The sequence below is a fragment of the Kribbella sp. NPDC054772 genome (assembly GCF_053611945.1).
In genome coordinates, this window is sequence record NZ_JBSHBJ010000003.1 from 1 (window position 1) to 56763 (window position 56763).

The 56763-nt window shown below is 68.8% G+C and carries 52 protein-coding genes (1 of these 52 only partly in view); 41 read left to right on the top strand and 11 right to left on the bottom strand.

Annotation, left to right across the window (positions count from 1 at the left end):
- Positions 1-469: cytochrome ubiquinol oxidase subunit I (locus ACWGID_RS05460; protein ID WP_452194708.1), on the bottom strand; the 469-nt coding region annotated here is incomplete at its 3' end.
- A 124-nt stretch (positions 470-593) separates the two neighbouring features.
- A complete protein-coding gene (locus ACWGID_RS05465; RefSeq protein WP_452194710.1) occupies positions 594-2939 on the bottom strand; it encodes a LuxR C-terminal-related transcriptional regulator in 2346 nt (781 codons plus the stop codon).
- Positions 2940-3102: 163 nt separating this feature from the next.
- Here ACWGID_RS05465 and ACWGID_RS05470 point away from each other — a divergent pair, with 163 nt between their 5' ends.
- Positions 3103-7806 (top strand): hypothetical protein, encoded by a 4704-nt coding sequence (locus tag ACWGID_RS05470; protein WP_452194712.1) that lies wholly within the window; start codon positions 3103-3105, stop codon positions 7804-7806.
- Positions 7803-8768: a hypothetical protein gene (locus ACWGID_RS05475; protein ID WP_452194714.1), complete on the top strand. Its 966-nt coding sequence runs from the start codon at positions 7803-7805 to the stop codon at positions 8766-8768. Before ACWGID_RS05470 ends, ACWGID_RS05475 begins: the two co-directional genes overlap by 4 nt.
- A 13-nt stretch (positions 8769-8781) precedes the next feature.
- On the opposite strand, the gene ACWGID_RS05480 is transcribed toward ACWGID_RS05475, so the two are convergent.
- Positions 8782-9687, bottom strand: a complete 906-nt coding sequence (locus tag ACWGID_RS05480; RefSeq protein ID WP_452194715.1) for an alpha/beta hydrolase family protein — start codon at positions 9685-9687, stop codon at positions 8782-8784.
- 118 nt (positions 9688-9805) lie between these two features.
- On the opposite strand from ACWGID_RS05480, the gene ACWGID_RS05485 reads away from it, so the two are divergent.
- The 5 genes from ACWGID_RS05485 (at position 9806) to ACWGID_RS05505 (ending at position 12190) form a co-directional block, all read left to right on the top strand.
- Positions 9806-10480, top strand: a complete 675-nt coding sequence (locus ACWGID_RS05485; protein WP_452194717.1) for a hypothetical protein — start codon at positions 9806-9808, stop codon at positions 10478-10480.
- A 237-nt stretch (positions 10481-10717) separates the two neighbouring features.
- Complete coding sequence (locus ACWGID_RS05490; protein ID WP_452194719.1) at positions 10718-11053, top strand: hypothetical protein; 336 nt, start codon at positions 10718-10720, stop codon at positions 11051-11053.
- A 17-nt stretch (positions 11054-11070) separates the two neighbouring features.
- Positions 11071-11589, top strand: a complete 519-nt coding sequence (locus ACWGID_RS05495) for a hypothetical protein (RefSeq protein WP_452194720.1) — start codon at positions 11071-11073, stop codon at positions 11587-11589.
- 17 nt (positions 11590-11606) lie between these two features.
- The gene (locus ACWGID_RS05500) at positions 11607-11939 is read left to right on the top strand and encodes an immunity 8 family protein (RefSeq protein ID WP_452194722.1); all 333 of its coding nucleotides are present in this window, start codon (positions 11607-11609) and stop codon (positions 11937-11939) included.
- Positions 11936-12190, top strand: a complete 255-nt coding sequence (locus ACWGID_RS05505; protein ID WP_452194723.1) for an Imm32 family immunity protein — start codon at positions 11936-11938, stop codon at positions 12188-12190. The genes ACWGID_RS05500 and ACWGID_RS05505 overlap by 4 nt, the downstream gene beginning before the upstream one ends.
- Positions 12191-12192: 2 nt before the next feature.
- Here ACWGID_RS05505 and ACWGID_RS05510 read toward each other — a convergent pair whose 3' ends face one another.
- Positions 12193-13167, bottom strand: coding sequence for an NmrA/HSCARG family protein (locus ACWGID_RS05510; RefSeq protein WP_452194725.1), 975 nt, complete (start codon positions 13165-13167; stop codon positions 12193-12195).
- A gap of 94 nt (positions 13168-13261) precedes the next feature.
- Between ACWGID_RS05510 and ACWGID_RS05515 the strand changes: the two genes are divergently transcribed.
- Positions 13262-13753, top strand: a complete 492-nt coding sequence (locus ACWGID_RS05515; RefSeq protein WP_452194726.1) for a MarR family winged helix-turn-helix transcriptional regulator — start codon at positions 13262-13264, stop codon at positions 13751-13753.
- 102 nt (positions 13754-13855) lie between these two features.
- Here the strand turns inward: ACWGID_RS05515 and ACWGID_RS05520 are convergent, their stop codons facing one another.
- Positions 13856-14149, bottom strand: coding sequence for a hypothetical protein (locus ACWGID_RS05520; protein WP_452194728.1), 294 nt, complete (start codon positions 14147-14149; stop codon positions 13856-13858).
- A gap of 24 nt (positions 14150-14173) precedes the next feature.
- Between ACWGID_RS05520 and ACWGID_RS05525 the strand changes: the two genes are divergently transcribed.
- The 5 genes from ACWGID_RS05525 to ACWGID_RS05545 all read left to right on the top strand — a co-directional run bounded on the left by ACWGID_RS05525 (position 14174) and on the right by ACWGID_RS05545 (position 22024).
- A complete protein-coding gene (locus tag ACWGID_RS05525; RefSeq protein ID WP_452194730.1) occupies positions 14174-15082 on the top strand; it encodes an FAD:protein FMN transferase in 909 nt (302 codons plus the stop codon).
- On the top strand, positions 15082-15633 hold the full coding sequence (locus ACWGID_RS05530; RefSeq protein WP_452194732.1) for a hypothetical protein: 552 nt from the start codon (positions 15082-15084) through the stop codon (positions 15631-15633). Before ACWGID_RS05525 ends, ACWGID_RS05530 begins: the two co-directional genes overlap by 1 nt.
- Positions 15634-15719: 86 nt before the next feature.
- Positions 15720-16829, top strand: a complete 1110-nt coding sequence (locus ACWGID_RS05535; RefSeq protein ID WP_452194734.1) for an NADH-ubiquinone oxidoreductase-F iron-sulfur binding region domain-containing protein — start codon at positions 15720-15722, stop codon at positions 16827-16829.
- A complete protein-coding gene (locus tag ACWGID_RS05540) occupies positions 16826-17026 on the top strand; it encodes a ferredoxin (RefSeq protein WP_452194736.1) in 201 nt (66 codons plus the stop codon). The genes ACWGID_RS05535 and ACWGID_RS05540 overlap by 4 nt, the downstream gene beginning before the upstream one ends.
- 135 nt (positions 17027-17161) lie before the next feature.
- Positions 17162-22024, top strand: a complete 4863-nt coding sequence (locus ACWGID_RS05545; RefSeq protein ID WP_452194737.1) for an NAD-glutamate dehydrogenase — start codon at positions 17162-17164, stop codon at positions 22022-22024.
- A gap of 3 nt (positions 22025-22027) precedes the next feature.
- On the opposite strand, the gene ACWGID_RS05550 is transcribed toward ACWGID_RS05545, so the two are convergent.
- Positions 22028-22765: a GntR family transcriptional regulator gene (locus ACWGID_RS05550; protein WP_452194738.1), complete on the bottom strand. Its 738-nt coding sequence runs from the start codon at positions 22763-22765 to the stop codon at positions 22028-22030.
- Positions 22766-22892: 127 nt separating this feature from the next.
- Between ACWGID_RS05550 and ACWGID_RS05555 the strand changes: the two genes are divergently transcribed.
- The 14 genes from ACWGID_RS05555 (at position 22893) to ACWGID_RS05620 (ending at position 38570) form a co-directional block, all read left to right on the top strand.
- Positions 22893-23891, top strand: coding sequence for a Gfo/Idh/MocA family protein (locus ACWGID_RS05555; protein ID WP_452194740.1), 999 nt, complete (start codon positions 22893-22895; stop codon positions 23889-23891).
- Between the two features lie 31 nt (positions 23892-23922).
- On the top strand, positions 23923-24804 hold the full coding sequence (locus tag ACWGID_RS05560) for a sugar phosphate isomerase/epimerase family protein (RefSeq protein ID WP_452194741.1): 882 nt from the start codon (positions 23923-23925) through the stop codon (positions 24802-24804).
- Positions 24804-25745, top strand: coding sequence for a 5-dehydro-2-deoxygluconokinase (iolC, locus tag ACWGID_RS05565; protein ID WP_452194743.1), 942 nt, complete (start codon positions 24804-24806; stop codon positions 25743-25745). Before ACWGID_RS05560 ends, iolC begins: the two co-directional genes overlap by 1 nt.
- A gap of 614 nt (positions 25746-26359) precedes the next feature.
- Positions 26360-27286, top strand: coding sequence for a Cgl0159 family (beta/alpha)8-fold protein (locus ACWGID_RS05570; protein WP_452195600.1), 927 nt, complete (start codon positions 26360-26362; stop codon positions 27284-27286).
- Positions 27283-28176, top strand: coding sequence for a 5-deoxy-glucuronate isomerase (gene iolB, locus ACWGID_RS05575; RefSeq protein WP_452194745.1), 894 nt, complete (start codon positions 27283-27285; stop codon positions 28174-28176). Before ACWGID_RS05570 ends, iolB begins: the two co-directional genes overlap by 4 nt.
- Entirely contained in the window at positions 28173-30098 is a 1926-nt protein-coding gene (iolD, locus tag ACWGID_RS05580) for a 3D-(3,5/4)-trihydroxycyclohexane-1,2-dione acylhydrolase (decyclizing) (protein WP_452194747.1), read from the top strand. The genes iolB and iolD overlap by 4 nt, the downstream gene beginning before the upstream one ends.
- A gap of 86 nt (positions 30099-30184) precedes the next feature.
- Positions 30185-31183 carry a sugar ABC transporter substrate-binding protein gene (locus ACWGID_RS05585; RefSeq protein ID WP_452194749.1) on the top strand — a complete coding sequence of 333 codons (999 nt, stop codon included), beginning with the start codon at positions 30185-30187 and terminating at the stop codon, positions 31181-31183.
- Between the two features lie 62 nt (positions 31184-31245).
- Positions 31246-32301, top strand: coding sequence for an ABC transporter permease (locus ACWGID_RS05590; RefSeq protein ID WP_452194751.1), 1056 nt, complete (start codon positions 31246-31248; stop codon positions 32299-32301).
- Positions 32298-33182, top strand: a complete 885-nt coding sequence (locus tag ACWGID_RS05595) for an ATP-binding cassette domain-containing protein (RefSeq protein WP_452194753.1) — start codon at positions 32298-32300, stop codon at positions 33180-33182. Before ACWGID_RS05590 ends, ACWGID_RS05595 begins: the two co-directional genes overlap by 4 nt.
- 73 nt (positions 33183-33255) lie before the next feature.
- Entirely contained in the window at positions 33256-34182 is a 927-nt protein-coding gene (locus ACWGID_RS05600) for a sugar phosphate isomerase/epimerase family protein (RefSeq protein WP_452194755.1), read from the top strand.
- On the top strand, positions 34182-35201 hold the full coding sequence (locus ACWGID_RS05605) for a Gfo/Idh/MocA family protein (protein WP_452194756.1): 1020 nt from the start codon (positions 34182-34184) through the stop codon (positions 35199-35201). The genes ACWGID_RS05600 and ACWGID_RS05605 overlap by 1 nt, the downstream gene beginning before the upstream one ends.
- Positions 35202-35204: 3 nt before the next feature.
- Positions 35205-36071, top strand: a complete 867-nt coding sequence (locus tag ACWGID_RS05610; RefSeq protein WP_452194758.1) for a sugar phosphate isomerase/epimerase family protein — start codon at positions 35205-35207, stop codon at positions 36069-36071.
- On the top strand, positions 36068-37564 hold the full coding sequence (locus tag ACWGID_RS05615; protein WP_452194760.1) for a CoA-acylating methylmalonate-semialdehyde dehydrogenase: 1497 nt from the start codon (positions 36068-36070) through the stop codon (positions 37562-37564). Before ACWGID_RS05610 ends, ACWGID_RS05615 begins: the two co-directional genes overlap by 4 nt.
- Before the next feature lie 7 nt (positions 37565-37571).
- Positions 37572-38570: a Gfo/Idh/MocA family protein gene (locus ACWGID_RS05620; protein ID WP_452194762.1), complete on the top strand. Its 999-nt coding sequence runs from the start codon at positions 37572-37574 to the stop codon at positions 38568-38570.
- Positions 38571-38649: 79 nt separating this feature from the next.
- Here ACWGID_RS05620 and ACWGID_RS05625 read toward each other — a convergent pair whose 3' ends face one another.
- Complete coding sequence (locus ACWGID_RS05625; RefSeq protein ID WP_452194763.1) at positions 38650-39672, bottom strand: LacI family DNA-binding transcriptional regulator; 1023 nt, start codon at positions 39670-39672, stop codon at positions 38650-38652.
- 117 nt (positions 39673-39789) lie between these two features.
- Between ACWGID_RS05625 and ACWGID_RS05630 the strand changes: the two genes are divergently transcribed.
- The 3 genes from ACWGID_RS05630 (at position 39790) to ACWGID_RS05640 (ending at position 43250) form a co-directional block, all read left to right on the top strand.
- A complete protein-coding gene (locus ACWGID_RS05630; protein WP_452194765.1) occupies positions 39790-40980 on the top strand; it encodes a Gfo/Idh/MocA family protein in 1191 nt (396 codons plus the stop codon).
- The gene (locus ACWGID_RS05635; RefSeq protein ID WP_452194767.1) at positions 40977-41984 is read left to right on the top strand and encodes a sugar phosphate isomerase/epimerase family protein; all 1008 of its coding nucleotides are present in this window, start codon (positions 40977-40979) and stop codon (positions 41982-41984) included. The genes ACWGID_RS05630 and ACWGID_RS05635 overlap by 4 nt, the downstream gene beginning before the upstream one ends.
- 114 nt (positions 41985-42098) lie before the next feature.
- On the top strand, positions 42099-43250 hold the full coding sequence (locus ACWGID_RS05640; protein WP_452194768.1) for a hypothetical protein: 1152 nt from the start codon (positions 42099-42101) through the stop codon (positions 43248-43250).
- On the opposite strand, the gene ACWGID_RS05645 is transcribed toward ACWGID_RS05640, so the two are convergent.
- Both ACWGID_RS05645 and ACWGID_RS05650 read right to left on the bottom strand, forming a co-directional pair.
- Positions 43233-44243: a Gfo/Idh/MocA family protein gene (locus tag ACWGID_RS05645; protein ID WP_452194770.1), complete on the bottom strand. Its 1011-nt coding sequence runs from the start codon at positions 44241-44243 to the stop codon at positions 43233-43235. The genes ACWGID_RS05640 and ACWGID_RS05645 overlap by 18 nt on opposite strands.
- Before the next feature lie 192 nt (positions 44244-44435).
- A complete protein-coding gene (locus tag ACWGID_RS05650) occupies positions 44436-45563 on the bottom strand; it encodes a phytanoyl-CoA dioxygenase family protein (protein ID WP_452194772.1) in 1128 nt (375 codons plus the stop codon).
- Positions 45564-45661: 98 nt separating this feature from the next.
- Between ACWGID_RS05650 and ACWGID_RS05655 the strand changes: the two genes are divergently transcribed.
- Positions 45662-46678, top strand: a complete 1017-nt coding sequence (locus tag ACWGID_RS05655; RefSeq protein WP_452194774.1) for a LacI family DNA-binding transcriptional regulator — start codon at positions 45662-45664, stop codon at positions 46676-46678.
- On the opposite strand, the gene ACWGID_RS05660 is transcribed toward ACWGID_RS05655, so the two are convergent.
- Complete coding sequence (locus tag ACWGID_RS05660; protein WP_452194775.1) at positions 46662-48173, bottom strand: FAD-dependent oxidoreductase; 1512 nt, start codon at positions 48171-48173, stop codon at positions 46662-46664. The genes ACWGID_RS05655 and ACWGID_RS05660 overlap by 17 nt on opposite strands.
- 72 nt (positions 48174-48245) lie before the next feature.
- On the opposite strand from ACWGID_RS05660, the gene ACWGID_RS05665 reads away from it, so the two are divergent.
- A complete protein-coding gene (locus ACWGID_RS05665) occupies positions 48246-48959 on the top strand; it encodes a helix-turn-helix domain-containing protein (protein ID WP_452194776.1) in 714 nt (237 codons plus the stop codon).
- Here the strand turns inward: ACWGID_RS05665 and ACWGID_RS05670 are convergent.
- Positions 48920-49900: a LacI family DNA-binding transcriptional regulator gene (locus ACWGID_RS05670; RefSeq protein WP_452194778.1), complete on the bottom strand. Its 981-nt coding sequence runs from the start codon at positions 49898-49900 to the stop codon at positions 48920-48922. The two genes, ACWGID_RS05665 and ACWGID_RS05670, sit on opposite strands and share 40 nt — an antisense overlap.
- Positions 49901-49997: 97 nt before the next feature.
- On the opposite strand from ACWGID_RS05670, the gene ACWGID_RS05675 reads away from it, so the two are divergent.
- The 9 genes from ACWGID_RS05675 to ACWGID_RS05715 all read left to right on the top strand — a co-directional run.
- Entirely contained in the window at positions 49998-51032 is a 1035-nt protein-coding gene (locus ACWGID_RS05675; protein ID WP_452194780.1) for a Gfo/Idh/MocA family oxidoreductase, read from the top strand.
- The gene (locus ACWGID_RS05680; protein ID WP_452194782.1) at positions 51029-51790 is read left to right on the top strand and encodes a TIM barrel protein; all 762 of its coding nucleotides are present in this window, start codon (positions 51029-51031) and stop codon (positions 51788-51790) included. The genes ACWGID_RS05675 and ACWGID_RS05680 overlap by 4 nt, the downstream gene beginning before the upstream one ends.
- A 53-nt stretch (positions 51791-51843) precedes the next feature.
- Entirely contained in the window at positions 51844-52587 is a 744-nt protein-coding gene (locus ACWGID_RS05685; protein WP_452194784.1) for a GntR family transcriptional regulator, read from the top strand.
- A 231-nt stretch (positions 52588-52818) separates the two neighbouring features.
- Positions 52819-54096 carry a CpaF family protein gene (locus ACWGID_RS05690; RefSeq protein WP_452194786.1) on the top strand — a complete coding sequence of 426 codons (1278 nt, stop codon included), beginning with the start codon at positions 52819-52821 and terminating at the stop codon, positions 54094-54096.
- Complete coding sequence (locus tag ACWGID_RS05695) at positions 54096-54956, top strand: type II secretion system F family protein (protein WP_452194787.1); 861 nt, start codon at positions 54096-54098, stop codon at positions 54954-54956. Before ACWGID_RS05690 ends, ACWGID_RS05695 begins: the two co-directional genes overlap by 1 nt.
- On the top strand, positions 54953-55891 hold the full coding sequence (locus ACWGID_RS05700; RefSeq protein WP_452194789.1) for a type II secretion system F family protein: 939 nt from the start codon (positions 54953-54955) through the stop codon (positions 55889-55891). The genes ACWGID_RS05695 and ACWGID_RS05700 overlap by 4 nt, the downstream gene beginning before the upstream one ends.
- Before the next feature lie 16 nt (positions 55892-55907).
- The gene (locus tag ACWGID_RS05705; protein ID WP_452194791.1) at positions 55908-56105 is read left to right on the top strand and encodes a hypothetical protein; all 198 of its coding nucleotides are present in this window, start codon (positions 55908-55910) and stop codon (positions 56103-56105) included.
- Positions 56105-56491 carry a TadE/TadG family type IV pilus assembly protein gene (locus tag ACWGID_RS05710; protein WP_452194792.1) on the top strand — a complete coding sequence of 129 codons (387 nt, stop codon included), beginning with the start codon at positions 56105-56107 and terminating at the stop codon, positions 56489-56491. The genes ACWGID_RS05705 and ACWGID_RS05710 overlap by 1 nt, the downstream gene beginning before the upstream one ends.
- Positions 56488-56763, top strand: the 5' portion of a protein-coding gene (locus tag ACWGID_RS05715) for a hypothetical protein (protein WP_452194794.1). It continues 174 nt past the right edge of the window; 276 of the gene's 450 nt are visible here — the first part of the coding sequence; it begins with the start codon at positions 56488-56490; its stop codon lies off the right edge, out of view. Before ACWGID_RS05710 ends, ACWGID_RS05715 begins: the two co-directional genes overlap by 4 nt.

Consider the following 56763-nt stretch of genomic DNA (forward strand, 5'->3'; position numbering starts at 1 on the left):
CCACCGAGACCGCCCCGAAGACCCCGGCGATCACGATCGGTACGCCGGTCCAGAAGTGCGTCCACGGTTTCAGCCGGCGCCAGCCGAACAGGTAGATCGCGACGAAGATCGCCTCGGTGAAGAAGAACAACCCCTCGAACGCGAACGGGATTCCGAACGCGTCGCCGTACACGCCCATGAACCGCGGCCAGAGCAGGCCGAACTCGAAGCTCAGCACCGTCCCGGTCACCGCGCCGACGGCGAACGTCACAGCCATGTACTTCGACCAGCGCTGCGCGAGCACCAGTGCGTCGTGGTCGTCCCGCTTGATCGCCCGGTAGTTCGCGATCAGGGTCATGAACGCCCAGGAGACACCGAGCGGCACCAGGATGATGTGGAACGCGAGCGTGAACGCCATCTGGGCCCGGGCCCACGGGACCGGGTTCACCGCCTCGGCCACCAGGGCAGTGACAGTGCCGCTCGCGATCATCTGGCCTCCTACTGGCCTCCCAGGCGCGACCGGGGCCGGTCCCCGGCTCGGCGCCCTTCGAGTCTTTCGGGCGCCGAACCCGCGCGGGATCATCCGGCGGGAGTGATTCGGCAGATCGGATTCGTCAGATCAGATGCAGGTCCCAGGCGCGGCGGACCGCCTCGTTCCGGCTGGACACCGACAGCTTGCGGAGGATCTTGCGGACATGCGTCTTCACGGTGTTCACCGAGATGAACAGTTCGGCAGCGATCTCGTCGGTACTGCGCAGCGTCGAGAGCCGGCGGAGTACCTCGAGTTCGCGCTCGGAGAGCTCTTCGACGATCGGCGACGGGTCCCGCGCCCAGGTCATCGCCGTGGTCTGGTCCGGACGCAACCAGAGGGCGTGGGATCGCAGCGAGAGATCGTTGCGGATGACCGCCCGGATCCGGGCCGGCAGGTGGGTGAACGGCCGCCGGATCCGCTCGCCGCGCGCGAGCGACAGCGCCTTCGCGATCTCGGAGCGGCCGCCGCGGACGTCACCGTCGAGCCACTGGCTGTGCGCGTGGTCGAGCAGGTCCTGCACGCGCTGCGAGGTGGTCAAGGTCTGACGATCCGCTTGGTCCGACTCGCCCCGGTCGAGCAGGTCGAGTCCGACACCGGCGGCTTCAGCGTCGACGTACTCGCGCAGCCAACCAGCGCGTGGTTCCGGGGTCCGCAGCGCCGAGCGGGCGCCCACGGTGTCACCGCGATCCCGCATCAGCCGTGCACGCAACAACGTCGACACCGATCCCATCAGTACGTCGTCCTGGGTCTCGCTGAGGTTGCGCGCGCGGGTGAGACTGTGTTGCGCGCGGTGCAGGTCCTGTCGCTCCAGCGCGACCCAGGCGCGCGCCAGATGGGCCGCTGCGAGACGGTGCGAATCGTCCGCGATGCGCTCGGCCATGTCGGCCAGCCCCTCGCCGCGGGACAGATGACCGCGACACGCTTCGGCGAGCGCGAGCGTCGCGACACACCGCAGCCGCAGGTCTTCAGATTCGTACGTCGCGAGCCGGACAGCTTCACCGAGCACCGCGCACGCACTGTCCAGGTCCCCTCGGCGGAGGTACGCCGTACCCTCGGCGGCCAGCACCAACGCCGACAGGAGATCGGAATCGCTCGCGGGCAGCTGCTCGCGGGCGTCGCGCGCGGCCACCAGCGTTGCGTCGACAGAGCCGGACTTGTCGTGCATGACAGTGGTCAGAACTGCTGCAGGCAAGGACATCTCGCAACGCGCGAGGCAATCCGCGGCTGTGTCGACGTCGTCCTTCTTTAGCGCCAGCGCGGCGCGAACCAAGTGCACATCGGTGCGGTCGAGAGCGGGCATGCTGGCCAGCTCTTCCGCGAGAGCCGTGCCGGTAGCGGTCGACAGCAACAGGTCCGCGATCGCCAGACAACGAATGACGACGCTCGCTGCGCGTTCCCAATCGCCCGTCGCGGCGGCATGACGGACAGCCGGGAGCAGTTGGCCTTGGTCGGCGTACCAGTCGGCCGCCCGTTGGTGGAGGTCGTCGACCGGCAGCGTCCGGACCACCTGGGCGCGGAGGAATTCACGGAAGAGCGGATGGATTCGGTACCAGTTGGCACGGCCACGCACCGGCTGGACGAAGGTGTTGCCGGCCGTCATCCGCTGCAGTACGGCGCCCGCGTCCGCGCGATCGGACAACGAGGCGGCGAGGTCCGGAGTGAACTCGTCCACCGGACTGATGCGCAGGAGGAAGTCCCGATCGGCCTCGTCGAGTTCACCGAAAACCTCTGCGACCAGGTAATCGGTCGCGAATCCGTTCAGCGCACCGGCCTGCGCCCCGGACCGCATCGCGAGCGCTGCCAGCCGCACTCCGGCCGCCCAGCCCTCCGTGCGATCGAGAACGACCTTTGCCGCTATCTCCGGCTCGTTGACGTCGTGGGCACCGAGCAACGCGGCGACCTCCGCACCGGTGAAGGCGAGATCGTCCTGCCGGATCTCCGCAACGGTCCCTTCGAGCCGGTAGCGGTGCAGCGGCATCGGCGGATCCACCCGCGTGGTCATCAGCACGCGCAAGTGGTCGCCGCTGCTGTCCAGCAAACGATCCAATTGATCGAAGACCGTACGCCGCTGCACGCGCTCGGCCGCGTCGACGACGAGTACGACCGGTTGGTCGAGCCGGAGCAGTTCGTCGGACAGTTGGTCCAGGTTCGCTGCCGCGGAGTCCGTCGTACCGGCGCCGGCGTCGGTCAGTGCGCGCTGCACGTCCGTCAGGAACGTGTCCTCGCCGCCGGACGACGAGAGCCAGGCCACCGGCGTCTGTCCGTAATGTCGTGCCCACGCTGCGGTGAGCACGGTCTTGCCGGAGCCCGCAGGTGCGCTGACGAGCGTCAACGGGGCGTCTCGTACCGCCTCCGACAGGCGATCGAGCAACCGCGTCCGGTCAACGACGTGAAAAGCTGGTACGGGCGCCCGCACGTGCACCGTCATAGTTCCCCCGACCGCTCGCGCGTCTGCCGTCCGCCGCCGCGCAGGCAGAGACAGACCCTCCCCTTCCTTCGACTCTGGGTTCGCGCGAGGGGCCCCGCATCGCCCCGATGGGGTGAAACCCAGTCTTCGGTGGACTGGTCCGGAGAGCTGCGAGGATGGCGGGATGGATCGTCGAGGCGCGGGTGCGACCGGCCGTGGTCGGCGACGGTTCCTCGACGTTTACGGCGCAGCCGAACACAACCTGCGCGATGTCGACGTCTCCTTCGGACCGGGTCTGACCGCCGTCGTCGGTGTGTCGGGGTCGGGCAAGTCGTCGCTGGCGTTCGACGTGGTGCATGCCGAGGCGCATCGGCGGTTCGTCGAGACGCTGGCGCTCGGCGGCAACTCGGCGCGGGTTCCCGCCGCGCAGGTCCGGCGGATCGACGGCCTGGGGCCTGCGGTGGCGGTCGCGCAGAACGTCCTGAACCGGAACCCGGCCTCGACGCTGGCGACATCGGTCGGGCTGCATCCGTTCCTGCGGATCCTGTACTCGCGGTTCGCCGAGGTGCAGTGCCCGCGCTGCGATGTACCGATCCGGGCGCTTTCCGCCGAGGAACGTCTGACGACCGCGCTCGACCTGCTCGCTCAGCGGGACGAGCTCGACGTCGAGGTCGCGATCGTGCGGGGGCTGACGGGAAGTCACGCCCGGTTGCTTGCGGGCATCCGCGGACAGTTCGCCCACGTCTCCGTCGACGGTCGAGAGTGGGCAGCCGGTCGGGCTCCGCGCCTCGACCCGGCGCTGCCACACGATGTCGTCGTCCGAGTCGCCACGCTCCGATCCGACCAGTCGGCGGCCGAGGTTCGGGCCATGCTGGAGCACGCCGACGCGCTGGGCCGACCCGAAGTCCTCCTCGGCGGTACGCCGGTACTGCGCGCCCCGATCTGCCCGCGATGCGGCGCCTGGGTCCGGCCCCTCGCACCGTCGGCGTTCCGTGGCGACCACGACACCTCGTCACATCGCATCGCCGGCGTCACGTTCCAGGAGCTGATGGGTCGACCGGTGACCGAGGCCCTCGAATTCGTCGAACAACTCCCACTCGGCTCGCGCGCGCGACGCGTCCAGGACGAGCTGCTCCGACGCCTGCGCCCACTCGAACAGCTCGGCCTAGGGTACGTCGCCCTCGATCGCTCGATGCCGACGCTGTCGCGCGGTGAAGCGCAACGAACCCGGCTCGCGGTCGTGCTGTCCGGGCGCCTCGAAGACCTGCTGCACGTCCTCGACGAACCGACCATCGGCCTGCACCACAGCGATCTGAGCCGACTGCTCGACGCCGTCGTCGCGCTGCCCGGCCCGGTCCTGATGGTCGAACACGATCCCTTGGCCGTCGCGATGGCCGACGATGTCGTGGAAATCGGGCCTGGCGGTGGTGACGCCGGCGGACGGCTGGTGTTTCAGGGCCCGCCCGCTGAACTGTGGCGTGCGGACACGGCGTCGGGCCGCAGCTTCGCCACCGGCGCTCGGCAGCAACGATCCCGGCGACCGCTCTCCGCGGACCGGATCCGGATCGCCGGTGCGACCCTGCGCAACCTGCGCGACGTCGACTGCGAGATCCCGCTCGGAGCGCTGACGGTGATCACCGGTCCATCCGGGGCCGGCAAGACCACCCTGAGCCGCGAGGTGTTGCTGGCGTCCTTGCGCGAGCGTGGGCCGGTCGGGTGCGCGGCGTTCGATGGGCCGGTGATCCGGGCGCGGGCGGTGGATCAGGCGCCGCTGGGCAACAACCCGCGGTCGAACCCGGCGACGTACACCAAGGTGCTGGACCGGATCCGCGACGTGTTCGCGACCGAGACCGGCCGGTCCGCATCGGACTTCACCTTCAACCGGGCTGAGGGCGCTTGCCCGGACTGCGAGGGGATGGGTTCGGTCGCGATCAACCTGAGTCAGGTCTCGACGAGTTATGTCGCGCCGATCTGGGTTCCGTGCGAGGCCTGTGACGGCCGGCGCTATCGGCCCGAGGTCCTCGAAGCGACGTGGGCCGGCCGGTCGATCGCCGACGTACTGGAGCTGAGCGTCGACGAGGCCGTCGCGGTCTTCGCGGAGCACCCGGCGGTGACTCGGATCCTGAAGCCTCTGCAGGAGGTCGGGCTCGGTTACCTGACGCTCGGACAAGCGTCCCCGAGTCTGTCCGGCGGGGAGGCCCAACGCGTTCGGCTCGCTCGCGAGGTCGCCAAGGCCAAGGCAGGGGAGCTGCTGCTGCTCGACGAGCCGACGACCGGGCTGCATCCGGGCGATCTCGATCGGTTGCTCGCGGTGTTCGACCGGCTGACGGACAGTGGCTGCACGGTGGTCGTCGTCGAGCACCAGCCGGACGTGATCGCCGCCGCCGACTGGCGCGTCGATCTCGGGCCGGCGGGCGGTCCCGACGGCGGACGGCTGCAGCATTGCGGACCGCCGGTACCCGAGGAGCAGCCGCGGGTGCGTCCGCGCGCTGCGCCGCGCACCGACCGGCGATCGAGTGCCGCCGTACGCGTCCGTGGTGCTCGTGCCCACAATCTGCAGGGAGTCGACGTCGACTTCGCCAAGGGGCGGTTCAGCGTCGTCACCGGGGTGTCGGGGTCCGGCAAGTCGTCGTTGGTCCACGACGTACTCGAGTCCGAGGCGACCAGGCGGCTGCTCGAGTGCCTGTCGGTGTACGAGCGGCAGTCGGTGCGGGAGGGACCGGAGGCGCCGGTCGACTCGGTGACCGGCCTGGGCCCGACGATCGGTATCGACCCGTCGGGCCTGTCCTTCGACGGTCAGGGGCCGGGCTTCTACGTGTGGGATGCGGACCGGGTGACCGTTGGCCGGTCCAGCGATCTCGACCGCCTGCTCGCCGTGATCATCGCTCGGGCCGGTGTTCGGACCTGTCTCGGTTGCGGGCGCGACGCCGTACGCCGGACATCCCCGAAGCCCGACAGGACGTGGCTGTGCGGCGACTGCGGAACCAGCGCGGTGCCGATCGAGCCGCGCCAGCTGGTGGGATCGCCGGTGTCGAACTGTCCACAGTGCCTGGGACTCGGGGTCGAGCGGGAGTTCGAGTTCGCCACGTTGATCGTGCACCCGGATGTGCCGATTCCCGCCGGTGTCTTCGCCGGCAGCCTGTCGTGGTTCCGCGCGACCGGTGGCATGGAGGCGCCGATGCGGTCGCTGGCCGAGCGCTACCGGTTCGACCTGGACCACACGCCCTGGGAGGAGTTGAGCGACGAGGCCAGCAACGCCGTCCTGTACGGCGACGCGTCGTGGACCGGGTTGAACAGTTGGGCCCGGAACGACGTCGGCGGCAAGGACTCGATCGGATTTCCGTGCCGCGAGTGCGACGGCCGGCGGTTGCGTTCGCCGTACCTGTCGATCCGCGTCGGCGGACGGGCGCGGGACGAGCTGTTCGCGAGCCCGCTCGCCGAGGTGGAAGCGGTCCTGGACTCGATGGGCGAGCCGGATGATCCACAGGCGGCGGATGCGCGGACCACCGCGCTGCAGCGGCTCGGGTTCCTCCGTGCCGTCGGACTGGGCTACCTCCAGCTGAACCGGTCGACGTGGACGTTGTCGGCGGGCGAGGCGCAACGGATCAAGCTGGCGTCGGTCGTCGGCGGCGGACTGGTCGGGATGACGGTCCTGCTCGACGAACCGTCGAGGGGCCTGCATCCCTCGGAGGTGACCGCGCTGACCCGGACGCTGACCGAGTTGCGGTCCGCCGGGAACACTGTCATCGCCGTCGAGCACGACCCGATCGTCATCCGCGCGGCCGACGACGTGATCGAGATCGGCCCGGGACCTGGGCGAGCGGGCGGTCGCCTGATCGCGCTCGACCATCCGCAGTCGGTGACCCGCGCGGTTCTGGACGGTCGGTTCCCGGCACCGCGCCGCGATCGTCGCCGGGAGCCGGCCGGGTGGATGCAGATCACCGGAGCTCGGGAGAACAACCTCGATGGGGTCGACGTCCGCGTCCCGCTCGGTGTGCTGGTCGGCGTCTGCGGGGTGTCCGGGTCGGGCAAGTCGTCGCTCGTCGTCGACACCCTCGCGCTCGGCCTGACCCGGCCGAAGACGAACATTCCCGGCCGCGGCGTGATCCGCGTCCGACCAGGCGATCACGACGGCATCACCGGCGCGCCGGAACGCGTCGTCGTCGCCGACCAATCTCGCGCGGAGGTCGCGTCACCCGGGATGTACCTTGGGCTGATCGGTGCCGTGCGCAAGGAGTTCGCCGGCGAGCAGGGGATCACGGTCAAGGACCTGACCTATGGCTGCGACGCCTGCAAGGGCAAGGGGATATGGAAGCAGGACATGTCGTTCCTGCCGTCGGTGGCCCAGACCTGCGAGGCCTGCGGCGGAACCGGGTATCGCCGTGAGGCTGCCGGCCTGCTCCACCGGGGCCGCACGCTGCCCGACATCGAGTCCCTGACCATCGCCGAGCTCGTCGACGAGTGGGGTGACATCGACACGGTACGGCGGATCGGTGGTGCCGCCGTCGCTCTCGGGCTCGGGTACCTCGTTCTGCGCCAACCGGGCTGGAGTCTCTCGGGCGGCGAGGCGCAGCGGCTGAAGCTCACCAAGGAGTTCGCTCGCCCGGCGAAGGCAGGCTCCTTGTACCTGTTGGACGAACCAACCGTCGGTCTCCAGGCCACCGACGTCGCGGTGCTCGTCAGCGCGCTGGACACGCTTGTTGCTGCTGGCAACAGCGTGCTGGTCGTCGAGCACGACCCGGCCTTCCTTGCTTGTTGCGATTGGCTGATCGAGCTTGGCCCAGGTGCTGGACCGGACGGCGGCCGGATCGTGTTCGAGGGCTCACCCGAGGCTCTTGCTGGGGCGGGCACCTGTACCGCGCCGCATCTTGCCGAGGTGCTGTCGTGAGTATTGGTGCGTTGTTGCTCGGCGACCCGTCCCCTTCGCTGCGGTGGCGTGTCGCCCGCGAGCTGGAGGGAGCTGACGAGAACGACGCCGAGGTTGTCGCGTGGCGTGCCGAGATCGATCGCAGTACTGAGATCGAGGCCCTTGTTGGGCAGTTGGCGGTCGCGGATCAGCCTTCTGCTGCGGGCTATCTGCTCTGCCGGCTGGCGAATCTCGGCTACCGCGGACCTGCGTCGGCTACAGCCGTCGAGAACCTCTTCAGCCTCCAGCAACCGAACGGCTCCTGGTCACCCCCACCTCTCGACCCCGGCCTCCGCGCGGGATCCCGTTCCGGTTCAGACCCCGGCCCGAGCGACAGTCCGCGGTTCATCACGATGCAGACCGTCGTACCACTGCGGGGGATCGCCGCCGCCGGCTTCGCGACCGATCCACGCGCCGAGCGGGCCTACGAGTGGCTTCTGGAGGTCCGCCTCGCAGACGGCTCCTGGCCTTCCGGTCCGAAAGCTGACCTCGGCTTGGCCGGTCGCCCGGCGCCACCGGAGAAGGCGTACCGGCGGCTGCCTCAGGGGCTCGGTTGCCGCTCGGCCACCACCGGCGCCGCGGCCTGCCTCGCGCTGCACCGCGACCGCCGCCACTCCGAGGCCGCCCGAACCGGCGTCGCTCACCTCCTGGCCCGCGAGGCCCGAGACACGTCGACCGTCGGCTGGGAGATCTCCCGCCTACTCGGTCTGGAACCGGCGATGGGCCAAGTCACCTTCTACGCCACCGCCGACCCGGCCTTCGTCCTGCACCTGGCCTCCCGGTGTGGCTTCACTGCACAAGACTCCCAAGTTGGCGCGCTGGCAACCCACCTGGAATCCCTCCGAGGCCCTTACGGCCTCTGGCAACACCCGGCCCACCCACAGCTGTCCGCCTGGCTCTCGCTGAACCTCGAATCCACCCTCCGCCGCCTCGAGCCCGCCTGAGCCGACGTCGTACTCAGCAGGTGTTCTTGGCGGGTTTGTTGTCGAAGCGGTCGGTTGTCCAGGTGAGGATATCGCGGACCGCCGGGGAGTCTGGTTCGACGAGCGGGACGTGGTCACGGCCTTCGTAGGTGCGGTAGTCGACGGGGTACCCGGCGGCGCAACGTGCGTCGACGTACTCGGCCTGGGTTGCCGGGAGGATGAGGGTGTCGGCGGCGCCTTGGCCGATGAGGACCGGGGCCTTGACGGGACCGGACGGGACGTTGTCGCGCAGGAGTTGCCCGAAAGCGCCCGCACCGGGATTCCCTGACCAGATGGGCTTGTCCAGCGCCACGACGGCCCCGAGGACCGTACCGGTCAACCGGCCACCTTTGGGACGCGTGGCCGCCGAGGGTCGGCGTACGAGTGGCACGTCGTCACCCTTGACGAAGGCAACCACCTGCCGAACTCCGACGATCAGCACACGCGCACCGAACACGACCGCGACAACCAACACGGTGACATCCGGCCACGCAAGCGCCAGCAGCCCGAACAACACCGAGGCCGCCCCACCAACCACCGCATTGACCCGAGCCGTACCCCGCACGCGCCGGCCAGCAACCAGCTCAGCCACGCCCCCAACCAGCAACGCCCCCGCAACCGCCACCGCAACAACCCTGATAGTTGCCCCCGGCCACACCAACACCACCACCGCAGCCCCGAGGTACGCCGTACCAGGCACCCACCCCCAAACCCCCGCGTGCCGCCGCAACAGCTCCCCAACCCCAGCCACCACGAGAGCACCAACAAGAACCACAACCAACACCGCAAGCGAAGCAAACGGCTTGAACACCAACAAAGCCCCAAGCCCCACCAACAGCACCCCAACCACCAACCGCACCCACCGAGCCCCAGCCCACCCCAAGCCCCTGGCCGCTGTCATGACCTCACCGTACCGACCACGCTCGCATCAGGTCACGACATACTCGCGGGCTCTAACCTAAGAGTCCTGGAGAGCCGGCCCGCCTACGAACGGCGAGCCAGTGAGGAAATCGCCGAAGATGCTGACAATCCGGCAGCCCGCCTTCGAACTCACCATCGTCGTCGAGGACGGTGAGCGACACGAGGACGTCTGCGATACGGACGGCTGGGTGACGGTCCTCGGCAAGGGGACCTGGGGTGCAACGTTTCTGACGATGGATGAGCTGCGTGCGCGATGGGACGAGGAAGAGCAGGCCGGCGAGCGCGCGGCGGGCCAGTACTACGCCACTCCGGGCCTGGTGATTCTTCGCGAGCCCGGTATCGACAACATCGTGGCTGCAGTCCGCGACATCGTCGATACCGAGCTCTACCCCTTGGTCCTCGTGCGACAGACGGAGGTCGACGACGACCGGAGATCTCTCGCCTGGTTGATCGAACGGCTCGAAGCGCGGCCGAAGATGTTCAGCCTCGACGGGTCGTTCAGCATGTACGCCGCCTTCTTGCGCGGCTGTCAATACGCGACGGAGGGTTCGAGCTGGGCGGGCGACTTCCGCTCATGGCTCGTCGAGCAGCTGGGAGACGGCGGCAACCTCGGCTGGGAAGCCCTGATCCTGCGCCTGTCCTTCCCCACAGAGCCCCAAAAATGGAGCTACCTCGACAATGCTCCACGATCGGATGAAGACGACCGTACGGCGTGCCACTCCCTGCTCTCCCAACTCAAGGCATTCGATGAGAACGACGAGCGATTCGTCTAGATCGGGAGCCCCGCCCGCATCAGGTCACGCGCCGCACCTTCACCGTCGCCGACCCACCGCCCGCGTCATCTGAGGGGGCACCCCCTGAGATGGCCCCTTCTACCCCCTTCAGGCAAGGGGGCAATGAGCCATCTGAGGGGGCACCCCCGCAGATGACAGGGGCTCTAACCTAAGACTCCTGGAGACTCGGCCCGCCTCCGAACGGCGAGCAATGAGCAAGGCTTCGAGATCGCGGGGGTGAGTTTGTTTACGATCGAGCATCCTGAATTCCGGTTGCGACTTCTCCTCGAAGAGGACGAGGCTCCTGAAACGGTCAGCAATGTGGATGGATGGATAGACATTCCGGGTCGCGGCTCATGGGCCGGCACCTTCTTGACCGTCGCGGAGGTCGCGCGTCTGATGGAACGCTGGCGCGAGACCGGCGAGAACGCATCCGGCGCGTACTTCGTCGCGCTAGATGGAATCATTGTTCGCGATCCCGGAGTTGAGTCGATCTTGACTGCGGCGCAGGATCTGGTGGCAACGGGTGATTATGAGCTGTATCTCATAAAATCGGAAAACATCGAGCTGTGAGGCCTGTGGGTGCCGCTGTGGATGCTGATAAGCCGCGAGAGTGGGCGGACTGGGTCGGTGTGGAAGAGAAACTCCCGTGGCTCAAGCCCGAGCCTTATCTCCTGGAAACCGCCGACTTGGAGGCGTCACTTACTGTCCTGGGCGATCTCGGGTTTCGGATAGTTAGCGCGCAGGCACCGGAAAAAGGCGATCTCGAACGGAAGTTGCTGATCGAGTTGAGCAAGTGTCTGGGCTTCACGTCGCTCGGCGCCGGCTCGTGGGCTGCTTTCGCGGACCGGATGTGGGACCTGCTGACGGAAGCGTGGTCGCCGCCGCTGGCCGTGGTAATTCAGGGATTTGATCGCGTGTTGTCGACGGACCTGCGCGCCTTCGTCAGATGCGTGCACAACCTGGTCTCGCTGACCGAGCGCGTCGGCCTCTCGGACGATCGCGCCCAGCGCCAAGTGGTGTACTTCTTCGTGGGGAACTGGCCATCAACTTGGCAAAACACACCCGGCCGCTCCGGGTTGCCTCACGACGGAACGGATCTGTTGTGAGGGCTTCGGTGCGTTCCGTGTATAGCTCGGAGGTTGATGTGGAGACTTATGTTTCTGCGGATGCCCGGGATGATGCGGTGTGGGTTCGGTTGCTGGTCGGGCCCGCGGGAGGTGCCGGTGAAGAGTCGTTCGACGTGCTCGTCTGCACGCCTGTCTGGCTTCAGCGTCTGGTTCAGGAGGAAGGCCCACAGTTGGGTCGGCATCACTTGATCGTGGACGAGCTCGATGTGCCCCGGGTGCTGACGTTTCTTCGACGGCGGTTCGAGGAAGTTGAGGCTCCTACGTGGAGTGCCTTGGCTGGGAAGCTTGCTCGGATCGGTTATTGGGAGTTCGAGGACTATCAGCCGTGAACTTGCCGTTTGAAGAAACCCGTTGGTTGCGTTTTGAGTGGGACGATGATTTCGAGATCGCCGTTGAGGTGCAGGGCTCCGAGGTTGTGATATCGGCTAATCCGGCTGGTTTGCGATCGCTCGCGAGGCATCTGCTGACGCTTGCGCAGGACGGCGTACCAGACGGACATCACATTCATCTCACTGCCGGTCAGGAGATTGAATCGACGGTTGATCTGGTGGTTGAGAGAAGTGCCCGTGCCGTTGGATGACTCTAGCTTTGCGCGGCCTTGAGGTCCTCTTTGTGGTTGTCGAGCCAAGCGGCGAAGGACTGGAGGGCGGGGTTGAGGTTGCGGGCCTTCTGTAGGTCGCGGGCGCCCGTGAAGGCGTCGTGGTTTTCTGTGTAGTACTGGAACATGTTGGACATTTCGGTGGCCAGGGGGAAGGGGTACGTGCGGTACTCGGGCCACGTGGGGGAGTGGTGGGTTACCTGCTCGCCGAGGGCTGTGGTGAGGGCCTCGGCGTATTGCTCGCCCGTGAGGTGTTCGCCGGCGATGCTGATGGTTTGGCCGATCAGGTCGGGGCGCTTCAGGATTGCCAGGGCGGTGCGGCCGATGTCTTCGGAGGCGATGCCTGCCAGGCGCTGGTCGGCGATCGGGAGGGTGATCGTCAACTGGCCGTCGGGGTTGCGGGTCGGGGCGAGGGCGTCGAGGAAGGCGTCGAAGTAGAACGTGGTGCGCAGGAACGTCGTCGGTACGCCGTACTTCGGGAACAGTTCGTCGGCCTCGCCCTTCGCGTCGAAGTGCGGGACCTTGTAGCGCCCGTCGTCCAGGCTCGGTACGTCGTCGCGCCCAGCGAAGAACCGCCGGGTGTCCTCGAGCGTCGACCAGACCAGGTGCAGTACGCCGGCATCGCGCGCGGCCCGGGCAGCGGTCTCGGCCTGGGCGAGCTCCATCTCCGCGCGGGTCCGGACGGCCTCCTGCTCGGGTGTCAGCGGCGTCCAGTAGTTCGTGACCACGAAAGCGCCGTACGCGCCCTCGAACGCGGACCGGACGCTCGCTTCGTCGTCGAGGTCGGCCGCGACTACCTCGGCCCCGGCAGCCGCGAGGTCGCGGGCTGGGCCGGACGACGGGTTCCGGGTCAGCGCCCGGACGGCGAACTCGCCCGCCGGGTCCGCCAGGATCGCGCGGACCAGCCCGCCGCCCTGGCTCCCGGTCGCACCGACGACGGCGATCAGCTTCTTGCTCATGGCAACTCCCCAGAAAGTTTGGGTTGATGTGTCAACCAAAGGAATCGTAGCGCGTTGGGTTGATGTGTCAACCCCGGCGGGTACGATGGGTGGCGTGAGTAAGGGACCGTGGCTCGACGAGGGCGAGCAGCAGACGTGGCGGAGCTATCTGCTGATGAAACGGACGCTGGAGACGCATCTGGAGCGGCACCTGCAGCGGGAGTTCGGCCTGTCCGGGTCGGACTTCGAGATCTTGGTCAACCTGTCCGAGTCGGAGTCCGGCCGGATGCGCGCCTTCGAGCTCGGCCGGTCCACGCAGTGGGAGAAGAGCCGGCTCTCGCATCACCTGACCCGGATGGAGAAGCGCGGGCTGATCCGCAAGGAGGCCTGCGACGCGCGTTACCCGGAGATCGTGATCACCGACGAGGGGCTGGCGGCGATCAAGGAGTGCGCGCCGGCGCACGCGGCCCGCGTCCGGGAGTTCTTCGTGGACGTGTTCGGGCCGGAGCGGCTCGGGGTGCTGGGCGAGGTGTCGGACAAGGTCGTCGCGACGATCGGCAAGCACTGCGAGACCGATTGCCCGCCGGAGGTCCGCGGCACGCCTTGAGAAGGGGGTACAGCCTGAGAACCGCTCTCACGAAGCTTTCAGCAGAACTTGACGGTCGCTTGATCTTCTCTTGGAGTGCGGCTGACGGGCGTCGAACGAGGCTTACGGCATGGTCACCACACATGATTCCCACTCCACCCGCAGGCGCTGGCTGCACCGAGCCTCCGCGGCCGCGATAGCCACTGCCGTTCTCGGCGTCGGCGCGACCGGGATCTCGGTCGCGGTGGTGTCGTCGAAGCACTCGAGCAGCAGCACGGGTACGACGTCCACGTCGAGCAACTCGGACGACAACGGCTCCAGCTCCAGCAACTCGGGCTCCAGCGGCTCCAGGTCCAGCTCCAGCTCTGGATCGAACTCCAGCGGCAGCGGTCTCGGATCGGCGAACTCCGGCTCCACCTCGCAGGGTGGGAGCAACGGGTCATGAGCGTCTCGCGGACCTGGACCGCGTGGAGCTGCTCGGTCCGCCTGACCGTCGACGACCCCGCCGTACTTGGGGCGGCGTGTGGTGAACTCAAGGCGCTGATGGACCGGGTCGACAAGGCCGCCAGCCGCTTCCGGCCCGACTCCGAGCTGTCGGTCGTGAACACCCGCGCCGGTGCGCTGGTGCCGGTCTCGCGGCTGCTCGTCGACCTGGTCGACGTGAGCCTCGTCGCGGCGCAGATGAGCGGTGGCGCAGTCGATCCGACCGTCGGCCCCGCGGTGATCGCGGCCGGGTATGACGCCGACATCGAGACGGTACGGCGGCGTTTCCCGCAGGCCCCGCTCGACCCGAAACCGGTCGCGGGCTGGCAGGAGGTTCGGCTGAACCGCAAGCTCGCGCTGCTCGGCGTACCGAAGGACTGCGCGCTCGACCTTGGTGCCACCGCCAAGGCGTGGACCGCGGACCGCGCGGCGAACATGCTGTCGAAGCGCTACGGCTGTGCTGTCCTGGTCGAGATCGGCGGCGACCTCCGCGCGGCGGGCGAACCCAAGAAGCCCTGGGTGATCACGGTCGCTGAACGCGCCGGTGATCCCGGTGTCCTCGTCACCCTGGCCCACGGTGGTCTCACCACGTCGACCCGCACGGTACGGCGCTGGCAGACCCCGACCGGCTACGGCCATCACGTGATCGACCCGCGGACCGGTCACCCCGCGGCGGGCCCGTATCGGACGGCCTCCGTCTGGGCGCCGACCGCCGTACGGGCGAACACCTTCAGTACGGCGCTCATCGCCACCGGTGAGGCGGCTGTCGGACGGCTCAAGCTGGCTGGTCACCCGGCCCGGCTGATCGCCGAGGACGGTGAGGTCACCGAGTTGCTGGGCTGGCCGTCAGCGAGCAGGGCTGCCTGATGACGCTCTGGTACCTCGCTCGCGCGGCCGGCGTGGTCACGATGGTCATGTTCACGATCTCCGCCGTCCTCGGGATCGTCATGCCGAGCATCCGGCGGCCGGCCACTCGGTTCTGGCTGCAGTACGTGCACCGGTCGGCCGCCGTGACCGGACTGGTTTTGCTGGCGACCCATGTGGTCGCAGTGATCGCCGACAGCTACGTGAGCATCAGTCCGCTCGTTCTGCTGTGGCCGTTCGCGTCTGGCTACCGGCCGTTCGCGATGGTCGTCGGTGTGCTGGCTCTCTACAGCCTGGTACTGGCGTCCCTCGTCGGAGCGTCCCGCGGCCGGCTGGCGGTCTCCGCGCGGTTCACGAAGTACTGGCGCAAGCTGCACATCGCCGCGTCGGTCGGATGGCTCCTGTCCATCGGCCACGCACTGCTGGCGGGCACTGATCGCAGTACCCCGTGGATGGTCGGGATCACTGTCGGGTGTCTGGCTGCCGTCGCCACTGCGGGTGCTTACCGCCTCAACGCAACCCCAAAGCTCACCCGCGCCTGGAGGGCCCAATGATCACGGTGGAAGAGACACGAGTCATCGGCGAGGCCAGAGTGTTTGCTGGGCTTGACCAGGGGCGGCTGGACCTTCAGCGTCACCTGTTGACTCATGGCAGTCAGCCGAGGCTGACCCGCGACGACTACACCAAGCTTGCTGAAGCTGTAGGGCTCAGGGGGCGTGGTGGCGCGGCCTTCCCGGTCGCTCTGAAGCTGCAGGACCTCCCTGCGCGTGGGATCGAGGCAGTGGTGGTCAACGGTTCCGAGAGCGAGCCGTTGAGCCGTAAGGACCGCCTGCTCCTCACGAATTCACCGCATCTCGTCCTGGACGCCGCAGTCGATCTCGCGCACGCACTGCGAGCGCCGCACGTGCTGATCGCCGTACACGATCCTGCTGCGGCCACGTCGATGCGGGAAGCGCTGATGGAGCGCGACGACCGCGTGGCGATCGAAGTACGAGACACGCCGGGCCGTTTCGTCGCCGGTGAAGCCCGTGCGGTCCTGAGCGCGCTCGAGGGCGGTACGGCGGTACCACCGGGCCGACGCGTACTGCCGACGCGAAAGGGCTACCACCGCCGCCCCACGTTCCTGTCGAATGTCGAGACGTTCGCGCAGCTCGCAGTACTAGCGCGCCTCGGCTCCCGTGGGTTCAGCAGCACCGGCCTGATCAGCGAGCCCGGTACGCAGCTCCTGACGATCGACGGCGCCGTACAGCGACCCGGTGTGATCGAGACACCGATCGGTGTGCCACTCGACACAGTCCTGCAGTACGCCGGTGCGGAAGCCGGGCCCGTACTACTCGGTGGCTACCACGGCCGCTGGCTGTCGGAGACCGCTGGTCTGACGCTGCAGCGCCCGGAGGTGTCGGCCGGCATCGTCGTCGCGCTCGGCTCCCGGACCTGCCCGCTCGGTGAGGTCACTCAGGTTGCCCAGTGGCTGGCGAGCCAGTCGGCCGGGCAATGCGGTCCGTGTGTGTTCGGTCTCGCGGCGTTGGTCGACGACTTCGCCAGGCTGACCGCCGGCGACCCGCAGGGCTGGCACGACGCCCGGCGGCACCTCGGCCTGGTTCCCGGGCGCGGAGCCTGCGCCCACCCCGACGGAACCGCGAGGTTCCTGATGTCCGCGCTCGAGGTACTGGACGACGACATCCACCGGCATCTGTCCGGTCAGGGATGCGGCCGGCCGGTGCTGGGCGTGCTGGGAGGCACCCGATGAGCAAGATCGAGATCGACTGGACCCGGTGCGACGGTCACGGCCTGTGCGCGGGTCTGCTGCCCGATGACGTCGTCCTGGACGAGTGGGGATTCCCGGTGCTCCGGGGCCGCGAGATCACCACCGGTGAGCTCCCGGACGCGCGCCGCGCCGTCCTCGCCTGCCCAGCCCTCGCTCTCCGGCTCACCAAGCGCGGGTGAGGCGTGACTCACCCCGCTGACAGGCCCGTCCCGACACCACACCAGTGACAGAGGTGGACTAATCTCTGAGTGACCGCACAATGTCGTGCGGTCCGGCGCGAGCGACGCCGACGTCACGTGTGGAGACGGTGGGGAATGCAGAGCAAGCTGGACGTCCGGAAGGCAGATGTGCTCGCGAAGGCGGTGGCCGCGGGGACCCATGGGCACGACAAATTGGTCGACCCGGGCAAGCTGCGGACGTTCTTGGAGCAGTACTACCGGCATGTCGCCGCCGAGGACGTCGCGGAGCGCCAGCCGAACGACTGCCTGGGCGCCGCGCGGCACCACTACAAGTCCGCGATGTCCCGCCCGCAGGGCACGGCGAAGGTGCACGTCTTCACCCCGACGCTCGAGGAGCACGGCTGGTCCGCGAGCGGCCGGACCGTCGTCGAGATCGTGGTCGACGACATGCCGTTCCTGGTCGACAGCGCGTCGATGGCGATCACCGACCGCAACCTCGAGCTCCAGCTGCTGATCCACCCGCAGTTCGTGGTCCGCCGCGACATGGCCGGGACGCTGCAGGAGGTCCTGGACGACAGCGCCACCGCGGACGGGCACGACCTGGTGCGGGAGAGCTGGATGCACCTGGAGATCGAGCGGATCGCGGATGTCGCCGAGCAACGCGCCCTCGAGCAGGAGCTGCAGAAGGTCCTGAACGACGTGCGTGAGTCGGTCGAGGACTGGCCGAAGATGCACGAAAAGGCGGTCAGTATCGCCGCCGGTCTGAACGCCGCCGACCTCCCGGTCTCCGACAGCGAGGTGGAAGAGGCCCGGGAGCTGCTGGAGTGGCTCGCCGACGAGCACTTCACCTTCCTTGGCTACCGCGAGTACGACTTCACCATGGAGGGCGAGCAGGGCATCCTGCGCGGCCGGCCCGGGACCGGCCTGGGCATCCTCCGGCCGGACCCGAAGCCGGGTTCCGGCAAGCTGCCGCCGGAGGTGAGCGCCAAGGCCCAGGAGCAGAAGCTGCTGATCCTGACCAAGGCGAACTCCCGGTCCACGGTGCACAGGTCGGCGTACCTCGACTATGTCGGGATCAAGCAGTTCGACGCGGACGGCAACCCGGTCCGGGAGTGCCGGTTCATCGGGCTGCTCTCGTCGACCGCGTACACCGAGAGCGTCATGCAGGTGCCCGTACTGCGGCGCAAGGCGCTCGAGCTGTTCCGCCAGACCGGCTTCGACCCGAACAGCCACAGTGGCAAGGGTCTGCTCGACGTACTGGAGACGTACCCGCGCGACGAGCTGCTGCAGGCGCCGGTGGAGGACCTGCTGCCGATCGTGCAGTCGGTGCTGCACCTCCAGGAGCGGCGCGCCGTCAAGCTGTTCGTACGCCGTGACGTCTACAACCGGTACCTGTCCTGCCTGGTGTACCTGCCGCGCGACCGCTACACCACCGCGGTCCGGTTGAAGATGCAGCAGATCCTGAAGGACGCCATCGGCGCCGAGAGCGTCACGTACGCCGCCTACGTCACCGAGTCGGTGCTGGCTCGGGTGCACTTCGTGGTCCGGATGAAGCAGGGCGAGACGGTCGGGGAGTACGACCCGGACCTGCTCGAACAGCAGGTGATCGAGGCGACCCGGGCCTGGGAGGACGACTTCAACGTCGCTCTGCACGCGCAGGGCGGCGACGGCGCCGTGGCCAAGCTGTCGCGCCGGTACGCGCAGGCGTTCCCGGAGGCGTACAAGGAGGACTTCGACGCCCGCGTCGCGGTCAACGACGTGCACGTGCTCGAAGGGCTGCCGGCCGACAACGGGCTGGCGATGTCGCTCTACAGTCCGATCGAGGAGGAGTGGGAAGGCGAGCGCCGGTTCAAGGTCTTCCGGACCGGATCGGCGCTATCGCTGTCGCAGGTGCTGCCGCACCTGACGGCGATGGGCGTCGAGGTGATCGACGAACGCCCGTACGAGATCCGCTGCGCCGACGGCACGATGGCCTACATCTACGACTTCGGCCTGAAGGCTCCGGAGGACGCCGAGGAGCGCGAGGACCTCCGCACGCTGTTCTCCGACACGTTCCGGGCGGTCTGGGACGGCCGGGCGGAGTCCGACAACCTGAACGCACTCGTACTACGCGGCAGCCTCAGCTGGCGGCAGGTCTCGATCCTGCGCGCATACCAGCGCTACATCCGTCAGGGTGGTACGCCGTTCAGCCGGGGCTACATCGAGAACACCTTCCTGAACCACGTCGACGTCGCCAGTCTCCTGGTGCAGCTGTTCGAGACCAGCTTCGACCCGGCGCGCGGTCCGGCCGACGACCCGGAGCGCGTGATGCGCACCGACCAGTTGGAGAAGGAGGTCCTGGCCGCGCTGGACACAGTGCGGAGTCTGGACGAGGACCGGATCCTGCGGTCGTACCTGACCGTGATGAAGGCGACGCTGCGGACCAACTACTTCCAGCCCGGCGCCGATGGGCAGCCGCGTTCGTACATTTCGCTGAAGCTGGAGCCGAAGGCGATCCCGGAGCTGCCGCAGCCGCGGCCGGCGTACGAGATCTTCGTGTACTCGCCGCGGGTCGAGGGTGTGCACCTGCGCTTCGGCGCGGTCGCGCGCGGTGGGCTGCGCTGGTCGGACCGCCGCGAGGACTTCCGCACCGAGGTGCTCGGTCTGGTGAAGGCCCAGATGGTGAAGAACTCGGTGATCGTGCCGGTCGGCGCGAAGGGCGGGTTCTACGCCAAGCAGCTGCCGGAGCCGTCGGTGGACCGCGACGCCTGGCTGGCCGAGGGCATCGCGTCGTACAAGACCTTCATCTCGGGGCTGTTGGACATCACCGACAACATCGTTGCCGGTGACATCGTTCCGCCGCGGGACGTGGTCCGGTACGACGGTGACGACGCCTACCTGGTCGTTGCCGCGGACAAGGGGACGGCGACGTTCTCGGACATCGCGAACGGTGTCGCGAAGGAGTACGGCTTCTGGCTCGGTGACGCGTTCGCGTCCGGCGGCTCGGTCGGGTACGACCACAAGGCGATGGGCATCACCGCCCGCGGCGCCTGGGAGTCGGTGAAACGGCACTTCCGCGAGATGGGTCACGACTGCCAGAACGAGGACTTCACTGTCGTCGGCGTCGGCGACATGTCCGGTGACGTGTTCGGCAACGGGATGCTGCTGTCCGAGCACATCCGACTGGTCGCGGCGTTCGACCACCGGCACATCTTCCTGGACCCGGTGCCGGACGCGGCCACGTCGTTCGCCGAGCGGCGGCGGCTGTTCGAGCTGCCGCGGTCGTCCTGGGCGGACTACGACGCGTCGCTGATCTCGGCGGGCGGTGGCGTGTTCCCGCGGACCGACAAGGCGATCCCGATCTCCGCCGAGGTACGGACGGCGCTCGGCATCGAGAGCACCGCGACGACGCTGACCCCGGCCGAGTTGATGAACGCGATCCTGAAGGCGCCGGTCGACCTGTTCTGGAACGGCGGCATCGGCACCTACGTGAAGTCGGCCGCCGAGTCGAACGCGGACGTCGGCGACAAGGCCAACGACCCGATCCGGATCGACGGCGCCGAGCTGCGCGCCCGCGCGGTCGGCGAGGGCGGCAACCTCGGCTTCACCCAGCTCGGCCGGATCGAGTACGCCGCGGCCGGCGGCCGGATCAACACCGACTTCATCGACAACGTGGCCGGCGTGGACACCTCCGACCACGAGGTGAACATCAAGATCCTGCTGGACACGGTGGTCGCGGACGGCGACCTGACCGAGAAGCAGCGCAACGACATCATCGCGTCGATGACCGACGAGGTCGGCGCGCTGGTGCTGAAGAGCAACTACCGGCAGAACATCGCGCTCGCGAACGCGACCGAGCAGGCGCCCGCGCTGCTGCACGTCCACCAGGACTGGGTACGGCGCCTCGAGAAGCAGGGCCTGCTCAATCGCGAACTGGAGTTCCTGCCGAGCGTCAGCGAGTTCAAGCGGCGCAAGGCCGAGGGGCGCGGGCTGACCTCGCCGGAACTCTCGGTGCTGATCGCCTACACCAAGATCGTGATGGAGGCCGAGCTGCTGAAGACGTCGCTTCCCGACGACGCCTTCCTCGCGCACAAGCTGGCCAGCTACTTCCCGAAGGCGATCCAGGAGCGGTTCGCCGACCAGGTGCAGAGCCACCAGCTGCGCCGGGAGATCATCACCACGCAGGTCGTCAACGAATTCGTGAACACGTCCGGCATCACGGCGTACCACCGGCTCTCGCTGGAGACCGGCGGGACGGTCGAGGACGTCGTCCGGGCGAACCTCGCGGCGTCCCGGATCTTCGCGCAGCCGGAGCTGCTGTCGCGCAACGCCGAGCTGGACAACGTCGTCCACGCCGACACCCAGTCGCACATGCGGCTGGAGACCAGGACACTGGTGGAGCGCGCGACCCGCTGGCTGGTCAGCAACCGGCGGCCACCGGTCGACATCGAGGAGCTGATCGAGTTCTTCGGCCCCGGCATCGCGAAGCTGACCACGGCGCTTCCCGAGGTACTGCGGGGTCGCGAGCTGGCGCTGTTCGAACAGCGTCGCGAAGCGCTCGTGCAACGGGGAGTCGGGGACGACTTCGCCACCCGGATCGCGGTACTGCCGCCGGCGTACGCGGGGCTCGGGATCGTGGAGACCGCGTCCCGCGACGACATCGACATCCTCGAGGTCGCCAAGGTGCACTTCGCGCTCGGCGAGCGGCTGCAGCTGGGCCGCTTCCTGGAACGGATCATCGGCCTGCCGCGCACCGACCGCTGGCAGACGATGGCCCGGGCCGCGCTGCGCGACGACCTGCACGCCGTCCACGCCCGCCTGACCCGTCAGGTCCTGGCGAGCACCGACGCCTCGGCCGAACCCGAGGACCGCGTCGCCACCTGGCAGGACCAGAACGCCACGGCCCTGGCCCGCGCAGCCACCATGCTCGACGAGATCGTCGAAACCGAGGGCCCGGAACTCGCCCACCTCTCGGTCGGCCTCCGCCTGGTCAGGACCCTGCTCGCCAACCAGGCTTAGAAATCAGCGGTCCGACACTACGACGTCGACGGAGTACTGGTCGGCGCGGTAGCAGTGGTTGCCGTACTCGACGGGGGAGCCGTCGGCGGCGTAGGCGGAGCGGGTCATGGTGACCAGGGGTTCAGCCTTGGACATGTGCAGGGTACGGCGCTCCTCGGCGGTCGCGTTGCGGGCGCCGATGCGCTGGCGGGCAACCGTCGGGCGGATGCCGCGGGCGCGCAGTACGGAGTACAGGCCGTCCGCGGTGAGTTGCTCCAGGGTCAGGTCGTTGAGGGCCGGAGGCAACCAGTTGCGCATGATCGCGAGCGGTACGTCGTCGGCGTACCGGAGCCGGACGATCGAGACCAGCGGGGTGCCGGTCGGCAGCTCGAGTACGGCGGCGGCGCGGTCGTCGTGGGCGTCGCAGTCCAGCGACAGGACCTCGGTGCGCGGCGCGCGGCCCTCGCGGGCAAGGTCCTCGTAGAGGCTGGTCAGCTCGGCCTTGCGGTGCACCATCTGGTTCGCGACAGTGGTGCCGATGCCGCGCCGGCGGACCAGCAGGCCCTGGTTGACCAGCTCGGAGATCGCCCGCCGGACCGTCGGCCGGGACAGCCCGAGCCGGTCCGACATGGCGATCTCGTTCTCGAACGGGTCGCCCGGGCGCAGTGAGCCGTCGGTAATGGCGGACGTCAGTTGCTCGGCCAGTTGGTGGTACAGCGGCACCGGACTGGTCCGATCGATACTGACCGGAAGGGCAACCATGGCCGGGATGTTACATGATGAAGGTATGTATGTCTCGACGTGAAAATGTGTTAACAAAGTCTTGACACCTTCGCTGCCTGCCCGGGAAGCTGACGGAGCGTACGCAACCAGCGGAAGGGTGACCGGAATGCGGATCGGGTTGGTCGGGGTCGGGCGGATCGGGGCGTTCCACGCCGCCACGCTCAAGGATTTGCCGGCGGTGGAACAGGTGGTCGTCGCCGATGCGGACCCGGGCCGGGCGGAACTCGTCGCGAAGGATCTCGGCCTGGAGTTCGCGCCCGATGTCGACGCGTTGCTGGCGAGCCGGCTGGACGGGTTCGTGATCGCCGCCGCGACGTCCGCGCACGCCGAGTTGATCGAGGCCGGTCTGGCGGCCGGCCTCCCGACGTTCTGCGAGAAGCCGGTGGCGATCGACCTGGCCGAGACCAAGCGCGTCGTCGAGCTGGTGGAGAACTCCGGCGTACCGGTGCACATCGGCTTCCAGCGCCGCTTCGACCACGGGTACCAGACGGTCGCGGCGCAGGTCCGCTCCGGCGAGCTCGGGTTCATCCACCACATCCGGGCGAACACCAACGACGCGTTCCCGCCGCCGGCGGGGTACATCCCGACCAGCGGTGGGTTCTTCCGGGACTGCACGGTGCACGATTTCGACATCATCCGGTTCGTCACCGGGGCCGAGGTGGTCAGCGTGTTCGCCACCGGCGCGAACCGCGGCGAGTCCTTCTTCGGCGAGTACGGCGACGTGGACGCAGCGGCCGCCCTGCTGACACTGGACGACGGCACCTTCGTCTCGGTCAGCGGCACCCGGTACAACGCGGCCGGGCACGACGTGCGGATGGAGGTACTCGGCAGTCTCGGATCGGTCGCGGTCGGGCTCGACGAGCACACCGCGCTGCGTTCCGCCGAGGAGGGCGTGACCTTCCCGGGCGGTCAGCCGCACGCGACGTTCATGGACCGGTTCCGTCCGGCGTACGCCGCCGAGCTCGCCGCCTTCACTGAAGTTGTGGCCGGCAACCGTGAGGTGCCGTGCACGGTCCGCGACGCGTACCAGGCGTTCCGGACAGCCGATGCGTGCGAACTCTCGCGCCGCGAGGCCCGAGTTGTCACGCTGGAAGAGATCGCCTGATGCCGTACTCGAGAACAGAGGAGAACTGCCGATGACCGAGCTGGTGGACCGTATCGCCGGCGCCCCGATCTCCTGGGGCGTATGCGAGGTTCCGGGGTGGGGCTGGCAGTTCGACCCGGAGACGGTACTGGCCGAGATGCGGGACGCCGGCTTGGCCGCGACCGAGTTCGGTCCGGACGGTTTCCTCCCCGAGGACCCGGCCGAGAAGGCGAAGACCCTCGCGGACGTGGGTCTTCGCGCGGTCGGCGGCTTCGTCCCGGTCGTCCTGCACGATCCGGCGTACGACCCGGCGCCTGAGGTGACGACGGCGCTCGACGGATTCGTTGCCGCCGGTGCCACCACCCTGGTGCTCGCCGCGGCCACCGGCCAGGACGGGTACGACGACCGTCCGGTGCTCGACGAGACGGGCTGGAGCACGCTGCTCGCGAACCTGGACAAGCTGGCCGACCTCGCCGCTGCGCGTGGTGTGCTGGCGACGATCCACCCGCATGTCGGCACGATGGTGGAGAACGCCGACGACGTCGAGCAGGTCCTGAACGGTTCGTCGATCGGTCTCACCGTCGACACCGGGCACCTGTTGATCGGCGGCGTCGACCCGGTCGCGCTGGTGGTCAAGCACACCGACCGCGTCCGGCACACGCACCTGAAGGACGTGGACGCCGCGTGGGCCGCGCGGGTGCAGGCCGGCGAGGTCAGCTACACGGACGCCGTACGGCAGGGGATGTACCGGCCGCTGGGTGCCGGCGACATCGACATCACGTTGATCGTCGCGACCCTCGAAGAGGCCGGGTACGACGGCTGGTACGTGCTCGAGCAGGACACGATCCTGTCGGACCGGCCGAGTGGCGAGGGACCCGTGGTCGATGTCCGGGCGAGTATCGCGCACCTGCGGGAGATTGCGGGTCGGGTCTGATGGTGGACGACGTACTGACGATCGGGCGGATCGGGGTCGACCTGTACCCGCTGCAGGCCGGGACGCACCTGGAGGACGTGGAATCGTTCGGGAAGTTCCTCGGCGGCAGCGCGACGAACGTCGCGGTCGCGGCGGCGCGGCACGGGCGGAAATCGGCGGTGATCAGCCGGACCGGGAACGACCCGTTCGGCACGTTCATCCACCGGACGCTCGGCGAGCTCGGGGTCGACGACCGGTTCGTGTCGCCGGTGGACGGGCTGCCGACGCCGATCACGTTCTGCGAGATCTTCCCGCCGGACAACTTCCCGCTGTACTTCTACCGGTTCCCGAAGGCGCCGGACCTGGTGATCAACCCCGACGAGCTCGACCTGGACGCGATCCGGGAGGCGCGGATCTACTGGTCCACGGTCACCGGGCTGTCCGCAGAGCCGTCCCGGTCGGCGCACTTCGCCGCCTGGGAGGCGCGTGGCCGGCGGCCGATCACGGTGCTGGACCTGGACTACCGGCCGATGTTCTGGGCTGATCCGAGCGAGGCGCACGCGCAGGTCAGTCGAGCGCTCGAGTACTGCACGGTTGCTGTCGGCAACCGTGAGGAGTGTGAGGTGGCGGTCGGCGAGACCGACCCGGACAAGGCGGCGCAGGCGCTGCTAGACCGGGGGCTGGAGCTCGCAGTCGTCAAGCAGGGGCCGCGCGGCACGCTGGCGCGGACCCGCGACGAGCGGGTCGAGGTCCCGCCGTACCCGGTCGAGGTCGTCAACGGACTGGGGGCCGGCGACGGCTTCGGCGGGGCGTTGTGCCACGGGTTGCTGTCCGGTTGGCCGCTGGAGAAGGTCATCCGGTTCGCGAACGTCGCCGGTGCGATCGTCGCCTCCCGGCTGGAGTGTTCCACCGCCATGCCCACCACCACCGAAGTCCTCTCCCACATGGGTGACCAAGCATGAGTAGACCTGACCAGGAGCCGTACCGCGAAGACGCGCGCCCGATCCCGATCCAGCGTCCCGGGACTCCCGACGACGAAGCCACCGTCTTCACCCCGGGACCGAACGACCCGACCGTCGCCATCCGCCGCCCCGACGCGAACGACCCGACGATCGGGGCCCAGTCGAACGCGGACGACCTGACGGTGGTCGCGCAGCGTCCGGTCGCCGACGAGCCGACTGTCGCGCAGCGGCCGCCGGCCGAACCGGCCGAGGGGCATCGCATCCCGAAGACCCCGAGCGGTCCGGGGCAGGTCCGGCCCTCGGTGCCCCCGGCGGACGACGAAGACGTGACGGTCGAGGCAGCCGTGCCCCAGGCACCGGCAGACGGCCAGACCACAGTCATCGGAGACCTCGGCCTCCCCACCAACCAGCCAACCACCCCACCGGCGAGTCAGCCGGTCGAGCAGCGCGCCGACCAGTCGCCCGCCGCGCCCGCGAACCAGTCGGTCGAGGAGCGGGCCGATCAGCCGACCGCTGCGCCGGTGGACCAGGCGGCGCCTCCGGCGGTGAGCCAGGCGGCTGAGGATTGGGCGGATCAGCCCACTCAGTTGGGTGAGCAGGTGGTTGAGGCGCCGGTGTGGGAGACAGCTCCGGCGCCGCGGTGGCATGAGTATGGCGAGCGGCTCGCGGAGCTGACCGAGATTCGGGTTCGGCATCCTGAGCGACTGGCTGAGGCTTGGCAGCGGCGGCGTACGCGGGCGCTGGTCGGTGACGACGGGCGGTTGCTGATCGTCGCGGCCGACCACCCGGCGCGCGGCGCGCTCGGTGTTCGGGGCGACCGGATGGCGATGGCCAGCCGGCCGGAGCTGATCGGCCGGCTGATGACGGCGCTGGAACGGCCAGGTGTCGACGGAGTGCTCGCGACCCCGGACATCCTCGAAGACCTGCTGCTGCTCGGCGCGCTCGAGGGCAAGGTCGTGATCGGCTCGATGAACCGCGGCGGCCTGCAGGGCGCCACGTTCGAGGTCGACGACCGCTTCACGGCGTACCGTTCCGCCGACGAGATCGCCACCCGCCGCCTCGACGGCGGCAAGATGCTGACCCGCATCGACCTCGACGACCCGGGCACGGTCGCGACCCTGGAGTCCAGCGCCGCCGCCGTCACCGGCCTCGCCGAGCACAAGCTGATGGCGATGGTCGAACCGTTCTGGTCGACCCGCGCCGAGGACGGCCGGGTGACGAACCTGCTCGACCCGGACTCGGTGATCAAGTCGATCCACATCGCCTCCGCCCTCGGCGCGACCAGCGCGTACACCTGGCTCAAGCTCCCGGTCGTCGACGAACTGGAGCGCGTGATGGAGGCGACCACTCTGCCGACGCTGCTGCTCGGCGGCGATCCGACGGTCGCCCCCGAAGCGACGTACGCCTCCTGGGGCAAGGCGCTCGGCCTCCCCTCGGTGCGCGGTCTCGTCGTCGGCCGCGCGTTGCTCTTCCCACCCGACGGAGATGTGGCCGCCGCCGTCGATCACGCCGCGACGCTCGTCCACGGGGGTGCCGCATGACCGAATGGTTCCGGCCCGCTGGGTCGACCGCGAACGACGCCTTCGAGGTGATGGTGCGACCTGGGGAGACCGACTGGCATCACACCGGGTTGGCGATCCGCACGCTGCTGCCCGGACAGTCGGTGGAGATCGACACCGGCGACTGCGAGTACCTCGTGCTTCCGCTCAGCGGATCGGCCGAGGTGATCATCGACGGGCAGCGCGTCCCGCTCGGTGGCCGGGCCGAGGTCTTCTCGGGCGCGACCGACCTCGCCTATGTCCCGCGGAACTCGACGTTCGCCGTGGTCAGCGCCGGCGGCGCCCGGATCGCGTTCCCGAATGCCAAGGCGGCCAGCGACTTCCCGTTCCGGCGGATCGCGGCCGACGAGGTGGAGACCGAGCTGCGCGGCGCCGGCGTCGCGTCCCGTCAGGTCCGCAACTTCGGTACGCCGGGAGTTCTCGCCGCCGACTCGATCATCGCCTGCGAGGTGATCACGCCGGCCGGCAACTGGTCGTCGTACCCGCCGCACAAGCACGACGAGCACCGGCCGGGGAAGGAGAGCGAGCTCGAGGAGATCTACTACTTCGAGCTGCAGCTGTCCGACGACGTCCCGGAAGGTGTCAAGGGCAACGACCCGATCGGGTACCAGCGCGTGTACGGCACCGAGGACCGCCCGATCGACGTCCTCGCGGAAGTCCGCAGCGGCGACCTGGTACTGGTCCCGCACGGCTGGCACGGGCCGGCGATGGCGCCGCCCGGCTACGACATGTACTACCTGAACGTGATGGCCGGCCCCGGGACCGAGCGGCAGTGGCTGATCACCGACGACCCGCAGCACGCCTGGGTCCGCGAGCTGTGGAACTCCCAGCACATCGATCCCCGGCTTCCGCTCGGAAGGGATGAGTCATGACGGTGCGCCTCACGGTCGCTCAGGCACTGGTGCGCTTCCTCGGCGCGCAGTACTCCGAACGCGACGGGCGGCGGCAGAAGCTCTTCGCCGGGTGCTTCGGCATCTTCGGCCACGGCAACGTGGCCGGTCTCGGTCAGGCGCTGCTGCAGTCCGAGCTCGCCGATCCGGATGCCCTGCCGTACATCCTGGCCCGCAACGAGCAGGCGATGGTGCACACCGCGGCCGCCTTCGCCCGGACCACGAACCGCCTGCAGACCTACGCCTGTACGGCGAGCATCGGGCCCGGCTCGACCAACATGATCACCGGCGCCGCGTTGGCGACCGTGAACCGGCTGCCCGTCCTGCTGCTGCCCTCCGACACCTTCAGTACCCGGGTCGCGACGCCGGTCCTGCAAGAGCTGGAGAACTTCGGCGCCGGCGACATCAGCGTGAACGACGCGTTCCGTCCGGTCTCGCGGTACTTCGATCGCGTCAGCCGTCCGGAGCAGTTACCGTCCGCGCTGCTGCACGCGATGCGCGTCCTGACCGACCCGGTCGAGACCGGCGCGGTCACGATCGCGATGCCGCAGGACGTGCAGGCCGAGGCGTTCGACTGGCCGGAGGAGCTCTTCGCCGAGCGCGAGTGGCACGTCGGCCGACCGTTGCCCGAGACAAGCATTCTGGACCAGGCGGCCGACCTGATCCGCAACTCCCGGCGGCCGCTGATCGTCGCCGGCGGTGGCGTCGCGTACTCCGCGGCGAACGACGTACTGCGGACCTTCGCGGAGGTGACCGGCATCCCGGTCGGGGAATCCCAAGCAGGTAAGGGATCGCTGCCCTACGATCACCCGCAGTCGGTCGGCGCGATCGGCTCCACCGGGACCACGGCCGCGAACGCGCTGGCCGAGTCCGCCGACCTGGTGATCGGGATCGGCACCCGGTACGCCGACTTCACCACCGCGTCCCGCACCGCGTTCCAGAATCCCGACGTACGGTTCGTGAACGTCAACGTGGCCAGGTTCGACGGCGGGAAGCACGCCGGACTGCCGGTGGTCGCTGACGCCCGCGAGGCGCTGGCGGCGCTGACGACCGCGCTCGACGGCTGGTCGGTCGACGACGAGTACCGGACCGAGACCGGGCAGCTCGCGCAGGAGTGGGACGCGATCGTCGAGCGGACGTACAACCCGCCGGCCGAGGTGACCGGGAAGCTGGCCGACGGCCTACTCACCCAGGGCGAGGTACTCGGCTGCGTGAACGAGCTGTCCGACCCGCGGGACGTCGTCGTCTGCGCGGCCGGCTCGATGCCCGGCGACCTGCACAAGCTCTGGCGGACCCGGGACGGCAAGGGGTACCACGTCGAGTACGGGTACTCCTGCATGGGCTACGAGATCGCCGGCGGGATCGGCGTCCGGCTCGGCGCACCGGACCGGGACGTGTTCGTCATGGTCGGCGACGGGTCGTACCTGATGATGTCGACCGAGCTGGTGACCGCGGTCCAGGAGAACGTCAAGGTGATCGTGGTCCTGGTCCAGAACCAGGGCTTCGCCTCGATCGGCGCGTTGTCGGAGTCGCTGGGCTCGCAACGGTTCGGTACGGCGTACCGCTATCGCTCCTCCGACGGTCGGCTGGATGGGGACTACCTTCCGGTCGACCTGGCGGCGAACGCCCGCAGCCTCGGCGTCGAGGTGATCGAGGTGGAGAGCAGGGCCGAACTGGAGAAGGCGATCGGCATCGCGAAGGTCGCGACCGGCCCGATCCTGATCCAGGTCCGGACCGACCCGCTGATCGGTGCCCCCGACAGCGAGTCCTGGTGGGACGTCCCGGTCAGCGAGGTGTCGACGCTGGCGTCGACCTCGACGGCGCGGGCGGCGTACGAGGAGTTCAAGACCGGCCAGCGTGCCTACGTGGCGCCGGTGACGTACACGAGAGAGACGGACGACTGATGCGCGTCAACCTGCCGCGAGGCAGCCGATCACAGCAATTCCCGGCCGCCATGTAGCCGCGGCCGGCCCTATCAGGGGAGGGCAAGATGTTCAGATCAGGTAGGCGGCTGGTGACCGCCGCGGTCACTGTGGTTCTGGTGGTCACAGTGGCCGCGTGCAGCAGCACCGGTGGGAAGAAGGCCGAGCAGTCCGCGACCGCCGCGGCAGCAGGTCAGGCCAACACGCCGAAGATGACGGTCGCGATGATCACCCACGGGGCACCGGGTGACACCTTCTGGGACATCATCCAGAAGGGTGCCAAGGCCGCGGCCGCCAAGGACAACGTCGATCTGAAGTACTCGTCGGATCCGTCCTCGGGCAACCAGGCGAACCTCATCCAGAGCGCGATCGACAGCAAGGTCGACGGGATCGCCGTCACGCTCCCCGACCCACCGGCGCTGATCCCCGCCGTCAAGAAGGCCATCGCCGCCGGCATCCCGGTCGTCGCGCTGAACGCCGGGATCGGCCAGTTCTCGCAGTCGGGCGCGTTGTCGTACTTCGGCTCCGACGAGAGTCTGGCCGGTGAGGCCGCCGGCACCAAGGCCTCGCAGGGCAACTACAAGCACCTGCTGTGTGTGATCCAGTTCCAGGGCCAGGTCCAGTTGGAGGACCGCTGCAACGGGGTGAAGAAGACCTTCAACGGGCAGTGGACCAAGATCTACGTCAACGGCTCGGACCGGCCGTCGGAGCAGACCACGATCGCGGCGAAGCTGAAGCAGGACCCGAGCATCGACTTCATCGTCACCCTCGGCGCTCCGGACGCGCTGGCCGCGATCAACGCGGTGAAGGAGTCCGGCAGCAAGGCCAAGATCGGCACCTTCGACTTCAACCCGCAGATCCCGCCGAAGATCAAGGCCGGTGATCTGCAGTTCGCGATCGACCAGCAGCCGTACCTGCAGGGGTACGAGGCGGTCGACTCGCTGTGGCTCTACAAGAACAACGGCAACATCCTCGGCGGCGGCAAGCCGACCCTGACCGGACCGTTCGTCGTCGACAAGCAGAACGTCGACTTCGTCGGCAAGTTCGCGGCCAACGGTACGCGGTAGTGGGCTGTCCGGGGGCGCCGTCCACGGTGTCCCCGGACGCGATCCGAGACTAGGAGGTCTCCATGAGTCAGACAGTGGTCGCCGCCCCGACACCACCGGCCGCCGACGAGCGGCTCGGACGACGGTCCGCGTTCTCCAGGCTGCTGGCCAGGCCCGAACTGGGCGCGCTGGTCGGCGCAATCGTGATCTATGCCGTGTTCTTCATCGTCGCCCCGCCGTTCCGCGACGCGACGTCGTTGTCCACGGTGCTCTACCAGAGCTCGGTGTACGGCATCCCCGCGGTGGCGGTCGCGCTGCTGATGATCGGCGGCGAGTTCGACCTGTCCGCCGGTGTCGCCGTGACCAGTTCGGCGCTGGTGGCAGCGATGTTCAGCTTCCAGTTCACCGCGAACATGTGGGTCGGGGTCGGGGTCTCCCTGGTGGTCGCGCTGGTGATCGGCTTCATCAACGGTTATCTCGTCGTGAGAACTGGGATCCCGAGCTTCCTGGTGACGCTCGGCACGTTCTTCATGCTGCGCGGGCTGAACCTGGCGATGACCAAGCAGATCACCGGGAACGTCGCCACCGACGACGTGTCGAACATCGCCGGGTTCAGCTCGGCACAGAACGTCTTCGCGTCCTCGTTCACGATCGGCGGCGTGTCGATCCGGATCACCCTGGTGTGGTGGATCGTCTTCGTGATCATCGCCACCTGGTTGCTGCTGCGTACGCGGGTCGGTAACTGGATCTTCGCCGTCGGCGGGTCCGCCCCCAGTTCCCGCGCGGTCGGCGTACCGGTCAAGCGGGTGAAGATCGGCCTGTTCATGGGTGTCGGTTTCCTGGGTTGGTTCACCGGCATGCACATCCTGTTCGCCTTCAACACCGTGCAGTCCGGTCTCGGCGTCGGCAACGAGTTCATCTACATCGTCGCCGCCGTGGTCGGTGGGTGCCTGCTCACCGGTGGCTACGGCTCCGCGATCGGCGCGGCGATCGGCGCCTTCATCTACGGCATGGCCGAGCTGGGGATCGTCTACGCCGGCTGGAACCCCGACTGGAAGTACTTCTTCCTCGGCGTGCTGCTGCTGGGCGCCATCCTGCTGAACAGTTACATCCGTCGACGTGCGGAGGCCTCGAGATGACCGCGACGACCACCGAAGCCCCGGCCAAGGCACCCCTGGTGCGGCTGTCGGGCTGCGACAAGAACTACGGGAACATCATCGCCCTCGGCGGAATCTCGCTCGAAGTGGATGCCGGTGAAGTGACCTGCGTGCTCGGGGACAACGGGGCCGGCAAGTCCACGCTGATCAAGATCATCGCCGGCCTGCACAAACCGACCCACGGCACGTACGAGGTCGAGGGCGAGGCGGTCACGTTCGACTCGCCGCGGGAGGCGCTCGAGCACGGGATCGCGACGGTGTACCAGGACCTCGCGGTCGTCCCGCTGATGCCGGTCTGGCGGAATTTCTTCCTCGGCAACGAGGTCAGCAAGCGGACCGGCCCGATCAAACGCCTGGACATCAACTTCATGCGCAGTACGACGAAGAAGGAACTGCTCGACATGGGCATCGACCTGCGCGACGTCGACCAGCCGATCGGCACGCTGTCCGGTGGTGAGCGGCAGTGCGTCGCGATCGCCCGGGCGGTGTACTTCGGGGCGAAGGTCCTGATCCTCGACGAGCCGACCGCGGCGCTCGGTGTGAAGCAGTCCGGTGTGGTGCTGAAGTACATCGTCCAGGCACGCGAACGCGGGCTCGGCGTCATCTTCATCACCCACAACCCGCACCACGCCTATCCGGTCGGCGACCGCTTCCTGCTGCTGAAGCGCGGCAAGTCGATCGGCTACTACGCGAAGAGTGAGATCAGCCGTGACGATCTCACCGCCCAGATGGCCGGTGGCGCCGAGCTCGACCAGCTCCAGCACGAGCTCCAGCACGGTGGGAAGGCGACGGCCGACGTGGCTTCCGAGCTCGAGGAGGAGGTGCAGGAGCTCGGGATCGCCGAGCGTCCCACCGGTTCGTGAGCTGGGGTCCGCCGTTTCGGCGGCGGACCTCTCGTTCGACCCCGTTCAGAGTTTCTTGGAAGGATCGCTACAGATGACCTCTACCGACCCCGGGAGCGCGCCTCGCCTCGCCCTGGGCAGTTGTCCCGATTCCTGGGGAGTCTGGTTCGCCGACGATCCGCGGCAGACGCCGTGGGAGCGGTTCCTGGACGAGCTGTCCGGTGTGGGCTACCAGTGGATCGAGCTCGGCCCGTACGGGTACCTGCCGACCGATCCCGCGCGACTCACCGACGAGCTCGGGAAGCGGGGTCTCCGGGTCTCCGGTCAGGCCGTCGGCGCACCGCTGCACGACAGCAGTCAGTGGGAGCCGACGCTGGCCGAGGCCCGCCGGGTCGCGGAGCTGGTGACCGCGGTGGACGGCAAGTTCATGGTGATCCTGCCTGGGGAGTACCGGGACGGGCGGACCGGTGCGGTCACGTCGGCCCGTGAGCTCGACGCCGACGGCTGGAGCACGTTGATCCGGCAGAACAACGAGCTCGGCCGGATCATCGGCGAGGAGTACGGCCTCACCCTCGCGTTCCACCCGCATGCCGACTCGAACGTGGAGACGCAGGCCCAGGTGGAGCGGTTCCTGCACGACACCGATCCGCGGTACGTGTCGCTGTGCCTGGACACCGGGCACTTCGCCTACCGGCACGGCGACAACGTCGGGATCATCGAGAAGTACCCGGAGCGGCTCGGGTTCGTGCACATCAAGGGCGTCGATCCCGAGGTGCTGAAGGTCGTCGACGCCGAGGACCTGTCGTTCGGGGAGGCGGTCAAGCGCGGTGTGATGGCCGAGCCGCCGAACGCCGAGCCGAAGGTCGAGCCGATCGCCGAAGCACTCCGGGCGCTCGACCGGGACGATCTCTTCGTGATCGTCGAGCAGGACCTGTACCCGTGCGAGTTCGGCGTACCCGAACCGATCGCACGGCGGACGTACGACTATCTGCGCAGTGTCGGAATCGGAGGTGACCAGTGATGACGGTCCGGGTCGGGGTGATCGGCGTCGGGATGATCGGGCAGGACCACATCCGGCGGCTCACGCAGGTGCTGTCCGGGGCGCAGGTGGTCGCGATCACCGACGTGGATCCGGAGCGCGCGCGGTCGGTGGCGGACGGTCTGCCGTCCTGCACTGTGCACGCGACCGGGCAGGACGTGATCGGTGACGACGCCGTGGACGCCGTCGTGGTGACGTCGTGGGGGCCGACGCACGAGGAGTTCGTGCTGGCCGCGATCGAGGCCGGCAAGCCGGTGTTCTGCGAGAAACCGTTGGCGACCACGCAGGAGGCCTGCCGGCGGATCGTCGACGCCGAGGTGGCGAGCGGCCGGCGGCTCGTGATGGTCGGGTTCATGCGCCGGTACGACGCGGCGTACCAGGCGGTGAAGGCCGCCGTCGACGGCGGTTCGATCGGGGCGCCGTTGCTGATGCACTGCGCGCACCGGAACCCGTCGGTTCCGCCGTACGGATTCACCACCGAGATGATCATCACCGACTCCGCCATCCACGAGATCGACCTGGTGCGGTGGATGTTCGACGACGACGTGGTCGCGGCCACGGTCCTGAAGCCGGGACGGCGGAACAGCAACGCGACCGACGACCTGCAGGATCCGCTGATGCTGCTGCTGGAGATGGCCAGCGGGATCCTGGTCGACGTCGAGCTGTCGCTGAACATCCGCTTCGGGTACGACATCCGCGGCGAGGTCGTCGGCGAACTCGGTACGGCGGCCCTCGCGGAGACCTCCGGTGCGATCGTCAAGAACGACGGCCGGTACGCCGGGCGGGTGCCCGCCGACTGGCGCGAACGGTTCCTCCGCGCGTACGACATCGAGTTGCAGGACTGGATCGACGCGGTCGCGGCCGGCGGTTTCACCGGCCCGAGTGCCTGGGACGGCCATCTCGCGGCCGTGGTGTCGGACACCTGCCTCGAAGCCTTGCGGACCGGTCAGCGCGTCGAGGTCGCCGCGCACGAACGGCCCGACTTCTACGCGAAGGGCTGACCTATGAGACTTGCTCTCGATCCGTACATGTTCCGCGGTACGCCGTTGCTCGACCTGCCGCGGCTGGTGGCCGAGCTGGGGTACGAGTGGATCGAGCTGTCACCCCGCGACGACTTCATCCCGTTCTTCAACCACCCCCGGGTGAACGACGCGACCGTGGCTGCCTTCAAGAAGGAGCTGGCCGCGGCAGGGGTCGGGATCTCGAGCGTGCTGCCGCTGTTCCGGTGGTCCGGGCCCGACGAGGACGACCGGCAGGCCGCCGTACGGTATTGGAAGCGGGCGATCGAGATCACCGCGGCGCTGGGTGCCGACACGATGAACTCGGAGTTCAACGGGCGTCCGGAGCAGGCGGCGCGCAGCGAGGCGCAGTTCTGGCGCTCGATGGAGGAACTGCTGCCAGTGTTCGAGCGCGAGGGCATCAAGCTCGCCCTGGAGCCGCACCCGGACGACTTCGAGGAGGACGGGAAGGCCGCGGTCGACCTGATCCGCGGCATCAACAGCCCGCTGGTGACCTTCCTGTACTGCGCTCCGCACACGTTCCACATGGGCAACGACGCCCCCGGCATCATCGACTACGCCGGGGACCTGTTGACCAACATCCACGTGGCCGACTCGTTCGACCACACCGGCTCGTCGGGGCTGCGCTACATCGTGAACCCGCCCGGCTCGACGGTCCGCGTGCATCAGCACCTGGACATCGGCCAGGGCGAGGTCGACTTCGACGAGCTGTTCGCGGCGCTGGCCGCCGCGGGTTTCAATGGCACCGTGACGACCTGTGTCTTCGCGTGGGAGGAACGCGCCCGCGAGTCGAGCACATTCATGCGGGACAAGATCACCGAACTGATGACGAAACAAGGGATGCAGCTGTGAGCACCGAACGGATTACCCATCTGGTCGCCGGTGCCCCGTGGACCGGGGTGTCGGAGCGGACCAGCAAGGTCTACAACCCCGCGACGGGAGCGGTCACCGGCGAGCTCGACCTCGCCTCGGCGGCCACCGTCGACGAGGTGGTCAAGGTCGCCCACGAGGCGTCCCGGAACTGGGCGGCGACGTCGCTGACCAAGCGCGCCCAGGTGCTGTTCGCGTACCGCGAGCTGGTGAACCGGGACAAGGAGCGAATCGCGGCGATCATCACCGCCGAGCACGGCAAGGTGCTGTCCGACGCGCTCGGCGAGGTGACCCGCGGTCTGGAGGTGATCGAGTTCGCCTGCGGCATCCCGCACCTGCTCAAGGGCGGCTTCAGCGAGGGCGTGTCGACGAAGGTCGACGTGTACTCGATCCGCCAGCCGCTCGGGGTCTGCGCGGTGATCTCACCGTTCAACTTCCCGGCGATGGTGCCGATGTGGTTCGTCCCGATCGCGGTTGCCTGTGGCAACAGCGTGGTGATCAAGCCGTCCGAGAAGGACCCGTCGGCGGCGAACGCGATGGCCGAGCTCTGGAAGGAGGCCGGCCTGCCGGACGGCGTGGTGAACGTCGTGCACGGCGACAAGGAGGCCGTCGACCGGCTGCTCGAGCACCCGGACATCAAGTCGGTCTCGTTCGTCGGCTCGACCCCGATCGCCCGGTACGTCTACGAGACCGGCACCAAGAACGGCAAGCGGGTGCAGGCGCTCGGTGGTGCGAAGAACCACATGATCGTGCTGCCGGACGCCGACCTCGACCTGGCCGCCGACGCCGCGGTGAACGCCGGCTTCGGCTCGGCCGGTGAACGCTGTATGGCGATCTCCGCACTGGTCGCGGTCGAGCCGATCGCGGACGAGCTGATCACCAAGATCAAGGAGCGGATGGGCAAGCTGCGCACCGGCGACGGGACCCGCGGCTGCGACATGGGCCCGCTGGTCACCGGCCAGCACCGCGACAAGGTCGCCGGGTACGTCGCCGCGGGTGTGGACGAGGGCGCCGACCTGGTGGTCGACGGTCGCGAGGGGGACTTCGACGGTGGGGCCGACGGGTTCTGGCTCGGTCCGACGCTGTTCGACAAGGTGACGCCGGAGATGTCGATCTACACCGACGAGATCTTCGGCCCGGTACTGTCCGTCGTCCGAACGGCGTCGTACGACGCGGCTCTCGAGCTGGTGAACGCGAACCCGTACGGCAACGGGACGGCGATCTTCACCAACGACGGCGGGGCAGCGCGGCGGTTCCAGAACGAGGTCGAGGTCGGGATGGTCGGTATCAACGTGCCGATCCCGGTCCCGATGGCGTACTACTCGTTCGGCGGCTGGAAGAACTCGCTGTTCGGTGACACGCACGCGCACGGCACCGAGGGCGTGCACTTCTTCACCCGCGGCAAGGTCGTCACGTCCCGCTGGCTGGACCCGTCGCACGGTGGCATCAACCTGGGCTTCCCGACGCACGACTGACGCACCCATGGAGCAGCCTCGGTGGGGATTGCTGTCCACGGCCGCCATCGGCCGGGTGGTCGTGGACGCGGCGCCGGGACGTTTCGTCGCCGTCGCCTCGCGGGACCTCGGCAAGGCGCGGAAGTTCGCCGACGAGTGTGGTCTGGAGCTGGCGTTCGGTTCGTACGACGAACTGCTCGCCAGCCCGGACGTCGACGCGGTGTACGTCGCGTTGCCGGTCGCGATGCACACCGAGTGGACTCTGCGAGCGATTGCCGCCGGCAAGCATGTGCTGACCGAGAAGCCCTTCGCCATGACGGCCGACGACGCCGCGCGATGCTTCGACGCTGCTGCCGGCGCCGGCGTGACGTGTGTCGAGGGGCTGATGTACCGCCATCATCCGCAGACGCTGCTCGCGCGCCGGCTCGTGTCCGACGGCGCGATCGGCCGGTTGACCACGGTCCGCGCGGCACTCAGCGTGAGTGTCGGGACCGGCGACATCCGGCGATCGCGGGCGCTCGGCGGCGGCGCGCTGCTGGATCTCGGGTGCTACTGCGTGAGCGCGATCCGGATGTTCGCCGGCACACCGGAACGGGTGTACGCCGAACGGGTGCTCGACACCGCCGGCGACGGAGTCGATCTCCGCTGGGCGGCAACGCTGCGGATGCCGGACGACGTACTGGCGCAGTTCGACCTCGGCCTCGACCTGCCGGGGCGCGACGAGTTGGAGTTGATCGGGACCGACGGACGGATCGTCATCGGCGACCCGTGGATCTGCCGCGACCAGCGCGTCGAACTGACCCGCGACGGCGTCACCGAGCGCCTGGCGATCGACCCGGACGACACCTACGCACTCACCGGCGAAGAGGCCGACGTCTATCGCATCGAGCTCGACACCATTTCGGCGTACCTGGCCGGTCAGCGTGACCTCCCTTATGGCCGCGAGGACGCCGTCGACCAGGCGAGAGTGCTGGAGAAGCTGGCAGAGTCGGCGCACGCTGGCGGACCCGTGCAGCTCGACAGGTAGAGCACCTGGTGTACGCCGTACGCGCACGCTCAGGTGCACTACTCGCGCGGGGACACCTCCTGTCGAGCTGCCGATCGGGTCAGGTGCGGGGGGCCGTGCTGCCTCGGATGACGAGGTGGGGCGTGAGGACGAATTCCTCGGGGGTGGTGCGGGTGTTCTCGAGGCGGTCGGCGGCTGCTTGGACCGCGTGTTCTGCGAGTTGGGCGGCGTCCTGGTCGACCGAGGTGAGGTCGATGTGGGCGAGGCGCGCGAGGGTGCTGTTGTCGTAGCCGACCAGGGAGAGGTCGTCCGGGACGCGTACGCCGGCGCGCGTGAACGCATCCTGCAGACCCACTGCACACATGTCGTTGGACGCCACCACCGCCGTCGGTAGCGCGCGCGCCGGGCCGTCGTGTGGCCGGAGACCCTGCGCCCCGGCCGCCTCGTCGAGTAGTGCTCGGGCGGCTCGGGCGCCGGCCAGTTCGTCGTGTCCTCCTGGGATCACCCGGATCGACTCGGTGAGTGCGTGGTCGCGCATGGCGGTGCGGTAGCCGCGCCGGCGTAATGCCGCGATGGGGCCTTTGCCGCCGTCGATGAATGCGATGTCGCGGTGCCCCAACTCGACCAGGTGCGCGACCGCCTGGGCGACGCCGAGATCGTCGGCCGCGCGCACCACGTCGACGTCCTTCGCAGTCTGCTTGCCGATGACGACGACCGGCAGCTCCTGGTGGGGCACCGCACCGGCGGGGCCGAGCAGGATCAACGCCTCGCAGCGGAAGTCGAGCAGTGTCTCGACCGCCCGTCGCTCGTCGCGGTCCGCGGTGACGGTGCTGAGCACCAGCTCGTACCCACGCCCCGCGCTCGCGCGATGCAGATCCTCGACCAGCTCGGCGTGGAACGGGTTCCGGATGTCCAGCAGTACGCCGAGCAACCGGGTACGGCGTCGCGCCAGCAGACTCGCGGTCCGGTCCGGCCGATACCCCAACCGATCCGCGGCCTCCCGCACCCGCCGCCGCGTCTCCGCACTCGGCCCCGGCCGATCACTGAGCGCCAGCGACACCGACGACGGCGACATCCCGACCGCCACCGCCACATCCTCCAACCGCAACCGCCGACTTCCCATGGCTCCTGATTCTCCCCGGGGCGAGGTCTTGACATCTGGTTTGTCAGGACAATCATGGTACACAGGTCTTAAAGCGCTTGAAACCCCGTGGGGACAGGGGATTCGGGAGGAGTGATCATGACGTCTTCGTCCATCGGGGTGGCGGTGATCGGTGCGGGGATGGCCGGTCGGGCGCACCTGGCCGGGTACCGGGCGGCGACCGCGATCCACGGCGCCGGGCTGCCTGAGGTGCGGTACGTCGCCGTCGGTGACGTGAACGCCGCGGTCGCCAAGGAGTCCGCGGACCGCTTCGGCTACCAGCGATCCGAGACGAGCTGGCAGGCGATCGCCGAGGCGCCCGATATCGATGTGGTCAGCGTGGTGGTCGCCAACACCCTGCACCGCGAGATCGTCGAGGGTTTGCTTGCCGCGGGCAAACATGTGTTGTGCGAGAAGCCGCTGGCGCCGAGCGTCGAGGATGCCGCGGCGATGGTCGCGGCGGCGCGGGTTTCCGGCCGGCAGACCGCGACCGGGTTCACGTTCCGCCGGTCGCCGGCGATCAACGCGATCCGCGCGCAGTTGCACTCCGGCACCATCGGCAAGCCGGTGCACCTCGACGGGCACTACTGGTGCGACTACGGCTGCGACCCGATGGGTCCGATGAGCTGGCGGTACAAAGGCGGTCCGGGAACCGGTGCACTCGCGGACATCGGCGCGCACCTGGTCGATCTGGCCGAGTTCCTCTGCGGGCCGATCGAGTCGGTGAGTGGGGCCGTGCTGGCGACGTACATCAAGGAACGGCATCTGCCGGTGGGTGCGGTCGTCGGGCATGCGCTCGCGCAGGTCAGCGACGAGACCGAGCCGGTCGAGAACGAGGACCTGGTCAGCTTCACGGCGCGGTTCGCCTCTGGCGCCACTGCGACCCTGTCGGCGTCGCGGACGGCGTACGGGCATCCGAACGGGCTCGGGTTCGAGATCTTCGCGGAGCAGGGCGCGGCCACCTTCGACCTCGCGCGGGCGACCGAGTTCGGCTTCGTGGACGGCGCCGCGCCGCAGGCGACGAGCGGGTACCGCCAGGTGCTGGTGGGGCCCGAGCACCCGTACATCACCGGCGGTCTCCCGATGGACTTTCCCGGTGTCGGCCACGGGCAGAACGATCTGTTCGCGTTCCAGGCCAGGGCGTTCCTCGGCCAGGTGGCCGGCGTCGAAGGCCTGCCGGACTGCGCGACGTTCGAGGACGGTCTGCGCAATCTACGGCTGCTCGGCGCGGTCGTCACCTCAGCTCAATCCGGCGGCGCGGCCGTCACCATGGAAGGACCATCCTCATGAAGCTCGGCGCCTACACCGCCTGCCTGCACGACGCACCACTGACCGACGCATTGAAGACCTTGAAGAGCCTCGGTCTGGAGAGCGCGGAGATCAACTCAGGCGGCTTCCTGCCCGCGCCGCACCTGCCGATCGACGCGATCAGCGCCAGCCAGGACGCCCGCGACGAGTACCTCGCCCAGTTCGCCGCCGCCGGCGTCGAACTGACCGCGCTGAACTGCAACGGCAACCCGCTGCACCCCGACCCAGTGGTACGGCGTAAGCACGGCCAGGACGTCCGCGACGCCATCGAGCTCGCCGCACTGCTCGGGGTCAAGCGGATCGTGACGATGTCCGGCCTTCCGGAAGCACACACCGGCGGTACGGCGCCTTCGTGGACGGTACTGCCGTGGGTCAGCGTGTACCTGGACGCCCGCGACCACCAGTGGAACGAGGTAGCGATCCCGTACTGGAAGGACATCCAGGCGCGCGCCGCCGACGCGGACGTGAAGATCGCCATCGAGATGCACCCGCACAACCTGGTCTACAACCCGGCGACGATGGTCCGGCTGGCGGAGCAGATCAACGCGACCCATGTGGGCGCGGAGATGGACCCGAGCCACCTGTTCTGGCAGGGCATCGACCCGGTCGCCGCGCTGGACAGTCTCGGCGGGCTGGTCTACAACGCGGCCGCGAAGGACACCCGGATCAACGAAGCGGCGAAGATCAACGGCGTCCTCGACGACCGCTTCGGGCGGGTGCTGCCCACCGACCCCCGTGCCGTCGGCCTCGGCGGAAGGGACACGCTCAGCCGCTGGCCCGAGAACTCCTCCTGGGACTTCGTCGCGGTCGGCCGCGGCCACGACGTGGCGTTCTGGACGGCGTTCCTCGCCGCGATCGAACGCATCGAGCCGGACATGCCCGTCAACATCGAGCACGAGGATCAGGAACTCGGTCAGCTCGAGGGTCTGGAGTACGCCGCCAAGACGCTCCTCACGGCAGCCGCTTCCGTCCGGACCGCCCCCTGAGGTAACTTCTGGAGGGCGTCGTGAGGACGCGTCGAGACTCGCCGGAAGGCTGGAAGCCACCTCACGTTCCTCTCTCTGCCTGCCCGTGCGAGTCCGGGCCGGAGAGGACGCGTCATGAAGCTGTTGCCGGATCGGCCGACGATCGAGTTCCTGCGCAAGGAAGCCAAGGACCTGCTGGTCGTACTACGGGAGTCCAGGCCGGACGCCTCACTCGCGGAGGCCCAGCGTGCGTTGGCCGGAGAGTACGGCTTGCGGGACTGGCCGGCCCTGAAGACCGAGGTCGAACGCCGAGCAGCGGCAACACCCGCCGCACCCGACGGCCTGGCCGCGGCGCTTGCCGACACGTTCGGCCTGGGCACTGTGATATCGCCCGCGAGGGCCGTGACGTTCACGGCGATGGGCCGGTGCTGGGAGCTGACGACGGACCGCGGGCGCTGGCTCGCGGTCACGGTGTTCGACTGGATCACCAACGAACAGGCGGAGCTCGGCGCCCGGCTCCGCGACGCCGCAGTCGCCGCCGGCGTACGGGCGCCGCTCGGAGTGCGGAGCCCGAGTGGGCGGTTGATCGAGACCGTGCAAGGTGCGAACTGGCGCGTTCACGAGTGGCTCGAGGTAGGGCCTGAGCCGGCGCTTCCGGTGTCCACCGCGGTGGCCCGGCGCGCGGGAGCGACGTACGGGATGCTGCACGCCCTGGACCTCCCGAGCGACGAACCGCTGCACGGGTATCTGACGCACCGCCACTCCGAGGCTGACTGGTACCGCCTGCGCGATCGTGCGCGGGCCGCCGGCAAGTCGTGGGCCGAACGGCTCGACGCGCTCCTGCCGACGTTCCTCGAGTTGCACACCATCGAACCCGAGGTGCCCGACGCGTTGAGTCTGTGCAACCGGAACCTGATCCCGACGCACATCCGGCAGGGGCGCGACAGCGAGCTGGTCGTGATGGAGTGGGACTTCGCCGGCGCGCTGACGCCCGAGCTCGAACTCGGCTCCGGTCTGACGCAGTGGGTGCTACGCCCGTCGATCAACCCGCAAGCGATGACGGCGTTCCGGGAGGGGTACGCCGAGCAGCGCGAGTGGCCGAAGCTGGAGCTCTCGTCGTTCGGCGTCGGCGTGACGGGGTGGCTGAACTGGTCGTACAACTCGATGTGTGAGGCGATCGACCCAGAAGACCCCGACCACGCTGCCTTCGCGGAGCGGGAAGCGGTCGGGGTCCTGGATCGGCCGATGACCCGTCCGGGTCTGGAGCAGTTACTCGACGTCCAATGAGGTGACCGGGCGCGGGGTGAGGCCGGCGGCGAGGTAGCAGGCGTCGATGAGCTCCATCGTGGCCAGCGCGTCCTCGACGTCGGTCAGCACCGGCGAGCCGTTGCGGATCGCGCCGGCGAACGCCTCCAGCTGATAGGTGTACGACGTCCGCGTGCCGAGGTGCTCGACCCAGGTGTCTTCCTTGGTCGTGACGATCACCTGGTCGTCGTTCTGCGGCAGCACGTAGAAGGGCGCGAACGCCTCGCCGCGGCTGCCGACCACCTTCAGGCTGAACTCGACGTTCTCGGCGGCCATGCTGGTCCGGACCGCGCCGGTCGCGCCGCTCGGGAACTCGAGGTCCGCGTTCAGCCACTCGTCGACGCCCGGCATCCGCTTGCGTTCGCCGGCCCGCGCACCGGTCAGCGTCGGCGCGCCACCGGCGTACTGCGCGAACATCCGCTGCGCGTGCAGCGCGTAGCAGCCGACGTCCATCACGGCGCCGCCGGCGAGCGGCAACGACCAGCGCGGGTCCTCGTCCGGCGGCGGAGGCATCACCATCGTCGCCTCGACGTGCTGCAGGTCGCCGAGCTCACCCTTCGCGACCAGCTCCTGCAGCCGGCGCATCACCGGGTGGTACGCGTAGTGGAAGGCCTCCATGAAGACCAGGCCGGAGGTGTGTACGGCGTCCCGCACCGCGGCGGCCTCGGTGGCGTTGCTGGCCGACGGCTTCTCGGTCAGCACATGCTTGCCCGCGGCAAGCGCCCGCAGGTTCCACGGCGCGTGCAGGCCGTTGGCCAGCGGGTTGTAGACGGCTTCGATCTCGGGATCGTCGATCAGGTCCTGGTACGACGCATGGACCCGTTCGACCCCGTGCTCGGCAGCGAAGGCCTCGGCCCGTCCGGTGTCCCGGGCGGCGACCGCGACCAGCCGGGCGCCGGTCAGCTTGGCCGGTTCGACGATGGCGCGTCCGGAGATCCGGGCGGCACCGAGGACACCGATCCGCAGCGGTTCCATGCCTTCTCCTTCGAGGGTCGGCCGTGCGGATCCTGGGTGGATCCGGTGCGGCGGTTCGTCCAAGGGGCGTGTTTCCGCCGGTAAGGGTAGCTGCCCGTTCCGACGGCGAACGCGCCATCCTGCCTGACGACCCCACGGGCCCGACAGCGGCTGCCCGTGATCCGGACGGCGTTCATCGAACGTTCACGCGTCTCAGTCGTGGGTGCGCCGCCGTTCGCCGTGCTCGATGAGGGCCTGGTGCAACTGGTCCGGACCCCAATGCTCGGTGACGGCGAGCCGCAGCAGCTCGGCCTGGGACCGCGGCGCGAGACCACCGATCGGCTGGTCCCGGTCCAGGTTGGTCGGGAAGGCGTACCCCTCGGCCGTCGCGGCGATCACGTTCTCGACGGCGGCCGGGTCGGTCAGCGAACCGAGCGCGGGATAGACGGCTTCGATCATCCGCGTCCGGTCGATGCTCTCCATCGCGCGGCCGAACGCGGACGACACCTGCAGCAGGTTCGCCATCCGCTTGATGTCGGCCGAATGGTTGCTTCCGGCAGCGTGGAACAGCGCCGGGTTGAAGAACACCGCGTCGCCCTTCTCGAGCGGCAACTGCACATGGTTCTCGACGAAGTGCGCCTGGAACTCGGGCCGGCGGTAGGCGAGGTAACCGAGGCCGTACTTCTGCGAGTGCGGTAGATACAGCGTCGGCCCGGACTCCACCGGCATGTCACAGTGCGCGACCGCACCCTGCAGCGTGAGCACGGACGACAGTCGGTGCACGTGCTCGGGGTACTGCGCCGCCACCTCGTCCGACTGGAATCCCAGGTGGTAGTCCCGGTGCACCGTCTGTCCCTCGCCGCCGGGATTCACCACGTTGACCTGCGAGGTGACCTGGTACGCCGGTCCGAGCCAGGCAGCCGCCACGAGCGCGAGCAGATCGTTCGCGTAGTACGCCGTGAACACGTCGGGCGCGTCGACCGCGAGTTTCTCGAGCGCGTTCCAGACCCGGTCGTTGGCCCCCGGCTTCGCGAAGTGGTCACCGGCTGTGACGCCGGAGCGGTGCTGCTCCGCGATCATCCGCTCGAAGGCATCCGTCGCGGCGTCGACCACGTCGTTGCTGAAGGCACCTTTCAGGACGATGATCCCGGGACCGTCGGCGAACGCCCGGACGAACTCGGCCTGCAGATCCCGGGGTACGGCGGCGCGCGCCCGAGCGGCGTCGTACACCGGGACCTGCTGCTCGATCGTGGTCGCTGACGGATAGTCGGCGGGCTCGGTCGTGTCCTTGAGGACGGTCAGCAGGTCGTCGAGCCGGGCGTCGTCTGGGTTCAGCCACATGGGATGGCTCCTCTCGGTCGATAGTTCTAGATTGGTGGCAGGCTGAAGGGTTCGGAATCCCCTGAATCCACCAAAAACCCGTCATCCGGGAGGCCGAGATGACCCGTGAACACCGGGTCCGCGATATCGCGGTGCAGGCCGGACTGAGCGAGACCACTGTCGACCGGGTGCTGAACGGCCGGGCCGGGGTGAGCGCCCGGGCGCGGCGGCAGGTGGATCAGGCGATCCACGACCTCGATCGGCAGGCGTCGCAGATCCGGCTCGGTGGGCGGACCCTGGTGATCGACCTGGTCATGCAGGCGCCGCGCCGGTTCTCCCAGGCAGTGCGGTCGGCGCTCGAGACCGCGTTGCCCGGGCTGCGTCCGGCCGCGTTGCGGGCGCGGTTCGACCTCAGTGAGACCGCTTCGGCCGCTGACCTGGTCAAGAGCCTGGACAAGCTGCGCAAGCGCGGTTCGCAGGGCGTGATCCTCAAGGCGCCGGACGAGCCCGAGGTGGTCGAGGCCGTCAACCGCCTGGTCGACGCCGGTGTTCCGGTGGTCACCCTGGTCACCGACCTGCCCACCAGTCGACGGGTCGCGTACGTCGGTATCGACAACCGCTCGGCCGGCGCGACGGCGGCGTACCTGCTCACGCAGTGGCTGGGCGCGGAGCCGGGGACGGTGCTCGTGACGCTGAGCCGTGGATCGTTCCGCGGTGAGGAGGAACGCGAGATGGGTTTCCGCTCCACGCTGCGCCGGCTGTCACCAGGCCGGTCGGTTGTGGAGCTCGCGGAGACGGATGGCCTCGACACCACCATCCACGGTCAGGCGCTCGCCGCGCTGACCGCAGACCCGGCCGTGAACGCGGTCTACTCCATCGGCGGTGGCAACCGCGCGATCGTGCAGGCCTTCACCGACCTGGACCGGACCTGTCGCTGCTTCGTCGCCCACGACCTGGATGCGGACAACCTCGCGCTACTCCGGGCCGGCGCCCTGTCAGTAGTACTGCACCACGACCTGCCCACCGACCTCCACAGAGCGTGCCAACACCTACTGCACGCTCATCACCTGCTCCCGGCCGTCCGCCCAACCCCGAGCAACCTGCAGCCGATCACGCCGTTCAACCTGCCCAGCTGAGCACCTGTCCTCGGTCGACCAACCGGTCCTGCAGCTTGTCGACGTCCACCTCCTGTACGTCGTTCTGCGCGCGCAGCGACTGCACCGCGGCCACTGCGGCCGACTCCGCGAGTACGCAGAACACGGGCTCCATGCGCGTCGCGGCGTACCCGATGTGGGTGGCGGATAGGCAGACCGGGACGAGGAGGTTGCCGCAGTCGCTCTGCAGTGGGGTGATGGCTCGGTACGGCACCGGATAGGGCCGGCCGGTGCCCAGATGGCCGCCGATGAACATGTCTCCTTCGGTGGCGACACCCAGCTGGCCCGATGCGTTGCGGCTGGCGATCCGTCGTACCGGATAGACGTCGACGCCGAAGAGGGCGAGGCCGATGCTGTCCGATGGCTCGGTCCGGTTGATCACGTCCGAGTGGGTGATCGTGTACTGCCCGGCCAGTCGCCGGCAGACCCGGATGTACAGCTGCGGCGGCCAGCCGTCCGTGTCCGGGAAGACGCTCTTGTCGAGTCCGTATGCCGCTGTCGCCACACGGAAGTCCTCCGGTACGTCGGGCTCGGTGGACAGGAAGTGGTGGAGTCCGCGGAGGTAGTCGAGGTGCTGACGCCAGATGCGTGCGCGGTCGTCCCAGCTGCCGTCCTGGTACGCACGGCTCAGGCCGAGTGGAGCGTTGGTGACGAGTGACGCCCGTTGGTAGTTGTACTCGCCGGAGTTGAGCCAGCCGGGGAAGATGTCGGGCAGGTCTTCTGCGTCGAGGTGGGCGATGTAGCGGCGTACCAGCTCGTAGTCGGCAGGGGAGTAGTCGTCGGGCGGTGTGAGCTCGGCTCGGCGTTCCGGGTCGGTGGTGACGTAGAAGCGGTAGTTGTAGGCCTGCGTGTAGTTGTCGGCCGCACCGACTGGCAGTCCGCGGTCTTCCTCGACGAATGGCAGCAGTCCGCTGGTGCTGTCACCAGGTACGACGTACGGATCGATTGGGGTCCAGTTGGTGACTGGCTGCACGCCGGCGATGTCTTCGCCGAAGGCTGCCTGCGACTCGCGTCCGGTGCGGTAGGGGACGCCGGCGAGCGCCATCAGGTCGCCTTCGTACGACGCATCGATGAAGACCTTCGCGTGGATCTCTTGGGCGGGGACTGCGTCGGCAGCCGGCAGCGGCACGCCCCACTGGTCCGGCGGTGAGGTCTCTAGCTGCAGCGACGTGATCTGGTTGCCGCTGCGCTGTACCGAACGCACCCGGCGTTCGAAGATCACCTCGACGCCGGCCGCGACCATCCACTCGTAGAACGCGGTGTGCTGCTGCTGGCCGAAGCCGAACACCACATCGCGCGTCAGCCCGCCGGTAGCCGCCGGAAGCGGACAGTCCTGCGCCGGCTTGATCCCGGCGCTCAGCATTCCGCCGAGCCACCGACTCGGCTCGATGAGCACCACCGAGGCGCCCTCCTGGAGTGCGGTCACCGCCGCGACACAGCCCGCCGCGGTTCCGCCGTACACACAGACATCGACCATGTCATGCACTCTGCTGTGGGACGCTACCTCTGGGAAATAGCGGTTGTGAGTGTCGACATATACTTTTTTGCCATGCTCGAGTTGGACGGCTACCTGGTCGCGCCGCACCGGCTCCAGTTCTCTTTGGCCTACGACACCTACGACACGTGGTGTCTGCTGCTTCCGATCACCGGTGCGTTCGACTATCGGGTCGGTGAGCGTCACGGCACGGCCAGGTTCGGCGACGTCGTCGTCTGCCCACCCGGGGGCACGCTGCACCGCCGGATGCGCACCCGGTCGTCGTTCTTCCACGCCCGCTTCACCACCGAGCTGGAGCCTCCACCCGGCGGCACTCGGCTTCCCGACCGCGATCGGCTCCGCGGCAACCTCGCGCTGCTCGAGACCGCCACCACGCCGATCGCGACGCATGTGGTGACTGATCTGGTGTTGATGCTGTTGCGCGCCCGCGCGCGGTCCCCGCGAGATCAGTTGGTGCAGAGCGCGACGGCGTACCTCGACGAGCACTGCACTTCGGTTGACCTGTCACTGGGGGCTCTGGCAGCTGAGCTCGGTATCAGCCCATCGCAGCTCTCCCGGCGGTTCCGGGCGGTCCACGGTGTCACTCCGGTTGCCTACCTGCGCGATCTGCGGCTGCACAAAGCACGTGAGCTGCTGACCGAGACTGACAGCACCTTGCGGGTGATCGCAGAGCAGACCGGGTACCGCAGCGCGTTCTACCTGAGCAGGGTGTTCAGTAGCCAGACTGGTCAGTCGCCCTCGGAGTACCGGCGTACCAGTCGTGTCTGAGTGGTTGCTCGGACTATGAGGTCGGGCTCGGTGACTACTTCCCGAGCTTCGTCATCGCGGGTTGCCAGCTCCAGTGCGGCGGCTGCGAGGCGGTCGGCGTTCTGGGCGATCGTGGTGAGCTGGATGTGGTCCAGCCGCGATGGCGTGGAGTCGTCGTACCCGATGATCGATAGTTCTGCGGGGACACGAGACCGGAGTGCGTGCAGGAGCCCGATGCCGCACGCGTCGTTGAAGGCGGCGACTGCAGTGATGTCAGACGGCAACTCCGGCGCCGCAGCGGCACCGGCAGCCTCGGTCAGCCCGCCTGGGACGACCAGCGGCTCCAGTCCGGCCCGGCGCATGGTCCGGAGATACGCCGTACGTCGTTCTGCTGCGCCAGGTGCCCGCTCGCCGTCCACATGAGCGATCCGGGTATGGCCGAGCGACAGGAGGTGCTCAACAGCCAGCGTGGCTCCAGCAGCGTCATCCGTGCGTACGACGTGCACTCCGGCCGCCTTGACCTTTCGGGCGACCACTACGGTCGGCTGCGCCTCGGCAAGCGCTGCCAGCGCGGATGGCGTGGTTGAGGGACCGAGCAGGACCAGCGACTCGCAGCGGTAGTCCAGCAACGACTGGATCGCGACTGCCTCGCCGCGTGACTCGGTGACCGCGCTCAGCGTCAGGTCGTACCCGAGTGCTTCGGCGGCCGGGTAGAGGGCAGCGACGAGGTCACCGTGGAACGGGTGCCGGACGTCGAAGGCCACTCCGATCAGCTGGGTGCGCTGCCGGCCGAGCAGTCGAGCCCGGTGATCGGGCCGGTACCCGAGCTCGTCACCGGCGGCGATCACCCGCGCCCGGGTCTCGTCGCTCGCGCCGGGGACGTCCCGGTAGACGATCGAGACCAGCGCCCGGGACACGCCGGCCCGGACGGCCACGTCCTGCATCGTCGGTCGGTGGTTCATCTCCGGGATGCTCCCAGGGTCTTGACCGCCGCCGATACGGCAGTGTTCTCTAGCCAAGACTAGAGCGCTCTAGTCCCTACTGTCGAAGGGGTTGCCGATGCGCACGGACCACGGACTGCCGGTCGTTCGGCTGGGACTCATCGGAGCCGGTCGGATCGGCACGATGCACGCGGGGAACCTCGCCCGGCACGTGCCGGGTGCCGAGCTGGCGGCCGTCGCCGACGCCCGGCCGGAGGCCGCCGCCCAACTCGCGGCCCGGTACGGCGCGACGTCGCCGGACGTCGAGGAGCTGCTGAAGGATCCCGGGATCGACGGCGTACTGATCACGTCGCTCGCGATCGCGCACTCGGAGCTGATCGTGCGGGCGGCCGAGGCGGGCAAGGCGGTCTGGTGCGAGAAGCCGGCCTCGCTGACGCTGGCGGAGATGGACCGGGCGATCGCCGCCACCGAGCGTGCCGGGGTCGCGTTCCAGGTCGGCTTCAACCGTCGGTTCGCCAAGGACTTCGCCGCGGCGCACCAGATAGTCCAGGACGGCGGGATCGGTACGCCGCGACTGATGCGGTCGATCACGCGTGACCCCGGTGGACCGTGGGGTCTGCGCTACGCCGACCGGATCCCGCAATGGACGATCTTCCGCGAGACGCTGATCCACGACTTCGACACTCTGCTCTGGCTGAACCCGGGTGCCCGGGCGGTTGAGGTCTTCACGACTGCGGACGCACTGGTCGCACCGGACTACAAGGCCGGCGGCCTGCTCGACACCGCGGTCGTGGTGATCACCTTCGACAACGGTGCGATCGCTACGGCCGAGGCGAACTTCTCGTCGTACTACGGGTACGACGTGCGCGGTGAGGTGTTCGGTAGCGAAGGGATGGTCGTGGCTGGACAGCTGGCGAGCAGTGCGATGGTGCACTACACCGCGAACGGGTTGCACCAGCAGACGCTGCGCAGTGACGAGGAGATGTTCCGCGACGCCTATGTGCAAGAGCTGGCCGACTTCGTCGACGTCGTCCGAACGAACGGCGTACCGCCTGTGTCGGGTCTGGACGCGCGGAGGGCTCTGCAGGTCGCGCTGGCCGCGATGGCGTCGTACGAGGAGCACCGTCCGGTGCGGGTCGAGGACGTGCGATGAGGCTGGCCGTTTGCGCCGAGATGGTGTTCAGCGACCTGCCGTTCGTCGAGCGGGTGCAGCGGATCCACGCGGCGGGTTTCGACGTCGAGATCTGGAACTGGACGTCCAAGGACCTCACCGCGCTGCAGAAGACCGGTGCGACCTTCTCGTCGATGACCGGGTACGTCGCCGGCTCGCTGACCCATGAACAGGATCGACTGTTGGAGACGGCCGAGCAGTCTGTGCACGCCGCACTCGAGCTGGGTTGTCCACGGCTCAATCTGCATGGCACTGCTCTGGACGACCAGGGTCTGCCACTAGTACCGGCGTACCAGGTCACTGGGAAGATGTGGCTGACCGCAGCGCGCACTCTGGAGCGTTTAGCCCGGCTGGGGGAGCGGTACGACGTGACGTTCGTACTGGAGAACCTCAACGCGGAGGTGGATCATCCGGGCGTGCCGTTCGGGAAGGCCGCCGACACACTCGCGCTGGTCCAGGCAGTCGATCATCCGAACCTGCGGCTGATGCTGGACCTGTACCACGCCCAGATCGGTGAGGGGAACCTGATCGAACTGGTTCGTCAGGCGTTCCCGTACATCGGTGAGATCCAGGTGGCCGACGTACCGGGCCGGTGTGAACCGGGGACGGGCGAGATCAACTACCCGGCCATCGCTGATGTGCTGAGCGATCTGGGCTACGACGGCACTGTCGGACTGGAGGCGTTCGCGTCGTCGGACAGCGATCTGGCGCTGCAGCGGTTCCGTACTGCGTTCATCTGATCAAATCCGGGCGGTGGGTCGACGGAAGCCGGTCCAGCCTTCAGGATGTGCCCATGAGCACCGTCCAGGTCCAGGTCGATCGGAACAGCCGTACGCCGTTGCACGTGCAGCTGGCGCAGCAGCTGGAGGCGGCCATCCAGGGCGGCGAACTGCCGGTCGGGTCCCGGCTGAGTAACGAGGTCGACCTGGCCGAGGCGTACGGGCTGAGTCGGCCCACTGTCCGCCAGGCGATCGCGCGTCTCGTCGACCAGGGCCTGCTGGTCCGCAAGCGCGGTGTGGGCACCCAGGTGGTCGGCAACGCCGGCCAGGTGCGCCGCTCCCTCGAACTGACCAGCCTGCACGACGACCTGACCGCAGCGCACCGGAAGCCGCAGACCGACGTACTGCGCTTCGGTGTCTCGCCCGCCACCGCAGAGGTCGCCTCGGCACTCCAGTGCGAGCAGGGGGACCGGGTACTACGTCTGGAGCGGCTGCGGCGTGCGGACGGTGAGCCGCTCGCCCTGATGCGTAACTGGCTGCCGCCCGAGATCCTGGAGACCGACCCGACCACACTGGCCGAGCGCGGACTCTACGAACTGCTCCGGGCCGAGGGCGTCCGGCTGAAGGTGGCGCACCAGACCATCTCCGCCATCCCCGCGACCCCGGACCAGGCCCGTCTGCTGGCGGAGCAGCCGGGTTCACCGCTCCTCGCGATCACCCGCATCACGTACGACGACCACGGTCAGCCGGTCGAGTACGGCTCCCACCTGTACCGCGCCAGCCGCTACTCGTTCGAACACACGCTCGTCCACCGCTAGAACCCGCGCGGCGAGATCCCACGCAGGTGCCCCGGGCAACTTGCGGAATTGCAACAACCTGCAATTTTCTGGACCGGTTCGTGAGCCGATGGATACGGTGAGTGAGCCAGCGGCGTGTCACGGTTGTCCACAGGGCGGCGGACGCGAGTGGCGCCGGGCGCGCTGAGGTTGCAAGGATGGTCGCGCATGGTGACCGCGTGGTCGCCAGTCGGGACACATACGGGGAGATCGATGACAGCGGACAGGCTCGACGCGCACCGCTCGGGTTGGGACGGTGCCATCGAGCTGATCGATGCCCAGGTCCGCGACGTCGTGCGTCGCGAAGGCATCGACCCGCTCCGCGACCCCGCCGCGGTGAACGCGATTGTCGCCGTCGTCGTCCGGGAGTACGACGAGCGCAGCCTGACCGGCGTCGTGCCGCCGATCGGCGACCTGGAGGCGGTCAGCCGCGAGGTGCACGACCGGGTGGCCGGGTTCGGGCCGCTGCAGCGGTACCTGGACGACCCGTCGGTCGAGGAGATCTGGATCAACGAGCCGAGCCGGGTGTTCATCGCCCGCGAGGGCCGGCACGAGCTGACCACGACGGTGCTGACCGAGGAGGAGGTGGCCGACCTGGTCGAGCGGATGCTGAAGACCACCGGCCGCCGGATCGACGTCTCGCAGCCGTTCACCGACGCCCGGCTGCCGGACGGCAGCCGCGTGCACATCGTGCTCGGCGGCATCACCCAGCGGTATGCAGCGATCAACATCCGCAAGTTCACCGTCCGTGCGACCCGGATCAGCGACCTGGTCCAGCTCGGGTCCCTGACACCGCACGCGGCCGCGGTGCTGGAGGCATCCGTTGCCGTCGGCCTCAATGTGCTGGTCTCCGGCGGTACGCAGGCCGGCAAGACCACGATGCTGAACGCGCTGGCCGGTTCGATCCCCGGCAGCGAGCGGGTGATCAGCTGCGAAGAGGTCTTCGAGATCAAGCTGCCGATCCCCGACTGGGTGTCGATGCAGACCCGTCAGGCCGGTCTGGAGGGCACCGGCGAGGTGCGGCTGCGCGACCTGGTCAAGGAGTCGCTGCGGATGCGCCCGTCCCGGGTGATCGTCGGCGAGGTCCGCGGCGAGGAGTGCCTCGACCTGCTGCTCGCGCTGAACAGCGGCCTCCCCGGCATGTGCACCATCCATGCGAACTCGGCCCGCGAGGCGCTGACCAAGATGTGCACGCTGCCGCTGCTGGCCGGTGAGAACATCGGCTCCCGCTTCGTGCTGCCGACCGTGGCCGGGTGCGTCGACATCGTCGTACACCTCGGGATCGGCGCCGACGGGCACCGGCGGGTGCGCGAGATCGTCGCGGTCACCGGGCGCGTCGAGGAGCAGGCGATCGAGACCGAGACCCTGTTCGGGACCTACGACGGGTACCTGCGCCGCGCCGAGGGGCATCTGCCGCACCCGGAGCGGTTCCAGCAGGCCGGGTACAACCTGGCCGGGCTGCTGACCGAGTTACCGCGGGGGAACAGCTGATGGGCCTGTTGATCGGGATGTTCTTCGGGGTCGGCCTGCTGCTGATCATCGCGACGTTCGTGGCGCCGTCCGAGGCCGCGGCGGACTCCGACGGGTGGTTGCGCGGGAAGAGCCGCGATCTGCTCGCGAGCGCCGGCATCGAGGGCCTGACGCCCGGCGCGTTCATCGGTGCCTGCGTGATCACCGGGCTGGCCGGTTTCCTGCTGATGTTCTTGGTGTCGCGGGCGCTGCCGATCGGGCTCGTGTTCGGAGTGATGGCGGGCTGGGCGCCGATCGCGCTGGTGCGGGCCCGCGCCCGGCGGCGGCTGGCCGAGTTCCGTGAGCTGTGGCCGGACGTGGTGGACAACGTCGCGTCGGCGGTCCGCGCGGGGCTGTCGCTGTCCGAGGCGCTGGCCCAGGTCGGTGACCGTGGGCCGCTGCCGCTGCGGGAGCCGTTCCGGCGGTTCGGTGCCGACTACGCGTCGACCGGCCGGTTCGCCGAGTCGCTCGACCGGTTGAAGGCGCGGCTGGCCGACCCGGTCGGCGACCGCGTGGTCGAGGCGCTGCGGATCGCCCGCGAGGTCGGCGGTGGCGACCTCGGCCGGCTGCTGCGCTCGCTGTCGACGTTCCTGCGGGACGACGCGCGGACCAGGTCCGAGCTCGAGTCCCGGCAGTCGTGGTCGGTCAACGGCGCCCGGGTCGCGGTCGCGGCCCCGTGGCTGGTGCTGGCGTTGCTGTCCTTCCAGGGCGATGTGATCCAGCGGTACAACTCGCCGATGGGTGCCTTGATCATCGGCGCCGGCGCGGTGATCTGCGTGGTCGCGTACCGGGTGATGCTGCGGATCGGCCGGCTGCCTGAGCCGGAGCGGGTGCTGCGATGAACCCGTTCCTGATCGGTGGTTTCCTCGGCGCACTGCTCGGCGCGGGCCTGCTGCTTGTCGTACTGCGGTTGCCGTTCCTGCGGAAACCGACGGTCGACGAGCGCATCTCGCCGTACCTGCGGGATCTCGGAGCGCCGGACGTGTTCGTCGGCGTGGTCGACTCGCGGTCGCCGTTCTACGCGATCCTGCGGCTGTTCGGTCCGTCGCTGCGCTCGGCGGCGCAACGGCTGGAGCGGATCCTCGGCGGGGCGAACACGATCCGCCGCCGGCTGGAGCGCGCAGGGATGGAGCGGACGGTCGAGGAGTTCCGGATCGAGCAGTTGCTGTGGGGCACGCTCGCGTTCGGTGGCGGCCTGGTGATCTCGATCGTCTCGGTCGCCTTCGGCATCGGCAACCCCGTCGGTCTGCTGGTGTTCTGTGTGGTCCTCGGTGTCCTCGGGGTGCTTGCCCGCGACACCTATCTGACCACTCAGGTGAGCCGCCGTGAACGCCGCCTGCTCGCGGAACTGCCGACCGTGGCCGAGTTGCTGGCGCTGTCGGTCGCGGCCGGAGAGGGGCCGGCGTCCGCGCTGGACCGAGTGACGCGCGCGTGCCGCGGCGAGCTGGCCGACGAACTGAAACGAGTCCTGGCCGAGACCAGGGCGGGGGAAACACTGGTCCGCGCGCTCGACGCGCTCGCGGACCGGACCGGACTGCTGGCGTTGTCGCGCTTCGCGGACGGGCTGGCGGTGGCGCTGGAACGCGGTACGCCACTGGCCGACGTCCTGCGGGCGCAGGCCGGTGACATCCGGGAAGCGGGGCGCCGCGAACTGATCGAGTCCGGAGCGCGTCGCGAGGTCGCCATGATGATCCCGGTGATCTTCCTGGTTCTGCCGGTGACCATCGCCTTCGCCTTCTACCCCGGCGCTGTCGGAATCCAGCTGATCGCTGGATGAACCTTGAGGAGATGCCATGTCGCTACACCTGACCAGACTGTTCCTGACCTTGCTGCTGAAACCACGCCCGTCCCGCACAGAGCGCGGCGACGTCCCGGGTTGGGTACTGATCACCGTGATGACCGCGGGCCTGGTCGTCGCGATCTGGGGAATCGCCGGCAAGCAGCTCGGCCAGATGCTGCAGAACGCGCTGGACTCCGTCACCAACAAGTGATGGCCAGGCGCCGCGACGAGCGGGGTTCGGCCGTCGTCGACTTCGTCCTGGTCGCGACGATCCTGGTGCCGCTGTTCCTCGGCATCCTCCAGGTCGGCCTGTTCCTGTACGTGCGCAACACCGTCACCGCCGCCGCCTCCGAGGGAGCGCACTACGCGGCCGTGCTCGACCGGTCGCCGGCCGATGGTGAGGCGCGCACCCGAGACCTGATCCGCGGCGTCGTCGCGAGCCGGCTGATCGACTCGGTGTCGGCGGAGCAGACCGACATCGACGGGCAGCCCGGCGTCGAGGTCGCCGTACAGGCACACATGCCGCCGCTCGGGCTGTGGGGCCCGGGGATCTCGTTCTCCGTCGAGGGCCACGCGGTGAAGGAGACCGGCGAATGAGGCGCCGCCGGAACGAGCGTGGCAGCGCTGTCGTGGAGTTCTCCTGGCTGGCCATCCTGCTGATGGTCCCGCTGGTCTACATGATGCTCGGCGTCTTCGACGTCCAACGAGCCTCGTACGGCGCGACCGCGGCGACTCGCGCGGCCGGGCGAGCCTTCGTGATCGTGCCGGACGGGATGTCCGAGGACCAGGCACGGGCGCGCGCCTTCGAGGCCGCGAAGCTGTCGATGCAGGACCAGGGGATGGACCTCGCTTCCGACGAGCTCACCATC

Excerpts from the sequence above, each read along its gene's own strand:
- ACWGID_RS05465 (WP_452194710.1), bottom strand. The coding sequence starts at position 2,939 with ATGACGGTGCACGTGCGGGCGCCCGTACCAGCTTTTCACGTCGTTGAC.
- ACWGID_RS05470 (WP_452194712.1), top strand. The coding sequence starts at position 3,103 with ATGGATCGTCGAGGCGCGGGTGCGACCGGCCGTGGTCGGCGACGGTTC.
- ACWGID_RS05480 (WP_452194715.1), bottom strand. The coding sequence starts at position 9,687 with ATGACAGCGGCCAGGGGCTTGGGGTGGGCTGGGGCTCGGTGGGTGCGG.
- ACWGID_RS05485 (WP_452194717.1), top strand. The coding sequence starts at position 9,806 with ATGCTGACAATCCGGCAGCCCGCCTTCGAACTCACCATCGTCGTCGAG.
- ACWGID_RS05510 (WP_452194725.1), bottom strand. The coding sequence starts at position 13,167 with ATGAGCAAGAAGCTGATCGCCGTCGTCGGTGCGACCGGGAGCCAGGGC.
- ACWGID_RS05525 (WP_452194730.1), top strand. The coding sequence starts at position 14,174 with ATGAGCGTCTCGCGGACCTGGACCGCGTGGAGCTGCTCGGTCCGCCTG.
- ACWGID_RS05530 (WP_452194732.1), top strand. The coding sequence starts at position 15,082 with ATGACGCTCTGGTACCTCGCTCGCGCGGCCGGCGTGGTCACGATGGTC.
- ACWGID_RS05540 (WP_452194736.1), top strand. The coding sequence starts at position 16,826 with ATGAGCAAGATCGAGATCGACTGGACCCGGTGCGACGGTCACGGCCTG.
- ACWGID_RS05545 (WP_452194737.1), top strand. The coding sequence starts at position 17,162 with ATGCAGAGCAAGCTGGACGTCCGGAAGGCAGATGTGCTCGCGAAGGCG.
- ACWGID_RS05550 (WP_452194738.1), bottom strand. The coding sequence starts at position 22,765 with ATGGTTGCCCTTCCGGTCAGTATCGATCGGACCAGTCCGGTGCCGCTG.
- ACWGID_RS05555 (WP_452194740.1), top strand. The coding sequence starts at position 22,893 with ATGCGGATCGGGTTGGTCGGGGTCGGGCGGATCGGGGCGTTCCACGCC.
- ACWGID_RS05560 (WP_452194741.1), top strand. The coding sequence starts at position 23,923 with ATGACCGAGCTGGTGGACCGTATCGCCGGCGCCCCGATCTCCTGGGGC.
- iolC (WP_452194743.1), top strand. The coding sequence starts at position 24,804 with ATGGTGGACGACGTACTGACGATCGGGCGGATCGGGGTCGACCTGTAC.
- iolB (WP_452194745.1), top strand. The coding sequence starts at position 27,283 with ATGACCGAATGGTTCCGGCCCGCTGGGTCGACCGCGAACGACGCCTTC.
- iolD (WP_452194747.1), top strand. The coding sequence starts at position 28,173 with ATGACGGTGCGCCTCACGGTCGCTCAGGCACTGGTGCGCTTCCTCGGC.
- ACWGID_RS05585 (WP_452194749.1), top strand. The coding sequence starts at position 30,185 with ATGTTCAGATCAGGTAGGCGGCTGGTGACCGCCGCGGTCACTGTGGTT.
- ACWGID_RS05590 (WP_452194751.1), top strand. The coding sequence starts at position 31,246 with ATGAGTCAGACAGTGGTCGCCGCCCCGACACCACCGGCCGCCGACGAG.
- ACWGID_RS05595 (WP_452194753.1), top strand. The coding sequence starts at position 32,298 with ATGACCGCGACGACCACCGAAGCCCCGGCCAAGGCACCCCTGGTGCGG.
- ACWGID_RS05600 (WP_452194755.1), top strand. The coding sequence starts at position 33,256 with ATGACCTCTACCGACCCCGGGAGCGCGCCTCGCCTCGCCCTGGGCAGT.
- ACWGID_RS05605 (WP_452194756.1), top strand. The coding sequence starts at position 34,182 with ATGACGGTCCGGGTCGGGGTGATCGGCGTCGGGATGATCGGGCAGGAC.
- ACWGID_RS05610 (WP_452194758.1), top strand. The coding sequence starts at position 35,205 with ATGAGACTTGCTCTCGATCCGTACATGTTCCGCGGTACGCCGTTGCTC.
- ACWGID_RS05620 (WP_452194762.1), top strand. The coding sequence starts at position 37,572 with ATGGAGCAGCCTCGGTGGGGATTGCTGTCCACGGCCGCCATCGGCCGG.
- ACWGID_RS05625 (WP_452194763.1), bottom strand. The coding sequence starts at position 39,672 with ATGGGAAGTCGGCGGTTGCGGTTGGAGGATGTGGCGGTGGCGGTCGGG.
- ACWGID_RS05630 (WP_452194765.1), top strand. The coding sequence starts at position 39,790 with ATGACGTCTTCGTCCATCGGGGTGGCGGTGATCGGTGCGGGGATGGCC.
- ACWGID_RS05635 (WP_452194767.1), top strand. The coding sequence starts at position 40,977 with ATGAAGCTCGGCGCCTACACCGCCTGCCTGCACGACGCACCACTGACC.
- ACWGID_RS05640 (WP_452194768.1), top strand. The coding sequence starts at position 42,099 with ATGAAGCTGTTGCCGGATCGGCCGACGATCGAGTTCCTGCGCAAGGAA.
- ACWGID_RS05645 (WP_452194770.1), bottom strand. The coding sequence starts at position 44,243 with ATGGAACCGCTGCGGATCGGTGTCCTCGGTGCCGCCCGGATCTCCGGA.
- ACWGID_RS05650 (WP_452194772.1), bottom strand. The coding sequence starts at position 45,563 with ATGTGGCTGAACCCAGACGACGCCCGGCTCGACGACCTGCTGACCGTC.
- ACWGID_RS05655 (WP_452194774.1), top strand. The coding sequence starts at position 45,662 with ATGACCCGTGAACACCGGGTCCGCGATATCGCGGTGCAGGCCGGACTG.
- ACWGID_RS05660 (WP_452194775.1), bottom strand. The coding sequence starts at position 48,173 with ATGGTCGATGTCTGTGTGTACGGCGGAACCGCGGCGGGCTGTGTCGCG.
- ACWGID_RS05665 (WP_452194776.1), top strand. The coding sequence starts at position 48,246 with ATGCTCGAGTTGGACGGCTACCTGGTCGCGCCGCACCGGCTCCAGTTC.
- ACWGID_RS05670 (WP_452194778.1), bottom strand. The coding sequence starts at position 49,900 with ATGAACCACCGACCGACGATGCAGGACGTGGCCGTCCGGGCCGGCGTG.
- ACWGID_RS05675 (WP_452194780.1), top strand. The coding sequence starts at position 49,998 with ATGCGCACGGACCACGGACTGCCGGTCGTTCGGCTGGGACTCATCGGA.
- ACWGID_RS05680 (WP_452194782.1), top strand. The coding sequence starts at position 51,029 with ATGAGGCTGGCCGTTTGCGCCGAGATGGTGTTCAGCGACCTGCCGTTC.
- ACWGID_RS05685 (WP_452194784.1), top strand. The coding sequence starts at position 51,844 with ATGAGCACCGTCCAGGTCCAGGTCGATCGGAACAGCCGTACGCCGTTG.
- ACWGID_RS05690 (WP_452194786.1), top strand. The coding sequence starts at position 52,819 with ATGACAGCGGACAGGCTCGACGCGCACCGCTCGGGTTGGGACGGTGCC.
- ACWGID_RS05695 (WP_452194787.1), top strand. The coding sequence starts at position 54,096 with ATGGGCCTGTTGATCGGGATGTTCTTCGGGGTCGGCCTGCTGCTGATC.
- ACWGID_RS05700 (WP_452194789.1), top strand. The coding sequence starts at position 54,953 with ATGAACCCGTTCCTGATCGGTGGTTTCCTCGGCGCACTGCTCGGCGCG.
- ACWGID_RS05705 (WP_452194791.1), top strand. The coding sequence starts at position 55,908 with ATGTCGCTACACCTGACCAGACTGTTCCTGACCTTGCTGCTGAAACCA.
- ACWGID_RS05710 (WP_452194792.1), top strand. The coding sequence starts at position 56,105 with ATGGCCAGGCGCCGCGACGAGCGGGGTTCGGCCGTCGTCGACTTCGTC.